Below are 55,073 nucleotides of genomic sequence, written 5' to 3'. Positions count from 1 at the left end.
GCTCGCCGGCGTCCCGCCAGGGCCCGCCCTCGGGCACGAGCACACTCCATTCGTCGCCCGCCCGGGTGAGCTGCATGCGCTCCCGCAGCAGGTGGGCGACGGGGGCGACCGCCCCGGGCACCGCCCGGCACAACAGCAGCGCCCCAGGGGCGGGACCCGCGCGGTCGGCTTCCGTCGACATGGTCACACGGTAGGACGAATCGCCCCTCTTCGGGCACTTTTGTACGCCTCGATGCGCGCCTCGGCATCCCCGAAACGAGTGCCTTGACTTTCCCGGACCACGATATATCGTGAATGACAGGAGACGCGATATGGCGCGTCCTGTCGGGAGGTCTGTCCATGTCCGAGTGGTCTGTCGCGGAGCCGAGGAAACTCACCTTCGACGAGCCCGTGAGCGAGCTCCACGTGCGCCTCGTCGACGGAACGGTGAACGTGGTGGGCACGGACGAAGGTTCCGCCCGCCTGGAGGTCTCCGAGATCCAGGGACCGCCCCTGGTGGTCACCCAGCAGGGCGGCACTCTCACGGTGGCCTACGAGGACCTGCCCTGGAAGGGCTTCCTCAAGTGGCTGGACCGCAAGGGCTGGCGCCGCAGCGCGGTCGTCTCCCTGGCCGTCCCGGCCTCCACCCGGGTGGAGCTGGGGGTGGTCGGCGCGGCAGCGGTGCTCTCCGGGATCGAGGGCCCGGCGGCGGTGAAGGGCGTCACGGGCGACACGACCCTCGTGGCCCTCTCCGGCCCGGTCCGCGCCGACACGGTCTCCGGGAATGTGGAGGCCCAGGACGTGACGGGCGACCTCCGGTTCAACTCCGTCTCGGGCGACCTCACGGTGGTCGAGGGCTCCGGTTCCTCCGTGCGGGCCGACTCGGTCAGCGGCTCCATGATCGTCGACCTCGACCCGGACGGCCCCACGGACGTGCGGCTGACCAGCGTCTCCGGCGAGATCGCGATCCGGCTGCCGGACCCGGCGGACGCGGAGGTCGAGGCCAACACGGCGAGCGGCGCGGTCTCCAACGCGTTCGACGGTCTGCGGGTACACGGCCAGTGGGGCGCCCACAAGATCACGGGCCGCCTGGGCGCGGGCACGGGCAGGCTGCGAGCGACGACGGTCTCCGGCTCGATCGCCCTGCTGCGCCGCCCCTCCAGGGAGGATGAGCCCGACGAACCGTGGGACACCCGGCCCGGCACCGGCAGCTCGCCGGCCGACCCGCAGGACGACCCGCAGGCCGGCTCGGGAGACAATTCCGTCTCCGGCCGGGGCGCCGCCGACGCCGGAGCCCCGGCCGACGGCACGACCGACAAGAAGGTGCTCTGACATGCCCCCCGTCTTCGCCCACGGCCGCCTCCGCCTCTACCTGCTGAAGCTGCTGGACGAGGCCCCCCGTCACGGCTACGAGGTGATCCGCCTCCTCGAGGAGCGCTTCCAGGGGCTGTACGCACCGTCGGCGGGCACGGTCTACCCGCGCCTGGCCAAGCTGGAGGCCGAGGGCCTGGTCACCCACACCACCGAGGGCGGCCGCAAGGTGTACTCGATCACGGACGCGGGCCGCGCCGAGCTGGCCGACCGCAGTGGCGAGCTGGCCGATCTGGAGCTGGAGATCCGGGAGTCGGTCGCGGAACTGGCGGCGGAGATCCGCGCCGACGTGCGCGGGGCCGCCGGCGACCTGCGCCGCGAGATGCGCGCCGCCGCGACCGAGGCCCGCCGGGAAACCGGCAGCAGGGGAGCCCGTGGCGTGGAGGACGCTCCCTTCGGGGACTTCGGGCAGTACGGCGACAAGGACGCCTGGCGTGCGGCCAAGGAGGAGATGCGGCGAGCCAGGCAGGAGTGGAAGGAACAGGCCCGCCGCGCCAAGGACGAGAGCCGCCGCGCCCGCGAGGACGCCCAGCGCGCCCGCCGCCAGGCGAAGGAGGCCCAGGAACAGGCCCGCGCCCAGGCCCAGGAGCAGGTGCAGCGCATCGCCCGCCGGGTCCAGGAGCAGGTCCAGGACCACTTCGCCCGCGGCGACTGGCCCACGGGACTGCGCGAGGGCCTGAGCGAACTGGCCAAGGAGGTCGGCGAGTTCGGCAAGGACTACGGCAAGGACTTCGGCTTCGACTGGACCGGCACCGGCAAGCCGGCCGCAGAGCCGACGCCCTCACAGCCCGCCGGGGACTTCCCGGCCGCCTACGAGCCTGCCTGGGCCCACGAGGACGCCATGGACTCCACCGGCGACCCGGCCCGCGACCTGGACCGCCTGCTCGACCGCTTCAGGGACGACATCCGCGACGCGGCCCGCGACCACGGCGTCACCCCCGGCCAACTGCGCGACGCCCGCCGCCACCTGTCGCAGGCCGCGGCCCACATAGGAGCCCTGCTGCGCACGCCGAAGAAGTAAGCGGCCGGCTCCGCCCCTCACCCGGCCTTGGCCTCGCCGCCCCCGTACAGCACCCGCACCAGGGACGCGTAGGTCACCCCGTGGTCGGCGAGGACCTCGGCCGGGACGCCGGGGCGCAGGGTCAGGGCGAGCAGGATGTGCTCGTCCCCGATGTGCCGGTCCCGCTGGGCGAGGGCGACGCGCAAGGAGCGCTCCAGGACGTCCTTGGAGCCGCGCCCGAAGGAGGGCCGCCCCGACCACCACCCCTTGTCCTTCCGGTCACCGGCCATGGCGCCGGCCCCGTGCACCTCCTCCACCCGGGCGACGATCTCCTCCACATCGATCCCGAGCCCGGCGAGCGCGTCGGTCTCGGCCTGCGACAGCCCGGCCCGCCGCCGCGCCGCCCCCAGCGCCTGCCGCGCGGACTCCCTCCGCTCACCGAGCCCGAGAGCGGCGAGCGCGAAGGAGCCACGACTGCCCTCCCGATCGAGCAGCGCGAGCAGCAGATGCTCCGGCTCCACGACCTGCCCGCCTCTGCCACCCTCCACATACGCGAACGCACCCTTGACCACGCTCCGGGCGTCCTTCGTGAACGGCTCGAACATCAATGCCTCCCGTACTTCTTGTGCACGGCCTGCCTGCTCACACCGAGTTCGGTGGCGATCTCCTGCCACGACCAGCCCTGATTGCGCGCGTTGCGCACCTGGACGGCTTCCAGCTGCTCCAGCAGCCTGCGCAGGGCGGCGACGGCCCGCAGACCGACCCGTGGATCACGGTCGCCCGCCCGCTCGGCCAGATCGGTTGCTTCGGTCATGGCGTCAACCTACGTTGACGCTCTCCTTCCGTCAACCCCAGTTGACAAACCAAACGGCCGGCCCGAACCCCGGACCGGCCGCCAGCACACCCCACTCACCAGGCACTACGGATTGACGAGCACGACCTTCCCGAACTGCTCACCGGACGCCAGCCGTTCGAAGCCCTCCCGCGCACGGTCCATGGGCAGCACCTCGTCGATCACGGGCCGCACTCCGGTCGCGGCACAGAACGCCAGCAGGTCCTCCAACTCGTCCTTGGTGCCCATCGTGGACCCGACGACCTTGAGCTCCAGGAAGAAGATCCGCGTCAGTTCGGCGTGCGAGGGCCGGTCACCACTGGTGGCACCGGAAATCACCAGCGTGCCGCCGGGCTTCAGCGACTTGACGGAGTGCGACCAGGTGGCGGCCCCGACGGTCTCGATCACGGCGTCGACCCGCTGCGGCAACCGCGCCCCCGCCTCCAGGGCCTCCACGGCCCCCAGCTCCACGGCCCGCTTCCGCTTGGCCTCGTCCCGGCTCGTGGCGAAGACCCGCAGCCCGGCCGCCTTGCCCAGCACGATGGCGGCCGTGGCGACACCACCGCCGGCGCCCTGCACGAGCACGGAGTCGCCGGGCCGGACGCCCGCGTTGGTGAACAGCATCCGGTACGCGGTCAGCCAGGCCGTGGGCAGACAGGCGGCTTCCTCGAAGGAGAGCTCCTTGGGCTTGGGCAGGATGTTCCAGGTCGGCACGGCGACCTGCTCGGCGAAGGTCCCCTGGTAGCGCTCGGTGAGGATGGAACGGGGTTCCTTCGGTCCGACCCCGTGCCCGCTCTGTCCGATCACGGAGTGCAGGACGACCTCGTTGCCGTCCTCGTCGACGCCGGCGGCGTCACAGCCGAGGATCATCGGCAGCTTGTCCTCTGCGAGGCCGACGCCGCGCAGGGACCACAGGTCGTGATGGTTGAGGGAGGCGGCCTTGACCGTGACGGTGCTCCAGCCGGGGCGGACCTCGGGAGCCGGACGCTCTCCCAACTCCAGGCCGGCCAGTGGCTGGTCGCGGTCGATTCGGGCGGCGTAGACAGCGAACATGACCTTGACGATAGGTTCCGGACCGACCGCACGGAACCACCGGCCTCTGTGAGACACACCCTCTTGCCAGGCGCTCGGCACCCGTGCCGCCCGGGGGGCACACCCCCACCGAGGGAGGCACGACGGCCCGCAGCGGCGCCCTGCGGGCACCAAACCACCACGCACCCGCACCCGCGCACGGCGCGAAGGGGACGTGTCGGGGGGTGTCCGCCCGCAGCGGTTGGCGCGTCAACGGGGAGTTGGTCGGTACGCAACCCCATCGCGCCGTTCCGAGGACGGACACCCCCCGGCGCGGCCCCGACCCACCACCACCGCGCAGGCGCTACGCGCACCCCCACCGAAGCAGCCACAGGCCGCCGCAGGCACCCCGCACCACCCAAACAGCCGAACCCAAGGAAACGACCCCGCCCACACCCGGACGGGGCCACTCACATCACCGCGCAACACGCAACACGCAAACGTGCAAACGCGCAACGCGCTACTACGTCACCGCCGAGCCACACCCTCGGCCCTGGCAGCCGCCGCCACCGCAGCCGTCACCGCCGGCGCAACCCGCTCGTCGAACGGCGACGGGATGACGTAGTCGGCCGCGAGGTCGTCCCCGACCACGCCCGCCAGCGCCTCCGCCGCAGCCAGCTTCATCCCCTCCGTGATCCGCGACGCCCGCACCTGCAAGGCACCCGCGAAGATCCCCGGAAACGCCAGCACGTTGTTGATCTGGTTCGGGAAGTCCGACCGCCCGGTGGCCACCACGGCCGCGTACTTGTGCGCGACCTCGGGGTGCACCTCGGGATTCGGATTCGCCATGGCGAAAACGAACGCCCCGTCGGCCATGGACGCCACCGCGTCCTCCGGCACCGTCCCACCGGACACCCCGATGAACACATCGGCCCCGGCCAGCGCCGCCTCCAGCGACCCGCTGATCCCCGCCTTGTTCGTGAACCCGGCCAGCTCCCGCTTCACCGGCGTCAGATCGTCCCGGTCCGCCGACACGACACCCTTGCGGTCGGCCACCGCGACATCCCCGATCCCGGCCTCGACCAGCATCTTCGCGATCGCGACACCCGCCGCACCGGCGCCGGAGATGACGGCCCGCAGATCTCCCAGCGCCCGCTTGCTCAGCCGCGCAGCGTTCCGCAGGGCCGCCAGCGTCACCACCGCCGTACCGTGCTGGTCATCGTGGAAGACGGGAATGTCCAGCGCCTCCTGGAGCTTCCGCTCGATCTCGAAGCACCGCGGCGCCGAGATGTCCTCCAGGTTGACTCCGCCGAACGACGGCGCGAGCCGCACCACCGTCTCGACGATCTCGTCGACGTCCGTGCAGTTCAGCGCGATCGGAACCGCGTCCACGCCGCCGAACTGCTTGAACAGAATCGCCTTGCCCTCCATCACCGGGAGGGAGGCCTCGGGCCCGATGTCACCGAGTCCCAGCACGGCCGTACCGTCCGTCACGACGGCCACGACCGAAGACTTCCACGTGTAATCGTGCACCAGCTCCGGCTGCTCCGCGATCGCGCTGCACACCTTCGCGACGCCGGGCGTGTACGCCAGGGACAGGTCGTCCTTGTCACGGACCGGCACCGTGGCCTGCACGGCCATCTTGCCGCCGCGGTGGAGCGCGAACGCCGGATCGAAGGAGTCGAGGGGCTCCGCACCGCCCTCGTGACCCGTATGGTCCGTCGTGCTCTCGCTGCGAGGATTGACGATCTCCGCTGCCACTTCGTTTTACCCCTTAAATCTTCATTGGCTTGAGGGTGGCCACTCCTGGTGAGGCGTGGGCGGGACCGCGTACGGCCGTGGTCGTGCTCTGTACGTGTTACGTACGGGCGCGTACGCGATGGGCGCGCCGCACACGCGCCCTGAGCCCCGGATGAGGGGTGTAAAGAACCTTCTTACCGGACGGACGGCGCCGACGACGAGTCCATAACGCGAAGGTCACACACGGGCACCCTGACTCTTCGTCCAATATCAGGACAAGGACTGGACAAACCCTCGACAACCGCTCACGGGTCGGCGAATCCTTCGGGCCCCGTATCGGATTCCCGGGACATACCGAAGATCTTCCTGCCGGAAGGAATGATTCCCGCAGAAGGTCCGGCCGTGATGTACCGGAGTGATGCGGTTCGGGGGTCGCCCGTTATCCGATTTTGACATGGCTGGCCCCCAGAATGGCGCAGTCCGAATGGCAAGATGCCGTAATCACACGAGGTCGCGACACTCGAAGACGTGTGTTCTCGTCGACCCAGGTACTGCCGGCACCGCCGGTAGTCCACGGCACTGCCGAACCCATCGGCAGCGCTCGCCCCATCGGCAACTCCACCCATCCGCCGGAGGAACCCACCATGACCGCAAGCTCCACCCGTCGTACGACCGCCGCGCACTCCCGGCTAGCAGCGGTCGGTGCGATCGCGGTCGCAGGCGCACTGATGCTCACCGGATGCGGTGACCAGACCAAGGACACCGGGTCGGGCAGCGAGACGAGCGCGGCCCCGCTCGCCGACAAGCTGCCGCAGGCGATCCGCGACAAGGGCGTCATCAAGGTCGGCTCGGACATCGCGTACGCCCCGGTCGAGTTCAAGGACAGCTCCGGCAAGGTCGTCGGCATCGACCCGGACCTCGCCGCCGCCATGGGCAAGCAGCTCGGGGTCGACTTCCAGTTCGAGAACGGCACCTTCGACACGCTGATCACGGGTCTGCGCTCCAAGCGGTACGACATCGCCATGTCCGCGATGACCGACACCAAGGACCGTCAGGAGGGCATCGACTCCGACACCGGCAAGAAGGTCGGTGAGGGCGTCGACTTCGTCGACTACTTCACCGCCGGTGTCTCGATCTACACCAAGAAGGTCGACGACCAGGGCATCAAGTCCTGGTCCGACCTGTGCGGCAAGAAGATCGTGCTGCAGCGCGGCACGGTCTCCGAGGACCTCGCCAAGGCCGAGTCGAAGAAGTGCCCGGCCGGCAAGAAGATCGCCATCGAGGCCTTCGACAACGACCAGCAGGCCCAGACCCGCCTGCGCGCGGGCGGCGCCGACGCCGGCTCGTCCGACTTCCCGGTCGCCGCGTACGCCGTGAAGACCTCCGGTGGCGGCAAGGACTTCCAGCTGGTCGGCGAGCAGGTCGAGGCCGCTCCGTACGGCATCGCGGTCGCCAAGAACCAGACGCAGCTGCGGGACGCCCTCAAGGCCGCGCTGGACGCGCTCATCAAGAACGGTGAGTACGAGAAGATCATGAAGAAGTGGGGCGTCACGGACGGCGCCATCAAGGAAGCCAGCATCAACGGCGGCAAGTGACCGCGACGCAGCGGCACTGAAAGGCAACACCCGTGACTGTTGACATCGACAAGACGTCGGGGCCGTCCGACACGCCCCCGGCCGGACCGGAGGCCATCAAGGCCATCCCGGTCCGGCACTACGGGCGGTACGTCTCCGCCGTCATCGCCATCGCCCTGCTGGTCGGGGTCGTCTACGCGTTCTCCCAGGGCAAGATCAACTGGGGTGCGATCCCGGACTACTTCTTCGACGACCGGATCCTGGACGGCGTGGGCAAGACGCTCCTGCTGACCGTGCTGTCCATGGTGATCGGCATCGTCGGCGGCGTCGTGCTCGCCGTGATGCGCCTGTCGAAGAACCCGGTGACCTCGTCGATCGCGTGGTTCTACATCTGGTTCTTCCGCGGCACCCCGGTCCTGGTACAGCTGATCGTCTGGTTCAACCTGGGCCTGGTCTTCGAGTACATCAACCTCGGGCCGTTCTACAAGGACGAGTGGTCGGACTTCATGACCCCGTTCCTGACGGCGCTGCTGGGCCTCGGTCTCAACGAGGCCGCGTACATGGCGGAGATCTGCCGAGCCGGTCTGCTCTCCGTCGACGAGGGCCAGACCGAGGCGTCGCACGCGCTGGGCATGAGCCACGCCAAGACGCTGCGCCGGATCGTCATCCCGCAGGCGATGCGCGTGATCGTGCCGCCGACGGGCAACGAGGTCATCAACATGCTGAAGACGACCTCGCTGGTCTCGGTCGTCCAGTATCCGGAGCTGCTCCGCGCCGCTCAGGACATCGGCCAGACCTCCGGCGCCCCCGCCGAGATGCTGTTCCTGGCGGCGGCCTGGTACCTGCTGATGACGTCGGTCTTCAGCATCGGCCAGTACTACCTGGAGCGGTACTACGCGCGTGGTTCGAGCCGGTCGCTCCCGGCCACGCCGTTCCAGAAGGTCAAGGCCAACCTCCTGTCCCTGTCCAACCGCTCGAAGCCGACGGGAGGCACCGCATGAACGCCATGGTCAAGGCAGAAGGCGTCCACAAGAGCTTCGGCCCCCTCGAGGTCCTCAAGGGCATCGACCTGGAGGTGAAGTCCGGCGAGGTGTTCTGCCTCATCGGCCCCTCCGGTTCCGGCAAGTCGACCTTCCTGCGGTGCATCAACCACCTGGAGAAGATCAACGCCGGCCGCCTGTACGTGGACGGGAACCTGGTGGGCTACCGCCAGAAGGGCGACAAGCTCTACGAGCTGAAGGACAGCGAGGTCGCCCGCAAGCGCCGGGACATCGGCATGGTCTTCCAGCGCTTCAACCTGTTCCCGCACATGACGGCCGTGGAGAACGTCATGGAGGCACCGGTCCAGGTCAAGGGCGTGAGCAGGAGCCAGGCCCGGCAGCGTGCCCTGGAGCTCCTGGACCGGGTGGGTCTGGCCGACAAGGCGGGCAGCTACCCCTCGCAGCTCTCCGGCGGCCAGCAGCAGCGCGTCGCCATCGCCCGGGCCCTCGCCATGGACCCGAAGCTGATGCTGTTCGACGAGCCGACCTCGGCGCTCGACCCGGAGCTGGTCGGTGACGTCCTGGACGTCATGCGCGACCTCGCCGAGTCCGGCATGACGATGATCGTCGTCACCCACGAGATGGGCTTCGCCCGCGAGGTGGGCGACAGCCTGGTCTTCATGGACGGCGGTGTGGTGGTCGAATCCGGTCACCCGCGCGAGGTGCTGACGAACCCGCAGCACGAGCGGACGAAGTCGTTCCTGTCCAAGGTGCTCTGACATCACCCACCCCGAGGGGGCGGTACGGAACTCCGTACCGCCCCCTTCGGCATGCTCCTCGGTGATGTCCGCGTCCCTCACCCGCCCCGTCCCTCGTAATACCCTGGGAGCACCATCAGCTGTTACGAGTGCGCGCTCAGGACAATAAAGCCCTCCGTAAGGACTACACGTGGAACTGGCCTATTACTCGGACTACGCCGTGCGCCTCGTCAACACGGAGGAACCGGCCCGGGGCAAGGACACCCTGACGTCGGTCGAGGCGGTCCGCGAGCTGTTCGTCGACAACCAGTCGGCGGCCCGCCGCACCACCGACGCGGACGTCACCCGCTTCCGCTCGGTCCGGGCCCGGCTGCGTGCGGTCTTCGAGGCGGCCGACAGCGGCGACGAGACGCTCGCCGTGGACCTGCTGAACTCACTGCTGCTGGAGTTCCCGGTGAGCCCGCAGATCTCCGGGCACGACTTCCGCGACGACGACGGCCGTCCCCTGTGGCACATGCACCTGGCGGACCATCCGTCCAATGCGACCGCGGGATACGCGGCGATCGCGGCGATGGGCCTGGCGTTCCACCTGACCGAGTACGGCGTGGACCGGCTCGGGCTGTGCGAGGCCGCGCCCTGCCGCAACGCCTACCTGGACACCTCCACCAACCGCTCCCGGCGCTACTGCTCCGACCGCTGCGCGACCCGCGCCAACGTGGCGGCCTACCGCGCCCGCAAGCGCCTAGAAGCGGCCAGGCCCGGCCTGCCCGAGAGCACGGGCCTGGCGGCGGACAACGCCCAGCCCAGCAGCGCCCAGGGCGAACGCAGCCCCGGCTTGCGCGGCCGGTAGCGGAACCGGACCCGTCCCAGCACCAGGTCGTCGGGGACGACGCCGTAGTCGGTGCTGTCCCCGCCGGCGTACGCGTTGTCCCCGAGCACCCACCAGCCGTTCTCGCGCCGCTGGGCGACCCGCTTGACGACCAGCAGGTCCTGCTGGAAGGGATGCCGCAGCACGACGACGTCACCGGGCTTGAGCCGGGCCCCGTAGTGCACCAGGAGCCGGTCCCCGTGGTACAGCGTGGGCACCATGGACGGACCGGTCACCTCGGCCACCCCGAAGGGCGCGGCCGACCTCCCCCGCTCGGACTCCTGCGACAGCTCCGGCATCACCCGGCACCTCCCCGGTTCTTCGTCCACCAGTCTCAGTCTCACCCTGGACTTTTGTCCTAAGCCCATGGGGGCACTCGCGAAAACCGCTCCCCCACGGAGTAATGTCCCCTGTGAGAAGACGATCACGAGGAAGGAATGCTCCATGCTTTCCCGCCTGTTTGCCCCCAAGGTCAAGGTCAGCGCACACTGCGACCTTCCCTGCGGTGTGTACGACCCTGCCCAGGCCCGCATTGAGGCGGAGTCGGTGAAGGCCATCCAGGAGAAGATGGCCGGCAACGACGACCCGCACTTCCAGACGCGTGCCACCACCATCAAGGAGCAGCGCGCGGAGCTCGCGAAGCACCACGTGTCCGTGCTGTGGAGCGACTACTTCAAGCCGCCGCACTTCGAGAAGTACCCCGAGCTGCACCAGCTGGTCAACGACACCCTCAAGGCCCTCTCCGCCGCCAAGGGTTCGACCGACCCGGCGACCGGCCAGAAGGCGCTGGACTACATCGCCCAGATCGACAAGATCTTCTGGGAGACCAAGAAGGCCTGAATCCACGGGCAGGCGAAGGGGCCCGGCCGGGAGAACCGGCAGGGCCCCTTCGTCATGGGCAGTCGTGGGCGGCGTTACGTGCGGGGCTGCCCTTGCCGGTCAGTGGAACCGCGGGACGATCAGGAAGATCCCGTACGCCACCACGGCCGCACAGGCGAGGAAGCACAGCGCCGCCTGGGTGATGGCCGAGGGCGAAGGTGCGGCCCTGCCGGTCGCGGGTGCCCTCCAGTTGGGCGAGGCCGAGGACGCCGAGGACCGGTAGGCGAGGTAGGTGGCCAGCAGTGCGGCGACACCGGCCACGACCGGCGAGGCCACCGCCGGCACCAGCACCTTCTCGACGACCTTGCCGAAGTCGACGCCGTGGCTGCCCGCCCCGACCCACACGGCCCCGATCAGCCCGCCGAACAGGGCGTGCGAGGAACTCGACGGCAGTCCTGCCAGCCAGGTCAGCAGGTTCCACAGGATCGCCCCGACCAGTCCCGCCAAGATCATTCCCGGGGTGACGAGGGTGTCGTCCACGATGCCGCCCGAGATGGTCTTGGCGACCTCCGTGGACAGGAAGGCACCGATCACGTTGAGGACACCGCTGATCAGGACCGCCGTACGGGAGCGAGTGCGCCGGTGGCGATGGACGTGGCCATCGCGTTCGCCGTGCCGTGGAATCCGTTGGTGAAGTCGAAGGCCAGTGCCGTCACGATGACGACCGCCACGAGGAACGTGATGTGGTCCATTCCTGAATGCAAACAAGTGCAGGCCATAGGCGGGGAACGGCGAGGCAGAGGCTGGTCAAGGTTCACGCGGCTGGCCGTGACGCACGCCCTCTACGATCGGGCCCATGAGGATCAGCTGGACGTACGCCTTCATCGACCGCCCGCGGGAGGCCTTCGACGCCGCCTGCGACTTCTGGACAGCGGTCACGGACACCCGGCTGTCCGAACTGCGCGGAGAACACGACGAGTTCGCCACGCTGCTTCCCGACGGCGCCGACGCCTGCCTGAAAGTACAGGCGGTCGAGCCGCCTTCCGGCGGTGCGCACATCGACTTCTGTGTGGACGACGTACCGGAGTTCGCCGCCGCGGCGGTGCGGTTCGGCGCGAGCGTGGTGACCGACCTCGGTTCGCTCGTCGTGCTGCGTTCGCCCGGTGGGCAGTTGTTCTGCGCGGATCCCTGGCGCGGCCAGTCGTCACGCCCGGACGTGGTGCGGGGCAGTCGGCTCGACCAGGTGTGCGTGGACGTCGCGCCCTCGGCCTTCGACACCGAAGTCGCCTTCTGGAGCGCGCTGCTCGCCGACTGGGAGTCGCTGCCGGGCTCCCTCCCCGAGTTCCACGTGGTCAAGCCGCCGCCCGGTCTGCCGGTCCGTCTGCTCCTGCAACGCCTCGACGAGGAACGTCCGGCCTGCGCCCACCTCGACCTCGCCTGCGCGGACGTCGCGGCGACCCGGGCGCGGCACGAGGAACTCGGAGCCGCCTTCGTGGCCGGCTTCTCCGGCTGGACCGTGATGCGCGACCCGGCGGGCGGCACGTACTGCCTGACGACCCGGGATCCGGTGACGGGCGGCGCGCGCCTCTAGCGCGCTTCGGCGTAGGCGCACGCGACGAGCGGTCCGGTCCTGTCCGGCGTCGGACAGGGCGGCAGGTCCGGCGTCATGTCGGGCTTCGTCTCCTCCCAGCCGTAGGGGCCCTGGGGCTCCGTCGAGTCCTGCAGCCACAGCGTCAGTCCGCCGGCGGCGGCCACGGCGAGCACCCACACGATCACAGCCCAGCGCCATACCCCGCGGCGCCACTCCCCCGTCATGCCCATGCCTTCACGTTAGTCGCTCAGCCGCGTGGCCCGCGCCATGAGGTAACGCTGTTCGGGCAGGCTGAGGGTCTGCGCGGCCGCCGACTCGTAGGCGGCGCGGGCCGCTTGGGGATCGCCCGCGCGTTCCAGGAGGTGACCGCGTACGGCGTCCACGCGGTGACCCTGCAATTCGCCTGCCAGGGCGTCCAGTTCGTCCAGTCCGGCGTGCGGGCCGTGGACCATGGCGACGGCCACCGCGCGGTTGAGGCGTTCGACGGGGCCGGGGACCAGACGGACGAGGACGTCGTACAGGCCCAGGATCTCGGCCCAGTCCGTCGCCTCGGGCGAGGGTGCCTCGTCGTGGACGGCGGCGATCGCGGCCCGCAACTGGTACGGCCCGGGCCGGCCCCGGGACAGCGCCCCGGTGACCAGCGTGACGCCCTCCTCGATCGCGGCCTTGTCCCAGCGGCCCCGGTCCTGTTCGTCGAGGAGGATCAACTCGCCGTGCGGTCCGCTGCGCGCGTCGCGGCGGGCGTCGGTGAGCAGCATCAGCGCGAGCAGGCCGGCCACCTCGCCGTCGTCGGGGAGCAGCCGGTGGACCGTGCGCGTCAGGCGTACGGCCTCGCCGGCGAGGTCACGGCGCTGGAGAGCGGCTCCGGAGGTGGCCGTATAGCCCTCGTTGAAGATCAGGTAGAGGGTCTGGAGGACGGACGGCAGCCGCTGTTCCCAACGGTCCGGGCGACCGAAGCGCACACCCCGCACCTTCTGCTTGGCCCGGCTGATGCGCTGCGCCATCGTCGTCTCCGGCACCAGATACGCGCGGGCGATCTCCGCCGTGGTCAGACCGCCGACGGCGCGCAGCGTGAGCGCGATCTGGGCGGGCGGCGTCAGGTCCGGATGGCAGCACAGGAAGAGCAGCGAGAGCGTGTCGTCCTCGCGGGGAGCCCGCTCCCCGGGCGGCGCTGCGGTGAAGGCGTCGCGGGGGGTGAGCGCCGCCGCCCGCTCCTCGCGCTGGCGCCGCGCCTCCTCGCTGCGCAGGGTGTCGGTCAGCCGCCGCGAGGCGACTTTGATCAGCCAGCCGCGAGGATTGCCGGGCACACCCGCCGAAGGCCACTGCCCGGCCGCAGCGAGCAACGCCTCCTGTACGGCGTCCTCGGCGGCGTCGAAGTGTCCGTACCGCCTGACGAGCGCGCCGAGGACCTGCGGCGCGTCACGGCGCAGCAGGTCCTCGATCTCGGGTGTGCTCCTCACCGGTCCCACCGGTCCCACCGGCGCGCCCGTCGGCGGTCCGGGCCCTCAGATGTCCCCGGAGCCGTCCATGATCGGACGGATCACGACCGGGTAGTCGGGGGCACCGGCCGGCTGGGGGCAGCGGGCGACGCGCTCGGCGATCTCGGTGACCCGCTCCAGGCTCTCGCACTCCAGGACCCAGTAGCCGGCCAGCAGCTCCTTGGTCTCGCTGTACGGGCCGTCGGTGATCACGGCCTTGCCGTCGTCACCGAGAGTGACGTGCCGGGTCTGGGCCGGCTCGGCCAGGCCCTGCCCGTCGACGAATTCGCCCGTCTCGGAGAGGTCGTCGTTGATGGCTCCCATGTAGGCGAACATGGCCTGGAGCTCCTCGTCGCTCCACGCGGGGGAGCCCGCCGACGCCTTGCCGCGCATGGCGTCGTAGTCCGCCTGCGTGCCCTGCACCATGACCAGGTACTTCATCAGTCCGCTCCTTCGGCTCTCACCGCCCTGGTGGGCGGCTCTCACAGGGGACGTCGGAGCCGGGCCGGGATTCTCGACACGACCTCAGGGATTTTTCGCGACGGATTCTCCGGGGGCGTCGTCGCGCGGGGTCGTCGCAACTGAGCCGGTGTCCTCGGCGGACCGGGGCGGGTCGGCGGTCCGGCTCTCCTCGCCGGTCCGGCCGCCCTCGGCCTCTTCCCCTTCATAGGCCCCGCACTCGGGGTTGCGGCAGGGGCCCGCCACCCACACGGGGACCCACGCGCCCAGCGTCTTGTGGCGCCGGACGACCGTCTCCACCGGCTGTCCGCAGGTCGGACAGATGTGTCCTTCGCTGCCCATGTCCTCAGGGTAGGCCGGTCGGCGGCTCAGCGCTTCCTGCTGTACGTGCGCACCAGCATCCCGTTGCCGAACGTGCGCACCGATTCGAGCGTGAAGTCCGAGATCGCGATTCCCGAGCCGAACATCGGCATGCCCGTGCCGTACACGAGCGGGTAGGTCTTGATGACGAGTTCGTCGATCTCGTCGAGCAGCTCGCCCGCGACCTTGGACCCGCCGCACAGATAGATGCCCAACTCGCCGTCCTCAGCCTTCAGTTCGCGGACCTTTCCGACGAGGTCGTCCGCGATGATCTCGACGTTCGGGTCGGGCGACTCCTTCAGCGTCGTGGAGGCGACGTACTCGCGCAGGTGGGCATACGGGCTGGTGATGCCCTCCTTCAGGGCGACGTCATAGCTGCCGCGGCCCTGGATGATGGTGTCGAACCGCTTGTTCGGCAGGTCGTCGAAGCCGAGGACCCGGCGGCCCTCGGTGGCCGCGGTCTCCGGGTACTCCGCCTTCAGGAAGGCGAGGAACTCCTCGTCGAGGAAGCGGAACATCGACGTCGCGTCGCCGTCCGGGTCTCCGATGAAGCCGTCGATCGAACAGGCGATGAAGTACGTGAGCTTTCGCAAGCCGGTCTCTTTTCGTAGGCTGCCACCGCAACGACTTAAGTTGTAGTACTTCTTCTGTAGTGGTTGCAAGGAGTTATCCGCGAACGGCGGAAAGTAGGAGAAGGGACTCCGCATGGTCAGCAATCCCGGGCGCCGGGCCGCGCTCGTCGACGCCGGTGTCGAGGTGCTCGCGCGTCAGGGAGCGCGCGGGCTGACGTTCCGCGCGGTGGACGCGGAGGCCGGTGTGCCCGTGGGCACGGCCTCCAACTACTTCACTGACCGCGCCGACCTGCTGCGTCAGATCGACACCCGGCTGCACGTACGCCTCGCGCCCGACCCCGACGTGGTCGCCGGGCTGATGACCCGCCCCAAGGACCGCTCACTGGTCACGGCCTTCATGTACGACCTCATGGCCCGCGCGACCCGCGACCGCACGGGCTATCTGGCCCTCATGGAACTGCGCCTGGAGGCCACCCGGCGTCCCGAACTGCTCGCCTCGTACACCAAGTCGGTCCGTGGCGACCTGGAGGAGGCCATGGAGTTCCACCGCACGGCCGGCCTGCCCGGCGGCGACGAGTCCGTCGCCGTGCTGTACCTGGCCATGCTCGGCCTGCTCCTGGAGCATCTGACCCTGCCGGGTGTCCTGGAGGACGTACTGCCCGGGGTGAGCGTGCCGGAGGGGCTGGTCGAGAAGATCGTGGCGACGGTGCTGCCGGAGGGGTAGGAGAGGCGGGGCGCCTGGAGGGGCTGGGGCGCCGCTGGACCGGCCGGGAGAGGCTGGGGCGGGTCAGGACGCGGTCTCGGCGGTGCGGGGTTCGCGCCACATCGGCCACATGGCCGGGCCGCCCTCCGGGAGGTCGAGCACCGGGCCGGCGAGTGCGAAGCCGAGGCGCTCGTACAGCTTGCGACTGCGGGCACTGCTCGCCTCCAGGTAGGCGGGCAGTCCCTCACGGTCGCACCGGTCGAGGACCGACTCGATGAGCGCCGTGCCGAGCCCCTCACCCTGGCGGCCGGGGGTCACGCCGATCATCCACAGGTACTCGTGGGCCCGCCCGGAGGGATGGATGGCAGCGGTCAGCCGGGCGATCGCCTCGACGCGTTCGTTGTCCGGGTCGACGGCCTCACGCACCTGGGCCGGTCCGTCGTCCTCGGCGTCGTGGTGGTCGTCGGCGGACATGGACAGCCACAGCGCACAGGCCGAACCGTCCTCGGTGAGGTCGATGCGCCCGGACTCGAGCACGATGTCGGTGAAGGCGCCCATGAGCCCGGGATGGTGGGCACGACGGTCCTCAGCCCCGGGGAAGACCCAGCCGCTCACGGGATCGTCCTGGAACGCCTCGTCCAGCAGCCGGACAACCAGCTCCCGGTCCCCCTCGCCCGCCGTCCGGATCGCCACACCCATGTCCCGCCCCTTCACTCGTCCCGACGGGCGTGATCGTAGGGCGGTTGGGAGCCGTCCCGGCGCATGAGGCCGGAGCTTGGCGGGATTTCATCGAACAGGCGCCCAAAGCACCGTCGTCGCCGACCTGGGAAGCGGGCCCCGCACACCGTGGGGAAGTGCGGGACCCGCCTGACCGGAGGCCCAGGGCCGTACGGAGTCAGGAGCCGCACGGCCCCGGCGCCTCCGGAGTCCTGCCCTCACCCGAAGGCCGGTGAGGTTTCGCCGACGGCCGGTCGCCGCACCGCCGGCCATCGCGACGATCGATTGCCGCACCGCCTGCCGTTGCCGACGGCTGATTGCCGCACCGCCGCCGTCAACTGCTGCGCCGCGTCACGAACTCGGCGAGGGCCAGCAGACCGCCCGCCGCCTCCGGGTCCGGCACCGCGCGGGCCAGTTGCTGCATCACCAGGGCCATCCGGTCGGCCGCCTGGTTCTGTGCCCAGTCACGGCCGCCCGCCCGCTCCACGGTCTGGGCGATGTGGTCGAGGTCCTCCTTCTCGCTGGGTCGTGCGTACAGTTCGGCCAGTTCCGCGGCCGCCGGCGTGCCGGAGGCGAAGGCCGCCACGACCGGCAGGGACTTCTTGCGGGCGGCCAGGTCCGCGCCGACGGGCTTGCCGGTGCGGCGCGGGTCGCCCCAAATACCGATGACGTCGTCGATGAGCTGGAAGGCGAGCCCGGCCTCCCGGCCGAACGCGTCCAGCGCCGCCACGTCCGCGTCCCCGGCGCCCGCGTACAGCCCGCCGAGCGCACAGGCGCTTCCCAGCAGCGCGCCCGTCTTGGCCTCCGCCATGGCGAGGACCTCGTCGAGCGTGACCTCGTCGGGAGCGCGACGCTCCATGGCCGTGTCCGCGTGCTGTCCCGCGCACAGTTCGATCACGCAGTGGGCGAGCCGGGCGGTGGCGGCCGGGGCCGCCGGATGCGGATCCTCGGCGAGCAGCCGCATGGCCAGCGCCTGGAGGGCGTCCCCGGCGAGGATCGCGTCGGCGTCTCCGAACACCGTCCACGCGGTGGGCCGGTGGCGCCGGGAGGTGTCCCGGTCCATCACGTCGTCGTGCAGCAACGTGAAGTTGTGGACCAGTTCCACCGCCGCGGCCGCCCGGACCGCCGCCGCCCGCGCCTCGGGCCCGCCGAGGGCGGCCGCCGCGGCGAGGACGAGCGCGGGCCGGATCGCCTTGCCGGAGCCGCCCCCGGCCGGCGTGCCGTCCGCCTGCTCCCAGCCGAAGTGGTAGAGCGCGATCCGGCGCATCGGCCCGGGCAGTGAGCCGAGAGCGTCCCGCAGTACCGGGTCGACCTCCGCCCGGGCCCGCTCCAGGAGCATGACCGCCTCGTGGCCCTCGTCCGGCCCCGGCCGGCCTTCCCGCTGTGTCCCGATGAGCCCCCGCCTCTCCGGCGTCCCGGCCGCACGCCCGGGCTCGGTACCGCGCTGCCCACCGGGGGCGGGCAGCGTCGTCTGCGTCCTGAACTCCGTAAGGGACTCACCCATGGGACCGCCTCGGAGACTGAGCGGACGGTGGCGCTTCCGCTGCCGCTGGGCGCGTACCCCGAGGGTGTACCCACGCTGCCGGGCGCGGACACGGCCGGCGTACCGGAAGCGTCACCGCCAGCGGCCGATCTCGACGTTCTCCAGGACGCCGAGCGCGTCCGGTACCAGGACCGCGGCCGAGTAGTAGGCCGTGACCAGGTACTTGATGATGGCCTGTTCGTTGATGCCCATGAAGCGCACCGACAGGCTCGGCTCGATCTCGTCCGGAATGCCGGAGGCCCGCAGGCCGATGACGCCCTGGTCGCTCTCGCCGGTACGCATGGCGATGATCGACGTCGTCCGCTCCGGGGTCACCGGGATCTTGTTGCAGGGGAAGATCGGCACCCCGCGCCAGGTGGGGATGCGATTCCCGGCCATGTCGATGGTCTCGGGGACGAGCCCTCGCTTGTTGAGCTCGCGGCCGAACGCGGCAATCGCGCGCGGGTGGGCGAGGAGCAGTTTGGTGCCGCGGCGCCTGCTGAGCAGTTCGTCCAGGTCGTCCGGGCCGGGCACGCCGTCGTGCGGCTGGATCCGCTGGTCGTACTCGCAGTTGTGCAGGAGCCCGAAGTCGCGGTTGTTGATGAGCTCGTGCTCCTGGCGCTCCTTGAGCGCCTCGACCGTCAGCCGGATCTGCTGCTCGGTCTGGTTCATGGGCTGGTTGTAGAGGTCGGCCACGCGCGTGTGGATGCGCAGGACGGTCTGGGCGACGCTCAGTTCGTACTCACGGGGCCTGGCCTCGTAGTCGACGAAGGTGTGCGGGATGTCCGGCTCGCCGGTGTGGCCGGCGGCGAGGTCGATCTCCTTCTCGCCGTACTTGTTGGAGCGCTGCGAGGGGATCGAGCGGCGCTGCTGGAGGTGCTCGCGCAGCGTGTCCGAGCGCTCGGCGATCTGCGCGAACTCCGCGCGGGGCAGGACGAGGACGGTGCACGGGGTGAGCGCGCGGGCCGTGTACTCCCAGATCGCGTCCTCGTTCAGCAGCGCGTCGTCGCCGAAGTAGGCGCCGTCGGCGAGGACTCCGAGGGACTCGTCGTCCCCGTACGGGCCGGTGCCGACTTTCTCCACCCGGCCGTGCGCCAGCAGGTACACCTCGTCGGACGGGCTGCCGAACGAGGCGATCACCTCGCCCGCGGGGATCTCCCGCTGCTCGCAGCGCCGGGCGATCTCGAAGAGCACCTCCTCGTCCTGGTACGACCGCAGCGCCGGCAGTTCACCGAGCTCCGCGGGGATGACCTCGACGCGGTCGCCGGTCTTCACGAACGTCAGCCGGCCGTCGCCCACGGCGAACGTCAGCCGCCGGTTCACCCGGTACGTACCGCCCTGGATGTCGACCCAGGGCAGCATCCGCAGCAGCCAGCGGGAGCTGATCTCCTGCATCTGCGGCACGGACTTGGTCGTGGTGGCCAGGTTCCGCGCGGCCGCCGTGCCGAGACTCTGCTGCGGCTTGGTCTGCTCCGTGCGGACCTCTTCGCCTACCGACATAGAGAACTGCCCTCCCGGTTGTGACCGACGCCCATATGCCTCGGGCATCGATGTGCACGCTCAAGCCTTCCTCACGCAGCGTTGTGGTGCTATTACACGAAAGAGCGGGAATGGATCTTCGTCGGACTGGGCAAGGGCTCGTTTTCCCACCCGGTCTCGGGCGGCGTGCCTGGGCCCCGGGCGGCTGGCGACAACCCGTGGGAACCTGTCGGTAATGCCGCTGGGGAGCGTGCGGAACCGGGTCTAGCGTGGTGATCCGTTCCTTCCGCCCACTCCGGAAACGGCCTCTCCATGCTGTACATCGCGCCGATCGGCATCGGCATCCTCTACGCCCTGTTGATGTCCTTCGTCCGCGAACCGCACCGGCGGCGTCTGAACGCGGTCATGGTCGGCGGCGCCGGCGCGGCGTACCTCAGCGGCGGCGGCATGGGCGGCTGGGAGTTCCCCTTCACCGCGCTGCTCGCCTACGTCGCCTTCCGCGGCCTGGAGTCGTGGACGTGGATCGGCATCGGCTGGCTGCTGCACACGGCGTGGGACATCGTCCACCACATCAAGGGCAACCCGATCATCCCCTTCGCGCACACCTCCTCCCTGGGCTGCGCGATCTGCGACCCGGTGATCGCTCTCTGGTGCCTGCGGGGCGGCCCGTCACTCATCGACCTCGTACGCGGCCGCCGGTCCGGGCGGCCGCGGCGCGGCCCGGGCTCGAGGGAAGACGTCAGCTCCGAGTCCCCCTCCCCCACCCCCCGGGTGACAATGGCCCGGTGACCAGCCCCGACATCCCCGGATCCGCCGTGCCGCGTCCCCGGCTGCCCTCGCCGGCGCAGGAGGTCGTGGACAGCCGGTTCGAGCGCCACGGCGTGCGGCTGGTGCTGAAGCGGGACGACCTGATCCACCCGGAGCTGATCGGCAACAAGTGGCGCAAGCTCGCGCCGAATCTCGCGGCTGCGGCCGGCCGCACCCTCGTCACCTTCGGCGGCGCCTACTCCAACCACCTGCGTGCCACGGCCGCGGCCGGCCGGCTGCTGGGCATCCGAACGGTCGGTGTCATACGCGGTGAGGAGCTGGCCGGCCGGCCCCTCAACCCCTCGCTCACCCGCTGCACGGCCGACGGCATGCGGCTGCACTTCGTGGACAGGGCGACGTACCGCCGCAAGTCCGAGCCGGGGGCCCTGGCCGCGATCCTGCGCGCGGCGGACGCGCAGGGGGCGTACGTCGTCCCGGAGGGCGGCAGCAACGCGCAGGCCGTACGCGGCTGCCGGGCGCTCGGCGCCGAACTGCACGGCCGGGCCGATGTCGTCGCCGTGGCCTGCGGCACCGGAGGCACCCTGGCGGGACTGGCTGCCGGACTCGCCGCCGGGCAACGCGCACTGGGTGTCCCGGTCCTCAAGGGCGGTTTCCTGACCGCCGAGGTCAGGGCCTTGCAGCAGCAGGCCTTCGGAGGCCCGCGCGGCACCTGGAGCCTCGACGACCGCTTCCACTTCGGCGGCTACGCGCGCGTGCCCGACGAGCTCGACGCCTTCGCCGCGGACTTCGAGCAGCGTCATGGCCTGCCCGTCGAGCGCCTGTACGTCGCGAAGCTGCTGTACGGACTCGTCTGCCTGGCCGGCGAAGGCGCCTTCCCGCGCGGGACGACGGTGGCGGCCGTGATCACCGGCCGCCCTTTCCCATGACGCCCGCCACGCCGCCCTACGCCGTCTCCCGGAAGGCTGCCGCCTCCTCCAGGTCCAGCCTGCGCAGCAGCGTCCGCAGCATCTCGTCGTCGATGTACCGGCCGTCCCGGAGCTTGACGAACACCTCGCGCTCGGCACTGATCATCTCCCGCGACAGCCGCCGGTAGGTGTCGTCGACGGACTCCCCGGTGACCGGATTGGCCTGCCCGAGCCGTTCCCAGACGGCGTTGCGGCGGCGCTCCAGGACGATGCGGAGCCGGTCGGCGAGCGGGGCGGGCAGCGCGTTGCGTTCATCGGTGAGGAGCTCGTCCAGGCGCCGCTCGGCGGCCCGGGACGCCTGCGCCTGGGCGTTGGCCTCGGCCAGTGTCTCGGCCTGTGCGTCCCGGCCGGGGAACTTCAGCAGACGGATCAGCGGGGGCAGGGTGAGCCCCTGCACGACCAGCGTCCCGATGACCGTCGTGAAGGTCAGGAAGAGGATGAGGTTGCGGTGTGGGAAGGGCTCCTCGCCGTCGTGCAGGGTGAGCGGGATCGAGAAGGCGATGGCCAGCGACACCACGCCCCGCATGCCGGCCCACGCGACCACGAACGGCCCCCTCCAGGTCGGGCTCGCCTCCCGCTCCCGGATCCGGGCCGACAGCAGCCGCGGCAGGAAGGTCGCCGGGTACACCCACACGAACCGGGCCGCGACGACCACCAGGAAGACGGCGACCGCGTACCAGGCGGCCAGGACCCCCTCGTACTCCCCGAGTCCCCTCAGCACCACCGGCAGCTGGAGTCCGATCAGCGCGAACACCGCCGACTCCAGGACGAAGGCGACCATCTTCCACACCGCCTCCTCCTGGAGCCGCGTGGCGAAGTCGACCTCCCACGCGCGGTGTCCGAGGTAGAGCGCCACGACGACGACCGCCAGGACGCCGGAGGCGTGCACCTGCTCGGCGACGGCGTAGGCGACGAACGGGGTCAGCAGGGAGAGCGTGTTCTGGAACAGCGCCTCCTTCACGTGCGTGCGAATCCAGTGGATCGGCGCCATCAGCACGAGCCCGGCCACGACTCCGCCGACCGCCGCGAGCAGGAACTCGCCGATGCCACCGGCCCAGGTCGCGCCCTCGCCGACGGCGGCGGCCAGGGCCACCCGGTAGGCGGTGATCGCGGTGGCGTCGTTGAGCAGGGACTCGCCCTGGAGGATCGTAGTGATCCGCGACGGGAGCCCGACCCGGCGGGCCACGGCCGTCGCCGCGACCGCGTCCGGCGGCGCCACCACCGCGCCGAAGACCAGGGCCGCGGTCAGCGGCAGGTCCGGCACGAGCAGATACAGGGCCCAGCCGACGGCGAAGGTCGCGAACAGCACGTACCCGACGGACAGCAGCGCGACCGGCCGCAGCTGCGCCCGCAGGTCGAGGTACGAGCTGTCGGTGGCGGCCGTGTGCAGCAGCGGGGGCAGCAGGAGCGGCAGGACGACGTGCGGGTCGAGGGTGTAGTCCGGCACGCCGGGGACGGAACTGACGGCAAGCCCCACCGCCACCAGCAGCAGGGGCGCGGGAACCGGTGTGCGCCTTGCCACCGCGGCGATCCCGGCGCTGCCCGCCACCAGCAGCAGCAGTGGCATCACGTCCATCGTTCTCGCCCGCCCTCTTTTTTCCACGCGGTCTTCGGCGCGACCGTCGTAACCTGGCAATCATGAAACAGTGCACGCATGCCGACGCGCTGCCGCATCCCGAACCCGTCCCGCTCAGCGAGACGTGTCCGGCGTGCCTGGCGGACGGCATGGATCCGGTGCAACTGCGGCTATGCCTGAGCTGCGGTCACGTCGGCTGCTGCGACTCCTCGCCGGGGCGGCACGCGGCGGAGCACCACAAGGAGTCAGGGCATCCCGTGATGCGGACCCATGAGCCCGGGGAGACCTGGCGCTGGTGCTTCGTCGATCATGTCCTGGTGTGACTCGACAGGACCCCGGCGCCGGACGGTTCGACCGTCTGACGTCTGGGTACGTCAACCCGGCGCGCGCTCTTCCCATTTGGGCCCGCCAACCCCCTAGACACGGAGCGTATCCACAGGTTTACTGTGAGTGACGGCAAGGGGTTGGGGTCCCGGGGACAGGACCGTTGAGAGCGCGATAGCGTCACCGCTGAACCATGTATCGCGTTACCCCGGGGGGCGACCCTCGGCCCTGAAACACTTGTACCACCATGGAGGTGAGGGTGTCCCAGATCGCAGGCGAGCCCGCGACTCAGGACTTCGTGGAAGTCCGGCTGCCGGCCGCGGGTGCCTACCTGTCGGTGCTGCGTACGGCCACGGCCGGTCTCGCGGCCCGTTTGGACTTCACCCTCGACGAGATCGAGGACCTGCGCATCGCGGTGGACGAGGCGTGCGCGATCCTGCTTCAGCAGGCCGTGCCCGGCTCGGTCCTCAGCTGCGTCTTCCGCCTCGTCGACGACTCGCTCGAGGTCACCGTCTCGGCGCCGACCACGGATGGTCATGCCCCGTCGCGGGACACCTTCGCCTGGACGGTCCTGTCCGCTCTCGCGGGCAAGGTCTCCTCCGCCGTGGACAAGGACAAAACCGTTTCCATCAGCCTCTACAAACAGCGCGGCGCGGGACCCGGGCCGGCGTGAGGAACGAGGACGGGCCGGTGCGGGACGAAGAGCGCGGCACACGAGAGCTGCCGGCCGAGGGCACGGCCACGGACCCGTGCGGTCCGGCCGGGGCCCGGCGCATGGCGGACGGCATCGACGGCATCCCCGAGCAGGCCCGCCCGCATCCCGAGGACGACTCCGCGGGGGCCGTCCTCCCGGGAGGCGAGCGGCGGGACCGGGAGAGTGCCGTGCGGAGCGCGCCTCCGGGCGGAGGGATCGCGGCATCTCCTGCCCAGGGGGGTTCCCCCACTCGCGCGAAGCAGGGAGTGGAGGAGGAGGCGAGGGCTCGGGGAAGGGCGACGGGCGGGACGATGAGCGAGCACGAGCGACACTCCGAGGACGCAGCGCCGCGCGCGCACCACACACAGGGTGCGCAGCACGGTTCCCCGGACCGCAGCGGGGCGCGCGAGATGTTCCTCAAACTGCGCACCCTGAGCCCCGGCAGCCCCGAGTACGCGGAGCTGCGCAACCAGCTGGTCCGCATGCACCTGCCGCTCGTGGAGCATCTCGCGCGGCGCTTCCGCAACCGCGGCGAGCCGCTGGACGACCTCACCCAGGTCGCCACGATCGGGCTGATCAAGTCGGTCGACCGCTTCGACCCGGACCGCGGCGTGGAGTTCTCCACGTACGCGACCCCGACGGTCGTCGGCGAGATCAAGCGGCACTTCCGGGACAAGGGCTGGGCGGTGCGCGTCCCGCGCCGCCTCCAGGAGCTGCGCCTGTCGCTGACCACGGCGACGGCCGAGCTCTCGCAACTGCACGGCCGCTCCCCCACGGTCCACGAGCTCGCCGAGAAGCTCGCGATCTCGGAGGAGGAGGTCCTGGAGGGCCTGGAGTCCGCCAACGCGTACTCCACGCTGTCCCTGGACGTCCCCGACACCGACGACGAATCCCCGGCGGTCGCGGACACCCTCGGCGCGGAGGACGAGGCGCTGGAGGGCGTGGAGTACCGGGAGTCCCTCAAGCCGCTTCTGGAGGACCTCCCGCCGCGTGAGAAGCGGATCCTGCTGCTGCGGTTCTTCGGCAACATGACCCAGTCGCAGATCGCGCAGGAGGTCGGCATCTCGCAGATGCATGTCTCGCGGCTGCTGGCGCGCACCCTGGCGCAGCTCCGGGAGAAGCTCCTCGTCGAGGAGTGACGGCTCCCCGGACGGCTACTTCTCCACGTTGCCGGGCCCGCGGATCCCGAGGGCCCGGGTCGTCTCGGGGTTCACGAGCAGGACGAGCGCCGCGACGGCCACGACCGCGAGGGCGATCCCGGCCGGAATGGCCATGCTGTCGGCCTGGAGCAGGTTGTAGGCCACCGGCAGCGCCATGAGCTGGGTGATGACGGCCGGGCCGCGGCTCCAGCTGCGGCGGCCGAGCAGCCCGCGCGCGGCGAGCAGCGGCAGCAGCGCGAGCACGACGAGCGTGATCCCCCCGGTCACGGCCTGCTGCCGGTCGTCGGGCTCACCGGTGAGGCCGAGGACGAGTATCCAGACGCCGCCGACGACCAGCGCGAGCCCCTCCAGTGCGGCCAGCAGCGCGGCGTACGTCAGCCGCCGCGGTCGGGGGCCGGTGTTGTCCTGGGTGGTGGGGGTCTGCTCACTGCTCACCCCTGAAGAGTAGCCCCGGCCGTACGCGCCCTTCGTGGCCGGTTCACCCCCGCTCTCTTACCTGATCCCTACCTCGGTATGGGCCAGGTACCACCCAGTAGGTACGCTGCCAGTCATGCGTGCACTTCTCGTGGTCAATCCGGCAGCAACCACCACAAGTGCGCGCACACGCGACGTACTGATCCACGCGCTCGCCAGCGAGATGAAGCTGGAAGCGGTCACCACCGAGTACCGCGGCCACGCGCGCGACCTGGGCCGGCATGCGGCGGAGAGCGACGACATAGACCTGGTGGTGGCCCTCGGCGGCGACGGCACGGTCAACGAGGTGGTCAACGGCCTGCTGCACGCCGGTCCCGACCCGGGGCACCTCCCCGGCCTCGCCGTGGTCCCGGGCGGCTCCACCAACGTCTTCGCCCGTGCTCTGGGCCTGCCCAACGACGCGGTGGAAGCCACCGGGGCTCTGCTGGACGCCCTGCGCGACGGCAGCGAACGCACCGTCGGCCTGGGCCTGACCTCCGGCACTCCAGGCACGGAGGACGCGGCGGTGCCCTCCCGCTGGTTCACCTTCAACGCGGGACTCGGCTTCGACGCCGGCGTGGTCGGCCGGGTGGAGCAGCACCGCGAGCGCGGCCGGAAATCCACACACGCTCTTTACGTCCGCCAGGTCGTGCGCCAGCTCCTCGGAGAGCCGAACCGCCGGCACGGGACGATCACGCTGGAGCGGGCCGGCGAGGATCCGGTCACCGATTTGGTGCTGTCCATAGTCTCGAACACCTCCCCTTGGACGTTTCTGGGGAATCGCCCGATCTACGCGGCACCTAAGGCCTCGTTCGATACCGGACTGGATCTCTTCGGTCTCAGCCGACTGTCCACGACGGCGGTTGCCCGGTATGGCACCCAGTTGCTCACTTCGTCCCCCGAGCGCGGACCCCATGGCAAGCACGCGACCTCTCTGCACGATTTGACCGAGTTCACCTTGCATTCGAAGGTGCCGCTCCCCCTCCAGATGGACGGTGACCACCTGGGGCTGCGAACAAGCGTGACGTTCACAGGCGTACGTCGTGCACTGCGTGTGATTGTGTGAGCAGAACTGGCTAAAGTCCTTTCACTCGAACGTTTAGGCCAGGATCCACCCCATGGAAGTACGGCTGTGACCTAGTCGACACCGAAGAATCAAAAAAAACTTTCCAGAAGGGGTTGTATCCGCCGCTGAGGTTTGCGAGTCTCTACGTGGCGATCGGGACGGCCCGCAACATCGGCCTCCACTGATCACCAGAACCCCTCTTCAACTCACAGGACCCACGCCAGGGAACCTGGCGATCGGCCCTTCACTTGTTGAGGGATTCGTGAAAGCGTTCACATTCACAAGCACCCTGCACGTAATACCAAGGAGAGGTAGCAGCCATGGACTGGCGTCACAACGCCGTTTGCCGCGAGGAAGACCCCGAGCTCTTCTTCCCCATCGGCAACACCGGTCCTGCGCTGCTGCAGATCGAGGAAGCCAAGGCCGTCTGCCGTCGCTGCCCGGTGATCGAGCAGTGTCTGCAGTGGGCGCTCGAGTCCGGCCAGGACTCCGGCGTCTGGGGTGGTCTCAGCGAGGACGAGCGCCGCGCCATGAAGCGCCGCGCCGCCCGCAACCGGGCCCGTCAGGCCTCCGCCTGACAACCCACCCCTGCTGACAGCCTGAGCTTGGCGGCGCGTACAGCGAGTACGCATCTCCCGCCCCCGAGCCGCAGCGCGCAGTTCCCCCGATGCGCTTAGTTAAGCAGCAACGAGCTTTAGCCCCGGGCCATTTGATGGCTCGGGGCTCAATGCTGTGGTGGGCCTCTTCCGAGGGGCGCGGGCCGGCCTGGGCAGCCGCTGCTTCTACTTCCGCGTCGGCACCGGGATGTCCAGGATCACACGGGTGCCGCGCTCGGGGGCCGGGACCATGTCGAAGGTTCCCCCCAACTCGCCCTCGACCAGGGTGCGTACGATCTGGAGACCGAGATTGCCCGCGGTCTTCGGATCAAAACCGTCCGGCAGGCCGACGCCGTCGTCCTGGACGGTGACCAGTAGGCGGGCCTCCTTGGACGTACCGCCGCGGACCGCCGACACCTCGACCGTGCCGGTGTCGCCCTCGCGGAAGCCGTGCTCCAGCGCGTTCTGCAGAACCTCGGTCAGCACCATCGACAGCGGCGTGGCGACCTCGGCGTCGAGGATGCCGAAGCGGCCGGTGCGCCGGCCGGTGACCTTGCCCGGGGAGATCTCCGCGACCATGGCCAGGACGCGGTCGGCGATCTCGTCGAACTCCACGCGTTCGTCCAGATTCTGGGAGAGCGTCTCGTGCACGATCGCAATCGATCCGACGCGTCGCACCGCCTCCTCCAGGGCTTCGCGGCCGCGGTCGGATTCGATGCGCCGGGCCTGGAGGCGGAGCAGGGCCGCCACCGTCTGGAGGTTGTTCTTGACGCGGTGGTGGATCTCCCGGATCGTCGCGTCCTTGGTGATCAACTCGCGTTCGCGGCGGCGGAGCTCGGTGACGTCGCGGAGCAGGACCAGCGAGCCGATGCGAGTGCCCTTGGGCTTGAGGGGGATCGCGCGGAACTGGATGACCCCGTCGCTGGCCTCGATCTCGAACTCGCGCGGCGCCCAGCCGCTGGCGACCTTGGCGAGCGCCTCGTCCACCGGGCCCCTGGTGGGGGCGAGTTCGGCGGTGGTCCTGCCCAGGTGCTGGCCGACGAGGTCGGAGGCGAGGCCGAGGCGGTGGTAGGCGGACAGCGCGTTCGGGGAGGCGTACTGGACGAGGCCGTCGGCGTCGAGCCGGATCAGGCCGTCGCCCACCCGGGGCGAGGCGTCCATGTCGAGCAGCTGGTTCGCGAACGGGAAGGAGCCGGCCGCGATCATCTGGGCCAGGTCGGAGGCGCTTTGGAGATAGGTGAGTTCCAGGCGGCTCGGGGTGCGCACGGTCAGGAGGTTGGTGTTGCGCGCGATGACACCGAGGACGCGTCCCTCACGCCGCACGGGGATCGACTCGACCCGGACGGGGACCTCTTCGCGCCACTCGGGGTCCCCCTCGCGCACGATGCGGCCCTCGTCGAGGGCGGCGTCCAGCATCGGGCGGCGGCCACGCGGGACGAGGTGGCCCACCATGTCGTCCTGGTAGGACGTCGGACCGGTGTTGGGCCGCATCTGCGCGACGGATACGTACCGTGTGCCGTCGCTGGTGGGGACCCACAGCACCAGGTCGGCGAAGGAGAGGTCGGAGAGCAGCTGCCACTCCGAGACCAGCAGGTGGAGCCACTCGAGATCGGTGTCGTCGAGGGCGGTGTGCTGGCGTACGAGTTCGTTCATGGAGGGCACGTGAGCGAGCGTACCCGGGGGTTTGTACGGCTCTGAAATGTACGAGCCCGGACAGGTACGGGTCCTGGAACACCCGCGGGCCGCGGCGCCTGAGAGGGACCCTCAACCCTCCCGGCACCGCAGCCCGGAGCAGTATCGGCCGTGGGGTGTGCGGTCCCGGTCGGCCGAAGGACGAGGAGCCGGGGCAGTCAGGGCAGAGAGCCTCGGTTCCTCTGTCCGCCTTCCTGTGCGGGGAAGGCGGAGGCTGGTGCGCGCTGCACACGCGCTCTCATCACGCATTGTGGACTAGACCACTTGCGGGTGTCCATGCGTTGGAGGCTGTTCGTTGTTGTTAATTCTCAGACGGCTCGGGCACGCCAGCGTCCTCCCGCAGCCTAACCCGTGTGGGTTCCTGTGCGGGGCCAGACGGACATGGCAATTTCCGCGACCGCCTCCAGTTCCTCCCGGCTCGCCCCGTCCCGCGCCTGTTGTGACATGCCCTGGATCATCGCTCCGGTGTGCCGGGCCAGGGCGGCGGCGTCGGTGCTCGGGGGCAGCACCCCGGCGGCGGCATCGGCGCGGACGCGGCTCTCGATCGCGGCGATGTTGGCGTTGCGGCGGTCCCGCAGCGACCGTTCGACCTCGGGGGTCGAGCAGTTCGCGGCGGCGTGGACGACGAGACAGCCGTGCGGGTGGCCTGCTTCCGTGTACGCGGTGGCGGCCTCGCGCAGCATGCGCTCGACGGCGTCCCGGGCGGTGGGTTCCTCGGCGAGGGCCCGGTCCGTGAACGAGCCGTACCTCGTGCCGTAGACCTGTACGACCTCCTCGAAGAGGGACTGCTTGTCGCCGAAGGCCGCGTAGAGGCTGGGGGCGCCTATGTCCATGACGCGGGTGAGGTCGGAGACGGACGTGGCCTCGTAGCCGTGTTCCCAGAAGGCCAGGAGCGCCTTTTCCAGGGCGGTCTCGCGGTCGAAGGAGCGGGGGCGGCCGCGGGGCCTTCCCCTGGCCTTGCCGGTTGCCGTTCCACCCGTCGCCGTTCCGCCCGTCGCGGTTCCGTGCCTCTCGGCCCTCGCGGTCCCGTCGTCGTCCACCATGGAGTGCATTTTATAGCGGCCACTAGAAAATTGCTGGCGGGCTGCTGTACGGTCATTTCTGTAGCGACCGCTAGAGAAATAAGAAGGGGGCGCCGCCATGGGCGTGCTCACAGGCAGGACGGCACTCGTCACGGGCGCGAGCAGGGGCATCGGGCGAGGGATCGCCGAGCGGCTGGGCCGCGACGGCGCACGGGTCGGCGTGCACTACGGCAGGAACGAGACGGCGGCGAAGGAGACGGTCGCGGCGATCGAGGCGGCGGGCGGCTCGGCGTTCGCGGTGGGCGCGGAGCTGGGCCTGCCGGGGGACGCCGAGGCACTGTGGGCGGAGTTCGACCGGCACGCGGACGGGCTGGACATCCTGGTCAACAACGCGGGGATCGGTAACACGCGCCCGATCCAGGAGCTGGACGAGCGGGAGTACGACAAGGTCTTCGCGGTGAACGTGAAGGCGCCGTTCTTCATACTCCAGCAGGGCATGAGCCGGCTGCGGGACGGCGGCCGGGTCGTCAACATCTCCTCGGGGCTGGCCCGGACCGCGGTGATGCCGGACAACATGGCGTACGCGATGACGAAGGGCGCGCTGGACGTCCTCTCGCGGGACCTGTCCAAGGTGCTGGGCCCTCGGGGCATCACGGTGAACTCGGTGGCGCCGGGGATCATCGACACGGACAACACGGCTGCGCTGCTGTACGGCAGTGCCGACGGCTGGGCGAAGGCCGCGGCGTATTCGGCGCTGGGCGGGGTGGGCGAGCCGGCCGATGTCGCCGACGTGGTGGCGTTCCTGGTCTCGGACCAGGGGCGGTGGGTCACGGGAAGCTGGGTGGATGTGACGGGGGGTTCGCTCACGTAGTCAGCGAGTCTCCGTCACCTTCGCCAGCGCCCGGGGCGCGTCCGGGTCCTGGCCGCGGGCGATGGTGACCTCGTAGGCCAGGAGCTGGAGGGGAATGATCTCCAGGATGGGCTGGACCTCCTCGGCGACGCCCTCCGTCGGCAGGACGAAGCCGGCGGACGCCTGCTCGACCTGGTGCCTGGGGCCGATGACGACCAGGTCGGCACCGCGGCCGCGCAGCCGGTCGAGGACTGGCTGGAGCGCTTCGCCGCCCTTGCCGTCGGTGACGACGGCGATGACCGGGGAGACGTTGTCGACCATGGCGAGCGGCCCGTGCAGCAGGTCGGCGCCGGAGTAGGAGAGGGCGGGGATGTAGCTGGTCTCCATCAGCTTGAGGGCGGCCTCCTTGGCCGTGGGATAGCCGTAGCCGCGTGAGGTGATCACCATGCGCTCGGCGAAGCGGTAGCGGGCGGCGAGAGCGCGCACCTCGTCCTGCCGGGCGAGCAGGTGCCCGGCGAGGTCCGGCAGCACCTGGGCGGGTGCGCCGTCGCCGCCGCGCAGGCCCTCGACGAACAGGTAGAGCGCGAGGAGGGAGGCGGTGTACGTCTTGGTCGCGGGGAGGGCCTTCTCCGGTCCGGCCATGATGTCGATGTGGTACTCGGAGACGCCGGCGAGCGGTGAGTCAGGGTTGTTGGTGACGGCGAGCGTGATCGCGCCGGCCTCGCGGGCGGCCCGCGTAGAGGCGACCAGGTCCGGGGAGCCGCCGGACTGGCTGACCGTGACGACGAGGACGTCCGTGAGGTCGGGCCGGGCGCCGTAGGCCGTGGTGGTGGACATCGAGGTGAGTCCGCAGGGCAGGCCGAGCCGGATCTCCAGGAGGTACTTGGCGTAGAGGGCGGCGTTGTCGGAGGTGCCGCGGGCGGCCAGCAGGACGAAGCGGGGTGCGCGGGCGACGATCCGCCCTGCCACGTCCCGGATGGCGGGGGCGCCGTCGGCCAGGATCCGGCGCAGGACGGCGGGCTGTTCCGCCATCTCCCTGGCCATGACCCGGCCCGGGCGCTCGCTGAGGGGGTCCGGTGTGGCGGCGGTCATGGCGGGGTCCTTCCGGCGCGCGGGCAGATGCAGCTCCCATTCCACTCCCCCGCACCGCGGAACGGCCACGCGGGACCGGCGGTGTTCACCTGGGGAAGACCTGGCCGGCACCGGGTGGCTGCCCCTGCGGGGCCGGCGGCATCCACCCTGGGAGCGACGTCCCCGCTCTGTTAGATTGGTCTAAACCACACGACCCCTTCCGGGTCCGGTCCCAGTTGAGCATTCTCAGATCGGCAGGCCCAGCGTGGAAGTTGTCATCGTTCCGGACGCCAAGGCGGGCGGCGAGCTCATCGCCGAGGCCATGGCTCAGCTGCTCCGGCGCAAGCCCGGCGCCCTGCTCGGCGTGGCGACCGGCTCGACGCCACTGCCCGTGTACGAGGCGCTGGCGGCCAAGGTGCGCTCCGGTGCCGTGGACGTCACGCGGGCGCGGATAGCCCAGCTCGACGAGTACGTGGGGCTGCCCGCCGACCATCCGGAGTCGTACCGCTCGGTGCTGCGGCGTGAGGTACTTGGGCCGCTCGGCATCGGGATGGACCAGTTCACGGGGCCGGACGGCACGGCCGAGGATGTGCAGGGGGCGTGCGAGGCCTACGACAAGGCACTCACGGACGCCGGGGGTGTGGACCTTCAGCTGCTCGGGATCGGGACCGACGGGCACATAGGGTTCAACGAGCCGTGTTCGTCGCTGGCGTCGCGGACGCGGATCAAGACGCTGACGGAGCAGACCCGGATCGACAACGCGCGCTTCTTCGACGGCGACATCGACCAGGTGCCGCACCACGTGATCACACAGGGCATCGGCACCATCCTGGAGGCCCGGCACCTGGTGCTGCTCGCCACCGGCGAGGGCAAGGCGGACGCGGTCGCCGCGACAGTGGAGGGGCCGGTCGCCGCGGTGTGCCCCGCGTCCGCGCTCCAGCTCCACCCGCATGCGACCGTCGTGGTCGACGAGGCCGCCGCGTCGAAGCTGAAGCTGGCGGACTACTTCCGGTACACCTACGCCAACAAGCCGGAGTGGCAGGGCATCTAACGGCCGAGCGTCCCTGCCTCAAGCGTCTCGTCGTCGGCCGGCTCGTCCTCGGCCCGCAGGCCGGCCACCCACAACGGCATGACCCGGTGGACGACGAGGACGGCGATGAGGAGGGGTGCCGCGTAGGCCTTCGGGGCGTTGCCGTCGACACCGCCGGTGATCAGCAGAGCGGCCGCCGTCGCGGCCAGGAGCAGGGTCGTCATGCGGTGGGACCGCGCCAGGACGCGGCTGCGTTCGGCCGACTGCCGCTCGTCCAGTACGTGTGCGCGCAGCTCCAGCAGGCCCCGGGTGGCGCCGTTGATGACGCCGGTCGCGACCATCCACGGAAGCAGCAGCACCGCCATCGCGGCGACGGGCCACAGCGGCTCGCCCTCGGCGAGGAAGAAGTGGGTCATCAGTGCGCCGATGGCCACGGTGAGGGTGATGTGCGCGGCGACGGCCAGACGCCGACGGGCCGCCGTGGCGTACCAGGCCTGGGCGCGGCGGTCGTTCATCAGCCGCAGCATGCTCCGGTCGTAGCGGGTCAGGCGTGTCGTCGTCATGGCTGGTTCCTCCCGTAGACCTCGTCCGTGAGCGGCCGGAACGGTTCGAGGGAGAACAGGGCCTCGACCGGCAGAGCGAAGAACTTCGCGATCTTCAGCGCCAGGTCGAGGCTCGGGTTGTACTGGCCTCGCTCGATGTAGCCGATGGTCTGGTAGTGGGCCCCCACTGCCTCGGCCAGGCTCTGGCGCGACACCTTCCGTTCGGCGCGCACCATGGCCAACCTGTTGTGCACCTGCTCGCTCATGTATAAGAAGTACTACATTCGGAAGCAGCTTTACAACCCAGTAGCTTGCAGCCCGACAGGCTTACACCCCAGCGATCACCTCGGCCGCAGCCCGGCCGCAGACGCGGGCCGCGCCGTGGGTGGCGATGTGCAGGGCGCCGCGGGGTGCGGCCTGGGGGACGCCCATTTCGACGACGATGGTGTCGGGGCGGGCCGCCAGCAGGGTGTCGAGGGCCGAGGCCATCCAGGGGTGGCGGTGTTCGTCGCGGACGACGGCGACGATGCGCCGCGGACCGGCCGCCTGGAGTGCCGCCCGTCCGGCGCGCTCACCGGCACCGGCATCACTCGCCTCGCCGTCCTGCGCCGAGAAGCTGCCCGTCACCGTGCCCGGCAGGAGGTGGACGAGTTCGGCGGCGATACCCCAGGGGGTCTCGTCGCCCACCGCGATGTTGGCGACGGGGGTGAGGGCGGCGACGTAGGGCGGTTCGGTGAGGGGCTTGAAGGTCTCCGGGGTCCCGAGGCCCGGGGCGACGGTGACCGTGAGGGCGCGGCGGGCGGCGTGCAGGCCGATCTCGCTGCTGTGTGTGTCCTCGGGTGCGCGGCCGGCCGTGCTCGCCCAGCGGGCCAGCGCCCGGACCCGGTGCGCGGCCTCGGCCAGGCGTTCCTCGGGCAGTTCCCCCGTGCGGACCGCCGTGACCAGGGCGTCGCGCAGGCGCCGTACGGTCGCGTCGTCGGACAGGCCGCCGCCCACGCAGATCGCGTCGGCACCGGCGGCGACGGCGAGGACGCTGCCGCGTTCGATGCCGTAGGTGCCGGCGATGGCCCGCATCTCCATGCCGTCGGTGACGATGAGGCCGTCGTAGCCGAGTTCACCGCGCAGCAGCCCGGTCAGGATGCGGCGGGAGAGGGTGGCCGGGCGGTCGGGGTCCAGGACCGGGACGAGGATGTGGGCGCTCATCATGGCCCGGCTGCCGGCCGCGATGGCCGCGCGGAACGGGGCCAGTTCGCGGTCGCTCAGCACGTCTTCGGGGACGTCGATGCGCGGGAGGGCGTGGTGGGAGTCGACTGCCGTGTCGCCGTGGCCCGGGAAGTGCTTGGTGCAGGCGGCGACTCCGGCCGACTGCAGGCCCGTCACATACGCGGCGGTGTGCCGGGCGGCGAGGTCGGTGTCGGCGCCGAAGGAGCGGACGCCGATCACCGGGTTGCGCGGGTCGGAGTTGACGTCGGCGGACGGGGCCCAGTTGAGGTTCACCCCGCAGGCGGCGAGACGGCGGCCCAGTTCGTGGGCGACCTCTCGTGTCAGCTCCACGTCGTCCACCGCGCCGAGGGCGTGGTTGCCCGGGAAGGAGGAGCCGGTCCGCACCTCCAGGCGCGTCACGTCACCGCCTTCCTCGTCGATCGCGACCAGGACGTCGTCGCGCTCGGCCCGCAGCTGTGCGGTCAGCTCGGCCAGTTGGCCGGGCGAGGCGATGTTGCGGCCGAACAGGCCGACGGAGGCGAGGCCCTCGCCGAGCCGGCGCAGCAGCCAGTCGGGGGCGGTGGTTCCGGTGAAACCGGGCTGAAGGACCGTCAGGGCGTCACGGGTGAGCGTGTCGGTGGCGCCGGCGAGTGTCGTCATGGGGCGGGGTCATCCCTTCACGGCGCCCGCGGTCAGGCCCGCGGCCATCTTGCGCTGGACGAGGAGGAAGAGGGCGACGATCGGCACGGCCATCATCGTGGCGCCGGCCATCATCGGGGCGTATTCGGTGCCGTGCTTCGTGGTGAAGTTGCCGAGCCAGACCGTCGCCGTCTGGTTCTTCTGGCTGAGCAGCATCAGGGCGTACAGGTACTCGTTCCAGGCCTGGATGAAACCGTAGACGGAGGTGGCGACCATGCCGGGGGCCAGGAGCGGGAAGACGACCCTCAGGAAGGCGCCCGTGCGGGAGCAGCCGTCGACCATGGCCGCCTCCTCCAGTTCCTTCGGGATGTTGACGATGAAGCCCCGCAGCGTCCACACGGTGAACGGGAGGATGAAGGTCAGGTACGTGATGATGAGGCCCGTCAGCCGGTCGTACTGGCCCAGGTCGTTGAGCAGCAGGAACACCGGGATGATCATGGCGACCAGCGGGACCATCTGGACGGCGAGGATGCCCACGATCACGATCTTGCGGCCGCGGAAGGCGAAGCGCGAGATGGCGAGCGCGGCCAGCAGCCCGACGACCATGCCGATGACGACCACGGCCAGGGACACCACCATGCTGCGGCCGACCGGGCCCCAGAAATCGGCGATGTCCAGCGCCCGGCCGAAGTTGGCGAAGGTGATGCCGGTCGGCAGCAGGCTCGGGTCCGGGTCGATGGCGTCCTCGGCGGGCTTGAACGCCGTGTTGAGCATCCAGTACAGCGGGAAGCCCGCGGTGACGAAGACCAGGAGGCCGAGGAGGTTCCACCAGAGCTTCGGCGCCCGGCGGCCGGTCAGCGTACTGCTCATTCGACCTCTCCGATCTTCAGCATCTGCCGCATGTAGACGGCGACCACGCCGAGCAGCAGCAGGACGGTGATCAGCGCGATCGCCGAGCCCTGGGCGTAGTCGTTGACCACGAACGCCCGGTCGTAGGAGTAGGTGTTGAGGACCTGGAACTCCGGCTCGGGGTGGCCGCCCCGCATCACGAACACCTGGGGGAAGACGCCCATGTCCCAGATGACCGACAGGGTCGTGAGCATCACGATGATCGGCTTGAGGACGGGCAGGGTGACATAGCGGAAGACGCCCCAGGCCCCGGCGCCGTCCAGGCGGGCCGCCTCCTCCAGTTCCTTCGGCACCTGGGTGAGACCCGCACTGAGGGTGATGACCACGAACGGCACGGCTCCCCACACCACCAGCAGCATGATCACGGCCAGGCCCTCGGGACCGCTCGCGAACCAGTTGTGGCCGATCATCTCGACGCCGGGCAGCTTGCTGAGCAGCGCGTTGAAGACGCCGTAGTCCGAGTCGAAGAGCCACTTGAAGACCGTGGTGGCCACGATGACGGGCATGCCCCAGCCGGCCACCAGCACGATGTTGATGAGCACCTTCAGCCAGCCGGAGACCCGCTGGAGCAGCAGGGCGATCGCCATGCCGGCCACCATCGTGAAGACGACGGCCCCGGCGGCGAAGACGATCGTGCGGACCACGACGGTCCAGAACTCACCGTCGCCCAGCACCTTCGCGAAGTTGCCGAACCCGACCGACTCGGCCGGCTGGAAGCCCCACAGCTGGGACTGCCCGAACTTCTGGAAGGACAGGGTGACCAGACGGGCCAGCGGATAGCCCATGATCAGAGCGAGGATCAGCAGGCAGGGCGCGAGCAGCAGCCAGGGGACCGCGGTCCCGCCCGACGGCCGGTTCGCCCGTGGCCGCTGGGCGGCGGGAGGTGGCGGTGCCTGCCGCGGTGGCGGCACCTTGACGGGGGTGGTGGTGTCTGCGGCACTCATCGCGCGCTCCTCGGCGGTCCCTCAGGTCTTGACGACGGCGGGGCTCCGCGAACCAGGAGCCCCGCCCACAGGTCACTTGGTGTTGATGACCTTGTCGATCGCGGCGTCCGCCTCCTTGGCGGCGGCCTCGACCGACTTCTTGCCGGTGCCGATGCTCTGGAGCATGGTCTGGAGGATCTGCGCCTTCTCGACCTGGCCCCAGCCGGGGGCCATCGGGACGAACCAGTTGGACTCGGCCGCGGTGGCGGGGACCGCCGTCTTCGGGTCGTTCTTCAGCGTCGCGAGGTCGGTCTTGTTGTTGGGCAGGTTGCCCTTGGCCATCAGGCCCTTCTGGCCGGAGGAGCCGGTGAACGCGTTGATCCACTCGGCGGCCAGGGCCTGCGCGTCGGACTTCACCGGCACGGCGAGGTCGGAGCCGCCCAGGAAGACGGGCATCTGCTTGCCGGACGGGCCGGGCATCACGAAGTTCTCGAGGTTGCCCTTGAGCTTGCCGGACTTGTCGTTCTTCGGGTCCTCGGCGGTCGCGCCCTCCCAGGCGGCGGCGAAGATCATGGCGGACTTGCCCTGGCCGTAGACGATGTAGCGGTCGGACTCGTCCTTGGTCTTGTCGCCGTGCATGTAGGAGTCGACGACGTTCTTGAACTCCTTGAGGCCCTTGAGGGACTCGGGCGAGGAGAGGGAGGCCTTCCACTGGCCGCCCGACTCGGTGGCGATGGCGCCGCCGGCGTCGTAGACGAAGGACATGGCCGCGTACCAGTCGCGGGTCGGCTGGTACCAGGCGCTGAACTTGCCGCCCTGCTTCTTCTGGATCTTGTCCAGGGCGGCGGTGAGCTCCTTGTACGTCTTCGGGGGCGTCTTCACACCGACCGAGGCCGCCACGTCCTTGCGCCAGTTGGCGACGCGGCCGCCGGCGTAGTACGGGACGCCGTAGGTCTTGCCCTCGTAGGTCACCGAGGCCTTGAGGCCGTCCAGCCAGGCGTCGGAGTGGTCGAACGTGCCCGCGTCGAGAGGGGCGAAGGCGCCCTTGACCATGTAGCCGAGCATCTCGGTGTTGCCCATCTCGACCACGTCGGGGGCCTTGTCGGTGGCGAGGACGGCGTCGAGCTTGGCGTTCTTGTCGGGCCAGCCGTAGTACTCGTGGTTGATCTTGAGACCGGGGTGCTTCTTCTGCACCGCCGCGTCGGCGGCCTTCACCAGCTCCGGCCAGTTGTTCTGCGCGTCGACGGTGAGCCAGACGGTCAGCTCCTTGGCGTCCGCGCCCTTGTCCGACCCGCTGCCGCCCTCGCCCCCGCACGCCGCGATGGAGACCACCATGCCCGCGATACCGATCGCGGATATCAGCTTGCGCTTCACGCCACCCTCCTCAGGGATGCCACCGACCCCCCTGCTCCCCGCGTTCGTGGGGCCAGGACCCTGGACCAATGGTGTAGACCAGTAGGGGGAGCTTGGACCAGACCAGCAGGCCTGTCAAGGGTCCGGAATGAGCTCTGACCAGCCGTTATGCGACGTACATATGCAGGAACCTTTAAGTAAGAACCCGGCGAAAACCCGGCCAGGCACGGCATACTCCAGGTGGACCACTTGGAGTTATGGACTAGACCAAAAGCGGCGCCGACGGTATACAAGTGAGATCGTGTCGGCACAGGAGCCGGGAAGGCGGAGCATGAGCACCGACATCAGCAGTGCGGAGAACGAGAGCGGGGCGCCCGTCCGCACCGCACGCGTGCCCAAGTACTACCGCCTGAAGAAGCACCTGCTCGACATGACCGAGACCCAGGCGCCCGGCACGCCGGTCCCGCCCGAGCGCACACTGGCGGCGGAGTTCGACACCTCGCGCACGACCGTGCGCCAGGCGCTGCAGGAGCTGGTCGTCGAGGGGCGGCTGGAGCGGATCCAGGGCAAGGGCACGTTCGTCGCCAAGCCGAAGGTCTCGCAGGCCCTGCAACTGACCTCGTACACCGAGGACATGCGCGCCCAGGGTCTCGAACCCACCTCGCAGCTCCTGGACATCGGCTACATCACCGCCGACGACCGCCTCGCCGGGCTGCTCGACATCGCGGCCGGCGGACGGGTGCTGCGCATCGAGCGGCTGCGCATGGCCAACGGCGAGCCGATGGCCATCGAGACGACCCACCTCAGCGCGAAGCGCTTCCCGGCCCTGCGCCGGTCCCTGGTGAAGTACACCTCCCTCTACACCGCGCTCGCCGAGGTCTACGACGTCCATCTCGCGGAGGCCGAGGAGACCATCGAGACCTCGCTGGCCACCCCGCGCGAGGCCGGCCTGCTCGGCACGGACGTCGGTCTGCCGATGCTGATGCTCTCCCGTCACTCACTGGACCGGGAGGGCCAACCGGTGGAGTGGGTGCGGTCGGTGTACCGGGGGGACCGGTACAAGTTCGTGGCGCGTCTGAAGCGTCCCCAGGAGTAGTGCGCGCGGGGCGCTGCGACTGGTGCTGAGCCCGGTTTCTTTTGGGTACCGCATTACGGACGAGGGGTTCCGTTCCCGCCGCACCCTGACCTAGATTGCCTGCGCATTACACAGGTGATCACTGAGGGGACGGAGCCGCCTGATGTCGCAAGCCCCAGAAGCCGGCAGAGGGGCGACGGTGACGCCGATGCGCGTCGTCATCGCTCTCTGCCTCATAGCACCCTTCGTGGCCATGTTGTGGGTCGGCTCGTACGCCAAGACCGACCCGGCCTTCATCGGGATCCCGTTCTTCTACTGGTACCAGATGGCGTGGGTGCTGATCTCCACGGTGCTGACGATGATCGCCTACAAGCTGTGGCAGCGTGACCAGCGCGCCCGCTCCGCCGCGAAGGGCGGTGCGTCGCAGTGAACGACGGCGTGAACGGCGTCGCACTCGCCGTCTTCATCTTCTTCTTCCTGGCCGTCACGGTCATGGGCTTCCTGGCCGCGCGCTGGCGCAAGGCCGAGAATGAGCACAGCCTGGACGAATGGGGCCTGGGCGGCCGCTCGTTCGGCACCTGGATCACCTGGTTCCTGCTCGGCGGCGACCTGTACACGGCGTACACCTTCGTGGCCGTGCCGGCGGCGATCTACGCGGCGGGCGCGGCCGGCTTCTTCGCGGTGCCCTACACGATCCTCGTCTACCCGCTGATCTTCACGTTCCTCCCCCGCCTGTGGTCGGTCTCGCACAAGCACGGGTACGTGACGACGTCCGACTTCGTGCGCGGCCGGTTCGGCTCCAAGGGCCTGTCGCTGGCGGTGGCCGTGACCGGCATCCTGGCCACGATGCCGTACATCGCGCTCCAACTGGTCGGCATCCAGGCCGTGCTGGACGTCATGGGCGTCGGCGGCGGCGAGAACACCAATTGGTTCATCAAGGACCTGCCCCTGCTGATCGCCTTCGGTGTGCTGGCGGCGTACACGTACTCGTCGGGTCTGCGGGCGCCGGCGCTGATCGCGTTCGTGAAGGACACCCTGATCTACATCGTCATCGCGGTGGCGATCATCTACATCCCGATCAAGCTGGGCGGCTTCGACGACATCTTCGCCAAGGCGGGCGACGCGTTCAGCCAGACCAACCCGGCGACGGGCGCGCCGCGCGGTGCGCTCGCGCCGCCGGAGGCGGGGCAGTGGACGTACGCCACGCTGGCGTTGGGCTCCGCGCTCGCGCTGTTCATGTACCCGCACTCGATCACGGCGACGCTGTCCTCGAAGAGCCGTGACGTGATCCGCCGCAACACCACGATCCTGCCGCTGTACTCGCTGATGCTGGGCCTGCTCGCACTGCTCGGCTTCATGGCGATCGCGGCCGGGATCAAGGTGCAGAACGGACAGCTGGCGATTCCGCAGCTGTTCGAGACCATGTTCCCCGACTGGTTCGCGGGCGTGGCCTTCGCGGCGATCGGCATCGGAGCCCTGGTCCCGGCGGCCATCATGTCCATCGCGGCCGCGAACCTCTTCACCCGCAACATCTACAAGGACTTCATCAAGCCCGACGCCACGCCCGCGCAGGAGACCAAGGTCTCCAAGCTGGTGTCGCTGCTGGTGAAGGTGGGCGCGCTGGCCTTCGTCCTCACCATGGACAAGACGGTCGCCATCAACTTCCAGCTACTGGGCGGCATCTGGATCCTGCAGACCTTCCCGGCCCTGGTGGGCGGCCTGTTCACCCGCTGGTTCCACCGCTGGGCGCTGCTCGCGGGCTGGGCGGTCGGCATGGTCTACGGAACGGTCGCCGCGTACGGCGTCGCCTCGCCGACCCAGAAGCACTTCGGCGGCTCCTCGAAGGAGATCCCGGGCATCGGCGAGATCGGCTACATCGGCCTCACGGCGTTCGTCCTGAACGTCGTCGTCACCGTCGTCCTGACCTTCGCCCTGAGGGCTCTGAAGGCCCCCGACGGCATCGACGAGACCAAGCCGGAGGACTACACGGCGGACGCGGGCGACCCCGGCGTCCAGGTGGAGCTTCCGCCGGCGACGGCGGGCACCTCGCACTGACTCGCAGGTGACAGCGGGCCGTCGGTGGAAAACCGGTGGCCCGTTGCCATACCCGTCCCGCACACTCGGACCATGGACATCCTCATCCGGCGGGTGAAGCCCGCCGAATACGACGCCCTCGGCGAGATCACCGCCCAGGCCTACCTGCGGGACGGCCTCCTCGACTTCGGGGAGAGCGACGGATACCTCGGCGAACTCAGGGACGTGGCCAAGCGGGCCGCCGCCGCGGACGTCCTGGTGGCCACCCAAGGCGAACACCTCCTCGGCGGCGTCACCTTCGTCCCCGCCGGCGGTCCCATGGCCGACATCGCCCGGCCCTCAGAAGCCGAGATACGGATGCTCGCCGTCGCCCACGAGGCCCGCGGCCGCGGCGCCGGAGAGGCCCTCGTCCGCGCCTGCGTCGACCGCGCCCGGGCGACGGACGGCTGCGTCCGCGTCGTCCTGTCGACACAGCGCACCATGCGCTCCGCCCACCGCATCTACGAACGCCTCGGCTTCGCCCGTACCCCGGAGCGCGACTGGAACCCCCTTCCGGAGCTCGCCGACATCACTCTCCTCACCTACGAGTTGACGCTGTGAAACCGTCGCGACACTACATCTAGGGGTGCTTTCGCCGCCCGGCACAAGATGTATGCTCATGCTCGCTGTCGCCGCAGGGGAATCCGGTGCGAATCCGGAACTGTCCCGCAACGGTGTACTTGTGCGTGTTCGCGCACAGGCTTCAGTCCGAGGACCTGCCGACAGCGCGCCCGGCCGCCCGGTCGGTGCGCCCTGACGTCCGGGCCTCGCGGAGTGGGCCGGTGGACGCGACGCCGCGTGCGTTCGCGCTGCCCCCTGCCCTCGCTGAGGCCCCGTGCCGAGCGAGGGAGAGCCCCACGTGACCATCGCGCCAGCCGATCCGGTCTCAGCCGCGGAAAAAGAGCACGACGGTCCCGGTGCCGCGCTGCTGCGGACCCTGACCGAGCTGACCGCCGACCTGCCCGACGCCGACCCGGGCCGGGTCGCCGCCGCCGCGCTGCGCGGCCGGTCCGCGCGGGCCGACCAGTCGGAGTTGCGCGAGCTGGCGACCGAGGCGGCCGCGGGCCTCATCTCCGAGGATCCCGCCTACTCCCGGCTGGCCGCGCGCCTGCTGACGATCGGGATCCGCGCCGAGGCCGCCTCGCAGGGCGTCACGTGCTTCACCGAGGCCGTGGCGGCCGGGCATCGGGAGGGCCTCATCGCCGACCGGACCGCCGAGTTCGTGCGCGTCCACGCCGCCCGTCTCGACGCCCTGATCGACACGGCCGCCGACGACCGCTTCGGCTACTTCGGCCTGCGTACCCTGCACAGCCGCTATCTGCTCCGGCACCCGATCACCCGCAAGGTGATCGAGACGCCCCAGCACTTCATGCTGCGCGTCGCCGCCGGTCTCGCCGAGGACGACACCCGCCGCTCAGTCGACGAAGTCGCCGCGCTCTACGGGCTGATGAGCCGGCTCGAGTACCTCCCCTCCTCCCCCACCCTCTTCAACTCCGGCACGCGGCACCCCCAGATGTCGTCCTGCTACCTCCTCGACTCCCCCAAGGACGAGCTGGACTCGATCTACGACCGCTACCACCAGGTGGCGCGGCTGTCGAAGCACGCCGGCGGCATCGGCATCGCGTACTCCCGCATCCGGGCCCGCGGTTCGCTGATCCGCGGCACGAACGGCCACTCCAACGGCATCGTCCCGTTCCTGAAGACCCTCGACGCCTCGGTCGCCGCCGTGAACCAGGGCGGCCGCCGCAAGGGCGCCGCCGCGGTCTACCTGGAGACCTGGCACTTGGACATCGAGGAGTTCCTGGAGTTGCGCGACAACACCGGTGAGGACGCCCGCCGCACGCACAACCTGAACCTCGCGCACTGGGTGCCCGACGAGTTCATGCGGCGTGTGAACGCCGACGCGCAGTGGTCGCTGTTCTCCCCGTCGGACGTGCCCGAGCTGGCCGACCTGTGGGGCGAGGAGTTCGACGCCGCGTACCGGGCCGCCGAAGCGAAGGGCCTGGCGAAGAAGACCCTGCCCGCCCGTGAGCTGTACGGCCGCATGATGCGCACCCTCGCGCAGACCGGCAACGGCTGGATGACCTTCAAGGACGCCGCCAACCGCACCGCCAACCAGACGGCCGAACCGGGCCACGTCGTCCACTCCTCCAACCTCTGCACGGAGATCCTGGAGGTCACCAGCGACGGGGAGACGGCGGTCTGCAACCTGGGGTCGGTCAACCTCGGCGCGCTCGTCGACCGGTCCGGCGGGGACATCGACTGGGAGCGGCTGGACGAGACCGTCCGCACGGCCGTGACGTTCCTCGACCGGGTCGTGGACATCAACTTCTACCCGACCGAGCAGGCAGGCCGTTCCAACGCCAGGTGGCGTCCGGTCGGCCTCGGGGTCATGGGTCTGCAGGACGTCTTCTTCAAGCTGCGCCTGCCCTTCGACTCACCGGAGGCCAAGGCGCTCTCCACCCGCATCGCCGAGCGGATCATGCTCGCCGCCTACGAGGCCTCCGCCGATCTCGCCGAGCGCAACGGCCCGTTGCCGGCCTGGGAGAAGACCCGTACGGCCAAGGGTGTGCTCCACCCCGACCACTACGACGTGGAGCTGACCTGGCCAAAGCGCTGGGCGGCCCTGCGCGAGCGCGTCGCCGCGACGGGCATGCGCAACTCCCTGCTCCTCGCCATCGCGCCGACGGCCACGATCGCCTCCATCGCGGGCGTGTACGAGTGCATCGAGCCGCAGGTGTCCAACCTGTTCAAGCGCGAGACGCTGTCCGGTGAGTTCCTCCAGGTCAACTCCTACCTGGTTCAGGAGCTGAAGCGGCTCGGCGTGTGGGACGCCCGCAGCCGGGAGGCCCTGCGCGAGGCCAACGGCTCGGTGCAGGACTTCACCTGGATCCCCGAGGACGTACGCGCCCTCTACCGCACGGCGTGGGAGATCCCGCAGCGCGGCCTGATCGACATGGCGGCGGCCAGGACCCCGTTCCTGGACCAGTCCCAGTCCCTGAACCTCTTCATGGAGACGCCGACCATCGGCAAGCTCTCCTCGATGTACGCCTACGCCTGGAAGTCCGGGCTGAAGACCACGTACTACCTGCGTTCGCGCCCGGCGACCCGCATCGCCCGCGCGGCCCAGGCCACCGTCCCCGTGCAGGCCACCCCGGACCCCGAAGCGGTCGCCTGCTCCCTGGAAAACCCCGAGTCCTGCGAAGCCTGCCAGTAATTCCCACCCGCCACCCGACCGCCACCCCTGGAGGACGGCGCTTCGCGCCGACTGTGATGACTCAGAACCTGCTCGACCCCGGCTTCGAGCTCACCCTGCGCCCGATGCGCTACCCGGACTTCTACGAGCGCTACCGGGACGCCATCAAGAACACCTGGACCGTGGAGGAGGTCGACCTCCACTCGGACGTCACCGACCTCGCCAAGCTCTCTCCCGCCGAGCAGCACCTGATCGGCAGGCTGGTCGCCTTCTTCGCCACGGGCGACTCGATCGTCGCGAACAACCTGGTGCTGACGCTGTACAAGCACATCAACTCCCCCGAGGCTCGGCTGTATCTGAGCCGGCAGCTCTTCGAGGAGGCCGTGCACGTCCAGTTCTATCTGACGCTCCTGGACACCTACCTCCCCGACCACGACGACCGGGCGGCGGCCTTCGCGGCCGTGGAGAACATCCCCTCCATCCGCGAGAAGGCAGGTTTCTGCTTCAAGTGGATGGACTCGGTGGACCAGCTCGACCGGCTGGAGACGCAGGCCGACCGCCGCCGTTTCCTGCTGAACCTGATCTGCTTCGCCGCGTGCATCGAGGGCCTGTTCTTCTACGGCGCCTTCGCGTACGTCTACTGGTTCCGCAGCCGGGGTCTGCTGCACGGTCTGGCCACCGGCACCAACTGGGTGTTCCGCGACGAGACGATGCACATGTCGTTCGCCTTCGACGTGGTCGACACCGTCCGCAAGGAGGAGCCGGAGCTGTTCGACGACCGGCTCCGGCAGGAGGTGACGGACATGCTCCGCGAGGCCGTCGAGGCCGAGCTGCAGTTCGCGCGCGACCTGTGCGGTGACGGCCTCCCGGGCATGAACACCGAGTCGATGCGGCAGTACCTGGAGTGCGTCGCCGACCAGCGGCTCACCCGCCTGGGCTTCGCTCCGGTCTACGGCTCCGAGAACCCCTTCTCCTTCATGGAGCTCCAGGGGGTTCAGGAGCTGACCAACTTCTTCGAGCGGCGGCCCTCCGCGTACCAGGTGGCGGTGGAGGGCACCGTCGACCTGGACGAGGACTTCTGAGGCCGCTCGCCTTCGCGGGCCTCCTGGGCCTCCCTGATCTGACGGTCGACGCGCCGGTCGCGGACGACACCGATCACTGACGGGAGGACCAGGAGGACCAGCATCCCGAGTACGAAGATCATTGCGATGAGTGTCTGTACCTGGTTCGTGTCCATGGACACCACTGTCGCGCCGATGACTCCTTACCGTCAGTGGCAGTACTGCCGGAGACCCTCGAATTACTGCCACTGACGAGGCACACTGGAGACATGCTCCAGAACGTGGCCGTCGTCCTTCTCGACGGCGTGAATCCCTTCGAACTCGGTGTGGTGTGCGAGGTCTTCGGCACCGACCGAAGCGACGAAGGCCTGCCGGTCTACGACTTCGCCGTCGCCTCGGCCGAGGGCCCGCTGCTGCGCATGAACTCGGGCTTCTCGCTCCAGGTCGAGCACGGCCTGGAGCGGCTGGAGACGGCAGACCTGATCGCCGTGCCGGCCGGGAAAAGCTACGCGTCCCGGGACTTCCCGCCGGAACTGCTGGACGCCCTGCGTCGCGCGGTCGGCCGCGGGGCCCGGGTGCTGAGCGTCTGTTCCGGCGTCTTCGTGCTGGCCGCGGCCGGACTGCTGGACGGCCGCCGCTGCGCCACCCACTGGAAGCACGCGAAGGACCTCGCCCGGCAGTATCCGCGGGTGGCCGTCGAGCCGGACGTGCTCTACGTCGACGAGGACCCGGTGATCACCTCAGCCGGCACGGCCGCCGGGATCGACGCCTGCCTGCACCTGGTGCGCAAGGAACAGGGCTCCGAGGTCGCCAACAAGATCGCCCGGCGGATGGTGGTGCCGCCGCACCGCGACGGCGGCCAGGCCCAGTACATCGAGCGCCCGCTGCCGCACCCCGAGGCCGACACGGTCGGCGAAGTGCTGACGTGGATGGAGCGGCACCTCGACGAGGAGGTCACCGTCGAGCAGTTGGCCGCCCGCGCCCACATGTCCCCGCGCACCTTCGCCCGTCGCTTCCAGCAGGAGACCGGGACGACTCCCTACCGCTGGATCCTGCGCCAGCGCGTGCTGCTGGCCCAGCGGCTGCTGGAGGCGACGGACGAGACGATGGACGCGATCGCCGGTCGAACGGGGTTCGGCAACGCGGCCGCGCTGCGCCACCACTTCGTCCGGGCGGTCGGGACGACGCCGAACGCCTACCGGCGCACATTCAGGGGCCCGGAGGCGGCCTGAGGCCAGGGGCTCTCACCGCGCCAGCGGCCGCACCCGCAGGTCATGCGGCCGCAGCGTGATGCCGACGCGCGTGCCGTCGTTCGAGCCGGCCACCTGCTCGAAGCGGTACTTGGTGGCCAGCGCCGCCGTGATCAGCGTCAGCTGGGCCATCGAGAAGTGGTCGCTCGGGCACTTGCGGTTGCCCACGCTGAACGGGCTCATGGCGTGCTTCGGGATGTCCTTGACCCGGTCCGGAAGCCAGCGGTCGGGGTCGAACTCCAGGTGCCGCGCGTACGACTTCGGATCGCGCTGGATCGCGTACGGGCTGTAGACGATGTCCGCACCGGCCGGAATCCGGTATCCGCCGAGTTCCGTGTCCCGCACCGCCCGCCGCGTCAGAATCCACACGGCCGGGCTCAAACGCATGGACTCGACGACGACATTGTTGGTGTGCCTGAGTTCTCGGACGTCTGCGAATGCCACCGGCCTCCCACCGGTGACGGCTTCTACTTCGTCGCACACCCGGTCCGCGTGTTCAGGGTGTTCCGCGAGCATATGCAGCAGCCACATGATCGTGGAAGCGACGGTTTCGCTGCCGGGGGTGAGGATCGCGACGACCTGGTCGTGGATCTCCTGTTCCCCGATGGGGTCGCCATTCTCGTCCGTCGCCTCCAGCAATGCCATCAGCAAATCGTCCGGCTTTTGACCGGATGCGCGGCGCTCGGCGACGATCTCGTCCACCAGGAGATGCAAATCGGCCAGGGCCCGGTTGAATTCGCGGTTGGCCGGGAGCGGCAGCCTGTAGAGCGGCCCGAGCGGCACCACCATCCGCCGGTACATCCCGCGGAAGACGGTGGCGAGCGCGACGCACAGCCTCTCCGCCCGCTCGTCCATGGAGGCGCCGCGCAGCAGGCAGCGGGCCGCGATGCGCACGGCCACCCGGAAGGACTCGGAGGTGCAGTCGATGGTCTCGCCGGGCTTCCAGCGCTCGGTGAGCGCGTGTGCCTCCTCCTCCATGATCGGCCCGTAGGCGGGGATGGCGTCGAGCCGGAAGGCGGGCTGGATGGTGCGCCGCTGGCGGCGGTGGCGCGGGCCGTTCGCCGTGGCCACGCCCTCCTTGCCGAGCAGGCCCTCCAGGGACTCCCACAACGGCCCGGCGATGATGAAGTCGTTGCTCAGCGCGAGCGCGCCCGTGAGCGCCGGGGTGGTGACGGCGTACACCGTCTTCGGCCCGAGCTTCAGCCGGACCACGTCACCGTGGTCGCGCAGCCGGGACATGAACGCCAGCGGGTCGCGCACCAGCTTCCAGCCGTGCCCCAGGACGGGGACACCACCGCCCGCCCGGAGCGGTTCACGCGGCTCAGGAACCAGAGGGGCTTCAGGCTTCACGGAATCGACGGTCATTTCTCACCTGCCGCTTCGTTGTTGACGTACGGGGGCGTGGACCGGTCGTCCCAGCTGTCGACCATGTACCGGCCGGACTCGTGATGGAACCAGTAGACGGAACTGAACCAGTTCCGCATATTGCTCAGACAGGCCCGCACGGCGACGCTGAGTTCCTTTCCCCGCACGGTGCCGTCGGCGAGGGAGTCGGCGAATCGTAATGCTTCCTGTTCGACGTCGAGGAATTCCGTGATGCACTTCTCGACGCGGCGCCTTACTTCCACGACCGCCTGTTCCAGGGTCAGCCCCTCATGGATGATGAGACTGATTCCGAGATTGTGCACCTCGTCGCCCGCTATTTCCTTCGGAAGCGAGCAGAGGTCGTTGTACCAGGCGGCGAACTCCTGACTCAGCAGTGCGGCCCGACGGTATGCCGGGTGTTTCCGTACGGCGTCGGGGAGTTCGCATCCCGCGGCCGGCTCCAGCAGGTCCGTCCAGATCCAGTGGGCGAAGGTGAGCCGGCGCAGCCGGAGATACTCCTCGACCGTGGGCACGATGCCGTGGGTGCGATTGCGGAACTCCCGGTCGTACGCGTCGATCACCGCGTGGAAGTGCCGGGCGAACCGGAGGTTCCACGTCGTCGGCAGGAAGGCGTACAGCCGCAGCACGCTGTCCGCGAACCCGGCGACCAGTGGGTCCTCGTGGTGCAGGTGCTCCCCGGGGGAGTCGAGGGCCGAGTGCAGCCGGTCCCGCAGCCGCCGCCAGGCGACCGGGCGGCCGTGCACGATGTCGCGGTCGTGGCGGTCGTCCCAGACGAAGAACCAGGCGCTGTAGTCCGCGATCGCCTGCATGACCTCGTCGGAGGCGTCGATGTAGTACCCGGCCATGAGGTCCGTGTAGCACAGGCCGTCGGCATATTCCTCCACCTTGTCCGCGGGCATGAGCCGCTTTTCGAGCAGCCAGGCCCGGGTCTTCTCCTGGCACTTCGGCCAATAGGGGTGGAGTTGCCGGGGAAACGCCGCCTCGATCACCGGAAGGGAGAGCGACGGTGGAACTGCGATGGTGGTCGGTGTCGATGTGGTGCCGTGTGACAAAGCATGCACGAACTAACCCCTCTCAGCCGCCAGTTGGCGCGGGCGCCCCTCCTTCCGTGCCGGGCGTGCGCCGTTGCGTATCCCGCTCCTCCCATTCAGCACTACAACTGACCGATCTGGGAACGCATTTGCTTCATTCACTACCCCACACTGCGGGGAACCTCCCGTTGTGTGACTGGTGCCGTATCACCAGGAGAGCGGAAGCGATCGAACGTGCGACGGGCAGGCGAACGACGCAGACGAACGGCGCCCGTTCTGGGTGAGGGACCCGAACAGACGCCGTTCGCCTGGTGATCGTGGGGTCTCAGTCGTTCGCGACGACCGGGTACCGGGGCTCGTTCTCGGCCATCTGGCGCAGCGCGTCCTTGCGCTCCCGCTTCGAGAGGCGGTCGATGTACAGGTAGCCGTACAGGTGGTCGGTCTCGTGCTGCAAACACCGAGCGAAGTATCCGGTGCCGCGCACCCGGATGGGGTTGCCCTGCTCGTCCTGCCCGGTCACCTCGGCGTAGTCGGGCCGGGCGAGCGGCGCGTACGCGGTCGGCACCGACAGGCAGCCCTCGTTGCTGTCGTCCAGCCGGCGCTTCTCGGCGGGCAGTTCGACCAGCTTGGGGTTGCAGACGACGCCGGTGTGGCGGACGCCCTCGTCGTCCGGGCAGTCGTAGACGAAGACCTTCAGGTCGACGCCGATCTGGTTGGCGGCCAGACCCACGCCCTCGGCGGTGCGCTGCGAGGCGAACATGTCCGCCACCAGCTGCTGGAGCTCGTCGCCGAAGTCGGTGACGTCCTTGCACTCCTTGTGCAGCACCGGGTTCCCGACCACCGTGATCGGTCGTGAGGTCCCCCGCTCCCGCCAGGCCGCCTCGCGCTCCTCGCAGTCCTCCGTGTCGACCACGTACCCCTCGTCGTCGACGGGGAGCACACCCGCGCGCTGCTGATCGGTGTCCTGCTGAGCCATGACGTTACGTACGCCTTCCTGAACCTAACCGGGCTGAGATGCTGATACAGGGTACGCGGGTGGCGGATGCCGCCTTCAGGGGCGCGGGGGTGTATCGACTTCCGGCTCCGCCGCGTGGGCGCGAGAAACCACGACGGCGCAGCACCCGGCACATGACCTAGCACACCTCTTCCAAGTCCCGCCAATCCCGAGAATCGGGACTGTCAGCGACCCATCCGTCCAGCAGCCCCCGAACCAGCGAAGCCGGCGCCGCCAGCCCGCACTCCCGCTCGGGAACCCACAGCTGTCCGTCCGTCCGGTGCCCCAGCGGCCCGGGATGCCCCGGCTCACTGTGATCATGCGGATCGAGATGCTCCCCGTCACCCTCGTCCGACGGCATCCGTGACTCGGAACACATCCGGCACAGCAACCGCACCGAGGAAGACCAGTCCTCCGCGGCGAACCCGGCGTCACCGGCGAGCTGCTCCAGCGCGTCCCGGTCCGCCTCGGTCGCCGCCTCCAGCAGGACCACCCACGTCGGCACCGGCGACGGCGCCCACAGTTCGATCTCGTCGAACACCGGGTACGTGTGCCCGGCGGCCGTGGTCCGCTCCCCGTGCGGCACGCCGTCGTGCAGGACGACCTCACCCCAGCGCCGCCCGGACGACGGCAGCGGAATGGACTGCACCTCGATCCGCGCGGGATCCAGCCGCCGCCCCCACACGACCTCGGCCTCCCCCTCCGGGGACAGCCGTACGGCCGCGCTGCCGAGGTCCATGCCGACGGGCTCGCCGGAGTCGTTGGGCGGCCCCGGCACCCGCAGCCCGTAGGCCTGCCAGGCGCGCCGGGCCAGCGGCCAGTCCTGCAGGGCGGTCGCGGCGATGCCGACGTTCCACCAGTCGGGCGCGCCGGTGTCCCGGTCGAGCAGCGCCACGGCCCTCAGGCCCGCCGCCCGCGCCTGCTCCCAGTCGTGCCGGAACTTGTGCAGCAGGGCGAGGTTGAACCAGGACTCGGACAGCCAGGGCTCCAGATCGGCGGCACGTGTCAACAACGCGCCGGCGTCCTCGTACCGGCCGTCGCCGATGAGAGTGAACGCCCGGTCTGTGGCCTGCCGCCAGGAGGCGGAGGGCCGGTGCCGTCCCTTGCCGAAGATCCTCACGATTCCCGCCTGCCAGTTCCGTGCGGTGGGCTGGCCGTAGCTGTGTTTCGAGCCCCCGGACACCTTCTCCTTCGCATCCAACCACGTACGGCCTCCGGGGCGCTCATTACCCATGGGTTACCCAGTCACCGGCAAGGTCAGACTGCTTCTTGCCAGTACCCGGGCCAGCGATTCCACCACCTCCGGGGCGTACTCCCCGGCGGTGGCGAGCCGGAGTTCCTCCAGCGCCGTCAGCGGTCCGCCCAGGCCGCCTTCCCGGGACTTCTCCTCGTACGCGTTCACGGCCCGGATGATCCGCGCGGCCGGCGGCTGCTCCGCTGCGGGGTCGGCCTGCCGCTCCACGACCACGGCGACCGCCTCGTCGACACCCGTCTGCCGTACGACGGCCCCGCCGAGCAGCGCGATCCGCCGCTGTTCCGCGGCGGGCAGGCCGGCGGTGGCGCCCGCCGGCACCGGGTCGACGAGGCTGAGCTGGCCGATGTCGTGCATGAGCGCGGCGTACTCCAGCACGGCCAGCTCGGGCTCGGTGAGACCCAGGTCACGCCCCACCGCCTGGCTGAGCGCGGCGACGCGGCGGGCGTGCCCGGCGGGGGTGTACCCGGCGACCTCGGTGGCCCGGGCGAGGGAGGCGATGGTCTGCCGGTAGGTCGCCCGGACGGCGGCGTACCGACGGAATGACATCTGGGCGAGCAGCAGCGGCACGGAGAAGACGGGCAGCGCCCACAGCCCCACGACGGCGACCGCCAGGGCCATCACCGCCCCGGTGGCGATGACGGCGGAGCCGATGCCGCACACGGCCCGCAGTTCGTCCCGCAGCACCGGCCCGAAGGGCCAGCCGGTGCGGGAGTGGGCCAGCGCGGCGGCGAGCAAAGCGTCGCACAGCGAGGTCAGGGACAGCAGCGCGAGCAACAGCAGCGCGTAGGCGGGGCCGCCCCAGTCGTCGAACATGCCCCGGTTGTAGGCAGGCTGGAAGCAGACGGCGACGAACCCGACGGTGAGCACCCGGCGCGCCAGGTGGTCGAGCGTGGGCCCCTGCCCGCGCGCCACGTGCGGCACGCTGCCGAGCAGCGAGCCGGCCAGCACGACGGCGACGACCTGGGCGAGGCCGTGGTGCGTGGCCCGCCCGCAGGCCTCGCCGAGCAGCGCGTACGACAGGGCCGCGGCGGCTCCGAGCGGCGCCGGCTCCCTGACCTGCGCCCCGTTGCGCCGGGCGAGCTCCCCGACCGTGACGAGGACGCCGAAGGCGAGGGCGACCCGGCGTTCCTCCAGCCCGTCGTGGAGGGTGACGGCGAGGGAACCGGCGGCGAGGAGGGCGGCACAGGCGTGGACGAGGGTGAACAGCGGCGGCGGGCGGAACGCGCTCACCGGTGTGCTCCCGGCCGGCTGGACAGGGGTGCGCCGGGCGGCGGAACCCGGGGCGGGCGGACATCGTCGGCGGTCACGGCGGGGCGCCATCCCGACCGGCCGACGGCCTCCACGAGGGCCGCGACCATCACCGGGTCGAACTGGCTTCCGGAGCATCGCTTCAGCTCCGCCAGGGCGACCGTGACGGGCCGGGCCCTGCTGTAGCTCCGGGTGGAGGTCATGGCGTCGAAGGCGTCCGCGACGGCCACGACCCGGGCGGATTCGGGGATCTGACTGCCCACCAGGCCGTAGGGGTAGCCGGTGCCGTCCAGCCGTTCGTGGTGGTGCAGCACGGCGGCGCGGGCCTCTCCGAGGAAGCCGATGCCGCGCACCATCTCGTGCCCGTACTCGGGGTGCAGCTCGATCACCCGCCGCTCCTCGGGCGTCAGCGGCCCGTCCTTCCTGAGCAGCCGGGTGGGGACGCCCAGCTTGCCGACGTCGTGCAGGATCCCGGCGAACCGGAGCACCTCGACGCGCTCGTCGTCCATGCCCAGCTCGCGCGCGATCATCATGGAGGCCTGTCCGACGCGCTCGCTGTGCCCGCGCGTGTACCCGTCCTTGATGTCGACGGCCTGGACCAGCGCCCGGATGGTCGCCTGGTGGGCGGCCCGTTCCCGGTGGTACTGCGCGAAGGACCACCAGGAGACGCACATCGGCAGCAGCACGAGCAGCGCGGCCACCGGACCGTAGGGGCTGCGCCACAGCACGGCCATCATCAGCCCGGCCAGCCCGTGCACGGCGATGGGCGCGAGGGAGCGCGGCACCAGTCCCCGCCAGGCCCGCCGCAGCGGCACCCGCTCGGCCGCGGCCAGGATTCCGCCGTCCAGCAGCGCGAGCACCAGGCAGAACGCCAGCACGGCCGCCCCGGCCGGCCCGAGCGCGTAGGGCACGTCTCCCGCGACGACCGCGTCCCGCCCGCCGAGCGCCCAGTGCACCCGGGCCGCGGCCCACACGCCGAGGACGAGCTGGGCGGCCCGCCAGACGCGCCGCAGCGCCACGGGCCGCTGTTCGACATGCGAGAGCAGCGCACCGGGCACGGCCACCAGGGCGGCGGCGGGCGCGGGCAGCAGGAAGGCACCGGCGAGCAGCACGGGATAGAAGGTCCCGGCCGGATGGGAGATCCCGACGAACCGGGACCGGGCGACGCGCTCGCAGCCCGCGTACAGCGCGGCGAGCAGCAGCACGGCCCACCAGGGCGTACGGACGCCCGGCAGCGGCAGCAGACAGACGAGGGCGGCCAGGACGACACAGGCGACGTACGCACGTGCCCGCACCGGTACCGCTTCCATGAGCCCTCCCCCGGCCATGTCCATCAGGCCCGGAGCCTAGGACGGCGGTGGGGGCTCCACGGGCCGATGACCCGCGGATTAGCACGTTCGAGTGATGCGTTCGAGGGTGACTACCCCCTTGGGGACGGGGGTAGTTGAAACACGCGGGAGTCTCAGGACTCCTGAGGCGTGGCCGGCGAGGCCGTGACGTCCTGCTCGGGGACGGCCTGGCCGGAGCGGATCAGCTCGATCCGCCCCATGACCTTGTCGCGCAGATCGCCCGGCACGTCGTCATGCCCGCAGCAGCGCTTGACCAGCTTCTTCACGGCCTGTTCGAGCCCGTACTTCTCAAGACAGGGCGAGCACTCCTCGAAGTGGTGCTCGAACTTCACGCAGTCCGAGTCCGGCATCTCCCGGTCGAGGAACTCGTAGAGATGATCGAGGATTTCGCTGCAATCCGTCTCGTGCGGCTCTCCGCAGCTCATGACCCCGAGCCTTTCGCTTCGTTCGACTCTCCGGCGCCGGCCGGGACCATCCCGCGGTCACGGGCGTAGTCCTCCAGCATG

Annotated in this window: 57 protein-coding genes, 2 pseudogenes and 1 riboswitch (2 of these 60 cut by a window edge); of the genes and pseudogenes, 25 read left to right on the top strand and 34 right to left on the bottom strand. The window is 70.2% G+C overall.

Annotated features, from left to right (window positions below; translation table 11 throughout):
- Positions 1-181, bottom strand: the beginning of a protein-coding gene (locus tag AC07F0_RS24995) for a hypothetical protein (protein WP_478981995.1). The gene continues 650 nt to the left of window position 1, outside the view; the window shows 181 of its 831 coding nt (coding positions 1-181); the start codon lies at positions 179-181; the stop codon falls past the left edge of the window.
- Positions 182-339: 158 nt separating this feature from the next.
- Between AC07F0_RS24995 and AC07F0_RS24990 the strand changes: the two genes are divergently transcribed.
- A complete protein-coding gene (locus AC07F0_RS24990) occupies positions 340-1,311 on the top strand; it encodes a DUF4097 family beta strand repeat-containing protein (RefSeq protein WP_478981993.1) in 972 nt (323 codons plus the stop codon).
- A gap of 1 nt (position 1,312) precedes the next feature.
- A complete protein-coding gene (locus tag AC07F0_RS24985) occupies positions 1,313-2,371 on the top strand; it encodes a PadR family transcriptional regulator (protein WP_478981991.1) in 1,059 nt (352 codons plus the stop codon).
- A 17-nt stretch (positions 2,372-2,388) separates the two neighbouring features.
- Here AC07F0_RS24985 and AC07F0_RS24980 read toward each other — a convergent pair whose 3' ends face one another.
- The 4 genes from AC07F0_RS24980 to AC07F0_RS24965 form a co-directional block, all read right to left on the bottom strand.
- Entirely contained in the window at positions 2,389-2,955 is a 567-nt protein-coding gene (locus tag AC07F0_RS24980; RefSeq protein ID WP_478981989.1) for a Clp protease N-terminal domain-containing protein, read from the bottom strand.
- Complete coding sequence (locus tag AC07F0_RS24975) at positions 2,955-3,164, bottom strand: HTH domain-containing protein (RefSeq protein ID WP_003992902.1); 210 nt, start codon at positions 3,162-3,164, stop codon at positions 2,955-2,957. Before AC07F0_RS24975 ends, AC07F0_RS24980 begins: the two co-directional genes overlap by 1 nt.
- Before the next feature lie 105 nt (positions 3,165-3,269).
- The gene (locus AC07F0_RS24970; protein WP_467368408.1) at positions 3,270-4,235 is read right to left on the bottom strand and encodes a zinc-binding dehydrogenase; all 966 of its coding nucleotides are present in this window, start codon (positions 4,233-4,235) and stop codon (positions 3,270-3,272) included.
- A gap of 486 nt (positions 4,236-4,721) precedes the next feature.
- Complete coding sequence (locus tag AC07F0_RS24965) at positions 4,722-5,954, bottom strand: NAD(P)-dependent malic enzyme (protein WP_478981987.1); 1,233 nt, start codon at positions 5,952-5,954, stop codon at positions 4,722-4,724.
- Positions 5,955-6,577: 623 nt separating this feature from the next.
- On the opposite strand from AC07F0_RS24965, the gene AC07F0_RS24960 reads away from it, so the two are divergent.
- The 4 genes from AC07F0_RS24960 (at position 6,578) to AC07F0_RS24945 (ending at position 10,095) form a co-directional block, all read left to right on the top strand.
- On the top strand, positions 6,578-7,528 hold the full coding sequence (locus AC07F0_RS24960) for an ABC transporter substrate-binding protein (protein ID WP_478981986.1): 951 nt from the start codon (positions 6,578-6,580) through the stop codon (positions 7,526-7,528).
- Positions 7,529-7,560: 32 nt separating this feature from the next.
- Entirely contained in the window at positions 7,561-8,508 is a 948-nt protein-coding gene (locus AC07F0_RS24955; protein WP_478981984.1) for an amino acid ABC transporter permease, read from the top strand.
- The gene (locus AC07F0_RS24950; protein ID WP_478981982.1) at positions 8,505-9,266 is read left to right on the top strand and encodes an amino acid ABC transporter ATP-binding protein; all 762 of its coding nucleotides are present in this window, start codon (positions 8,505-8,507) and stop codon (positions 9,264-9,266) included. Before AC07F0_RS24955 ends, AC07F0_RS24950 begins: the two co-directional genes overlap by 4 nt.
- Positions 9,267-9,435: 169 nt before the next feature.
- Positions 9,436-10,095 carry a CGNR zinc finger domain-containing protein gene (locus AC07F0_RS24945; protein WP_478981980.1) on the top strand — a complete coding sequence of 220 codons (660 nt, stop codon included), beginning with the start codon at positions 9,436-9,438 and terminating at the stop codon, positions 10,093-10,095.
- 65 nt (positions 10,096-10,160) lie between these two features.
- Here AC07F0_RS24945 and sodX read toward each other — a convergent pair.
- Positions 10,161-10,334 (bottom strand): annotated as a pseudogene (gene sodX / locus AC07F0_RS24940) (nickel-type superoxide dismutase maturation protease); the annotation flags it as partial.
- 223 nt (positions 10,335-10,557) lie between these two features.
- On the opposite strand from sodX, the gene sodN reads away from it, so the two are divergent.
- On the top strand, positions 10,558-10,953 hold the full coding sequence (sodN, locus tag AC07F0_RS24935; RefSeq protein ID WP_190049384.1) for a superoxide dismutase, Ni: 396 nt from the start codon (positions 10,558-10,560) through the stop codon (positions 10,951-10,953).
- 255 nt (positions 10,954-11,208) lie between these two features.
- Here sodN and AC07F0_RS24930 read toward each other — a convergent pair.
- Positions 11,209-11,684, bottom strand: a pseudogene (locus AC07F0_RS24930) (inorganic phosphate transporter); the annotation flags it as partial.
- A 104-nt stretch (positions 11,685-11,788) separates the two neighbouring features.
- Here AC07F0_RS24930 and AC07F0_RS24925 point away from each other — a divergent pair.
- Positions 11,789-12,523, top strand: a complete 735-nt coding sequence (locus AC07F0_RS24925; RefSeq protein WP_478981978.1) for a VOC family protein — start codon at positions 11,789-11,791, stop codon at positions 12,521-12,523.
- Here AC07F0_RS24925 and AC07F0_RS24920 read toward each other — a convergent pair.
- The 5 genes from AC07F0_RS24920 to AC07F0_RS24900 form a co-directional block, all read right to left on the bottom strand.
- Entirely contained in the window at positions 12,520-12,753 is a 234-nt protein-coding gene (locus AC07F0_RS24920) for a hypothetical protein (protein WP_478981976.1), read from the bottom strand. The two genes, AC07F0_RS24925 and AC07F0_RS24920, sit on opposite strands and share 4 nt — an antisense overlap.
- A 9-nt stretch (positions 12,754-12,762) precedes the next feature.
- Complete coding sequence (locus tag AC07F0_RS24915; protein ID WP_478981974.1) at positions 12,763-13,983, bottom strand: RNA polymerase sigma factor; 1,221 nt, start codon at positions 13,981-13,983, stop codon at positions 12,763-12,765.
- Positions 13,984-14,028: 45 nt separating this feature from the next.
- Positions 14,029-14,442 (bottom strand): YciI family protein, encoded by a 414-nt coding sequence (locus AC07F0_RS24910; protein WP_478981972.1) that lies wholly within the window; start codon positions 14,440-14,442, stop codon positions 14,029-14,031.
- An 84-nt stretch (positions 14,443-14,526) separates the two neighbouring features.
- Positions 14,527-14,802, bottom strand: coding sequence for a hypothetical protein (locus AC07F0_RS24905; RefSeq protein ID WP_478981970.1), 276 nt, complete (start codon positions 14,800-14,802; stop codon positions 14,527-14,529).
- Between the two features lie 26 nt (positions 14,803-14,828).
- The gene (locus AC07F0_RS24900; protein ID WP_478981968.1) at positions 14,829-15,413 is read right to left on the bottom strand and encodes a dihydrofolate reductase family protein; all 585 of its coding nucleotides are present in this window, start codon (positions 15,411-15,413) and stop codon (positions 14,829-14,831) included.
- Positions 15,414-15,525: 112 nt separating this feature from the next.
- Between AC07F0_RS24900 and AC07F0_RS24895 the strand changes: the two genes are divergently transcribed.
- Positions 15,526-16,116, top strand: coding sequence for a TetR/AcrR family transcriptional regulator (locus AC07F0_RS24895; protein WP_478981966.1), 591 nt, complete (start codon positions 15,526-15,528; stop codon positions 16,114-16,116).
- Between the two features lie 63 nt (positions 16,117-16,179).
- Here the strand turns inward: AC07F0_RS24895 and AC07F0_RS24890 are convergent, their stop codons facing one another.
- The 3 genes from AC07F0_RS24890 to AC07F0_RS24880 form a co-directional block, all read right to left on the bottom strand.
- Positions 16,180-16,794, bottom strand: coding sequence for a GNAT family N-acetyltransferase (locus AC07F0_RS24890; protein ID WP_436727483.1), 615 nt, complete (start codon positions 16,792-16,794; stop codon positions 16,180-16,182).
- A 352-nt stretch (positions 16,795-17,146) separates the two neighbouring features.
- Positions 17,147-18,316 (bottom strand): family 2 encapsulin nanocompartment cargo protein polyprenyl transferase, encoded by a 1,170-nt coding sequence (locus AC07F0_RS24885; RefSeq protein ID WP_478981964.1) that lies wholly within the window; start codon positions 18,314-18,316, stop codon positions 17,147-17,149.
- A gap of 111 nt (positions 18,317-18,427) precedes the next feature.
- Positions 18,428-19,834 (bottom strand): family 2B encapsulin nanocompartment shell protein, encoded by a 1,407-nt coding sequence (locus AC07F0_RS24880; RefSeq protein WP_478981962.1) that lies wholly within the window; start codon positions 19,832-19,834, stop codon positions 18,428-18,430.
- 291 nt (positions 19,835-20,125) lie between these two features.
- On the opposite strand from AC07F0_RS24880, the gene AC07F0_RS24875 reads away from it, so the two are divergent.
- The gene (locus tag AC07F0_RS24875) at positions 20,126-20,602 is read left to right on the top strand and encodes a DUF6010 family protein (RefSeq protein WP_478981961.1); all 477 of its coding nucleotides are present in this window, start codon (positions 20,126-20,128) and stop codon (positions 20,600-20,602) included.
- A complete protein-coding gene (locus AC07F0_RS24870; RefSeq protein WP_478981959.1) occupies positions 20,599-21,507 on the top strand; it encodes a 1-aminocyclopropane-1-carboxylate deaminase/D-cysteine desulfhydrase in 909 nt (302 codons plus the stop codon). Before AC07F0_RS24875 ends, AC07F0_RS24870 begins: the two co-directional genes overlap by 4 nt.
- Before the next feature lie 16 nt (positions 21,508-21,523).
- Here AC07F0_RS24870 and AC07F0_RS24865 read toward each other — a convergent pair whose 3' ends face one another.
- Positions 21,524-23,122, bottom strand: coding sequence for a Na+/H+ antiporter (locus AC07F0_RS24865; protein WP_478981957.1), 1,599 nt, complete (start codon positions 23,120-23,122; stop codon positions 21,524-21,526).
- A 62-nt stretch (positions 23,123-23,184) separates the two neighbouring features.
- On the opposite strand from AC07F0_RS24865, the gene AC07F0_RS24860 reads away from it, so the two are divergent.
- The 3 genes from AC07F0_RS24860 (at position 23,185) to AC07F0_RS24850 (ending at position 25,279) form a co-directional block, all read left to right on the top strand.
- A complete protein-coding gene (locus AC07F0_RS24860) occupies positions 23,185-23,445 on the top strand; it encodes a UBP-type zinc finger domain-containing protein (protein WP_356924631.1) in 261 nt (86 codons plus the stop codon).
- Between the two features lie 260 nt (positions 23,446-23,705).
- On the top strand, positions 23,706-24,119 hold the full coding sequence (locus AC07F0_RS24855; protein ID WP_003992877.1) for an ATP-binding protein: 414 nt from the start codon (positions 23,706-23,708) through the stop codon (positions 24,117-24,119).
- A 17-nt stretch (positions 24,120-24,136) separates the two neighbouring features.
- A complete protein-coding gene (locus tag AC07F0_RS24850) occupies positions 24,137-25,279 on the top strand; it encodes an RNA polymerase sigma factor SigF (protein WP_478982244.1) in 1,143 nt (380 codons plus the stop codon).
- 15 nt (positions 25,280-25,294) lie between these two features.
- Here the strand turns inward: AC07F0_RS24850 and AC07F0_RS24845 are convergent, their stop codons facing one another.
- Entirely contained in the window at positions 25,295-25,735 is a 441-nt protein-coding gene (locus AC07F0_RS24845) for a hypothetical protein (RefSeq protein ID WP_436727489.1), read from the bottom strand.
- Positions 25,736-25,850: 115 nt separating this feature from the next.
- Between AC07F0_RS24845 and AC07F0_RS24840 the strand changes: the two genes are divergently transcribed.
- Both AC07F0_RS24840 and AC07F0_RS24835 read left to right on the top strand, forming a co-directional pair.
- A complete protein-coding gene (locus AC07F0_RS24840) occupies positions 25,851-26,819 on the top strand; it encodes a diacylglycerol/lipid kinase family protein (protein WP_467368367.1) in 969 nt (322 codons plus the stop codon).
- Between the two features lie 320 nt (positions 26,820-27,139).
- Positions 27,140-27,397: a WhiB family transcriptional regulator gene (locus tag AC07F0_RS24835; RefSeq protein ID WP_003992873.1), complete on the top strand. Its 258-nt coding sequence runs from the start codon at positions 27,140-27,142 to the stop codon at positions 27,395-27,397.
- 204 nt (positions 27,398-27,601) lie between these two features.
- Here the strand turns inward: AC07F0_RS24835 and AC07F0_RS24830 are convergent, their stop codons facing one another.
- Both AC07F0_RS24830 and AC07F0_RS24825 read right to left on the bottom strand, forming a co-directional pair.
- Positions 27,602-29,068, bottom strand: coding sequence for a sensor histidine kinase (locus AC07F0_RS24830; RefSeq protein ID WP_436727520.1), 1,467 nt, complete (start codon positions 29,066-29,068; stop codon positions 27,602-27,604).
- A gap of 383 nt (positions 29,069-29,451) precedes the next feature.
- On the bottom strand, positions 29,452-30,150 hold the full coding sequence (locus AC07F0_RS24825; RefSeq protein WP_478981955.1) for a TetR/AcrR family transcriptional regulator: 699 nt from the start codon (positions 30,148-30,150) through the stop codon (positions 29,452-29,454).
- A gap of 97 nt (positions 30,151-30,247) precedes the next feature.
- On the opposite strand from AC07F0_RS24825, the gene AC07F0_RS24820 reads away from it, so the two are divergent.
- Entirely contained in the window at positions 30,248-31,000 is a 753-nt protein-coding gene (locus AC07F0_RS24820) for an SDR family oxidoreductase (protein WP_478981953.1), read from the top strand.
- On the opposite strand, the gene AC07F0_RS24815 is transcribed toward AC07F0_RS24820, so the two are convergent.
- Positions 31,001-32,071, bottom strand: coding sequence for an SIS domain-containing protein (locus tag AC07F0_RS24815; RefSeq protein WP_478981951.1), 1,071 nt, complete (start codon positions 32,069-32,071; stop codon positions 31,001-31,003). It lies immediately after the preceding gene.
- A 244-nt stretch (positions 32,072-32,315) separates the two neighbouring features.
- On the opposite strand from AC07F0_RS24815, the gene nagB reads away from it, so the two are divergent.
- Positions 32,316-33,101: a glucosamine-6-phosphate deaminase gene (nagB, locus tag AC07F0_RS24810; protein WP_478981949.1), complete on the top strand. Its 786-nt coding sequence runs from the start codon at positions 32,316-32,318 to the stop codon at positions 33,099-33,101.
- Here nagB and AC07F0_RS24805 read toward each other — a convergent pair.
- The 6 genes from AC07F0_RS24805 to AC07F0_RS24780 form a co-directional block, all read right to left on the bottom strand.
- Complete coding sequence (locus tag AC07F0_RS24805) at positions 33,098-33,643, bottom strand: hypothetical protein (protein WP_478981947.1); 546 nt, start codon at positions 33,641-33,643, stop codon at positions 33,098-33,100. The two genes, nagB and AC07F0_RS24805, sit on opposite strands and share 4 nt — an antisense overlap.
- Positions 33,640-33,888 (bottom strand): helix-turn-helix domain-containing protein, encoded by a 249-nt coding sequence (locus tag AC07F0_RS24800; RefSeq protein ID WP_019755734.1) that lies wholly within the window; start codon positions 33,886-33,888, stop codon positions 33,640-33,642. Before AC07F0_RS24800 ends, AC07F0_RS24805 begins: the two co-directional genes overlap by 4 nt.
- Before the next feature lie 61 nt (positions 33,889-33,949).
- Positions 33,950-35,485 (bottom strand): glycoside hydrolase family 3 protein, encoded by a 1,536-nt coding sequence (locus AC07F0_RS24795; RefSeq protein ID WP_478981945.1) that lies wholly within the window; start codon positions 35,483-35,485, stop codon positions 33,950-33,952.
- 9 nt (positions 35,486-35,494) lie between these two features.
- Positions 35,495-36,334 (bottom strand): carbohydrate ABC transporter permease, encoded by an 840-nt coding sequence (locus tag AC07F0_RS24790; RefSeq protein WP_436727498.1) that lies wholly within the window; start codon positions 36,332-36,334, stop codon positions 35,495-35,497.
- A complete protein-coding gene (locus tag AC07F0_RS24785; RefSeq protein ID WP_478981943.1) occupies positions 36,331-37,317 on the bottom strand; it encodes a carbohydrate ABC transporter permease in 987 nt (328 codons plus the stop codon). Before AC07F0_RS24785 ends, AC07F0_RS24790 begins: the two co-directional genes overlap by 4 nt.
- A gap of 72 nt (positions 37,318-37,389) precedes the next feature.
- Positions 37,390-38,670 carry an extracellular solute-binding protein gene (locus AC07F0_RS24780; RefSeq protein WP_436727500.1) on the bottom strand — a complete coding sequence of 427 codons (1,281 nt, stop codon included), beginning with the start codon at positions 38,668-38,670 and terminating at the stop codon, positions 37,390-37,392.
- A gap of 310 nt (positions 38,671-38,980) precedes the next feature.
- Here AC07F0_RS24780 and AC07F0_RS24775 point away from each other — a divergent pair, with 310 nt between their 5' ends.
- The 7 genes from AC07F0_RS24775 to AC07F0_RS24745 all read left to right on the top strand — a co-directional run bounded on the left by AC07F0_RS24775 (position 38,981) and on the right by AC07F0_RS24745 (position 47,286).
- On the top strand, positions 38,981-39,745 hold the full coding sequence (locus AC07F0_RS24775) for a GntR family transcriptional regulator (RefSeq protein ID WP_436727501.1): 765 nt from the start codon (positions 38,981-38,983) through the stop codon (positions 39,743-39,745).
- A gap of 142 nt (positions 39,746-39,887) precedes the next feature.
- Positions 39,888-40,154 carry a DUF3311 domain-containing protein gene (locus tag AC07F0_RS24770; protein ID WP_436727502.1) on the top strand — a complete coding sequence of 89 codons (267 nt, stop codon included), beginning with the start codon at positions 39,888-39,890 and terminating at the stop codon, positions 40,152-40,154.
- Positions 40,151-41,779: a monocarboxylate uptake permease MctP gene (mctP, locus tag AC07F0_RS24765; RefSeq protein WP_436727503.1), complete on the top strand. Its 1,629-nt coding sequence runs from the start codon at positions 40,151-40,153 to the stop codon at positions 41,777-41,779. Before AC07F0_RS24770 ends, mctP begins: the two co-directional genes overlap by 4 nt.
- A gap of 72 nt (positions 41,780-41,851) precedes the next feature.
- A complete protein-coding gene (locus tag AC07F0_RS24760; protein ID WP_478981941.1) occupies positions 41,852-42,358 on the top strand; it encodes a GNAT family N-acetyltransferase in 507 nt (168 codons plus the stop codon).
- Positions 42,359-42,410: 52 nt separating this feature from the next.
- A riboswitch (cobalamin riboswitch) is annotated at positions 42,411-42,535 on the top strand.
- Positions 42,536-42,656: 121 nt separating this feature from the next.
- Positions 42,657-45,014, top strand: a complete 2,358-nt coding sequence (locus AC07F0_RS24755) for a ribonucleoside-diphosphate reductase subunit alpha (protein ID WP_478981939.1) — start codon at positions 42,657-42,659, stop codon at positions 45,012-45,014.
- 56 nt (positions 45,015-45,070) lie between these two features.
- Positions 45,071-46,075, top strand: a complete 1,005-nt coding sequence (locus AC07F0_RS24750) for a ribonucleotide-diphosphate reductase subunit beta (RefSeq protein ID WP_451106687.1) — start codon at positions 45,071-45,073, stop codon at positions 46,073-46,075.
- A 248-nt stretch (positions 46,076-46,323) separates the two neighbouring features.
- A complete protein-coding gene (locus AC07F0_RS24745) occupies positions 46,324-47,286 on the top strand; it encodes a GlxA family transcriptional regulator (RefSeq protein ID WP_436727507.1) in 963 nt (320 codons plus the stop codon).
- Positions 47,287-47,298: 12 nt separating this feature from the next.
- On the opposite strand, the gene AC07F0_RS24740 is transcribed toward AC07F0_RS24745, so the two are convergent.
- The 8 genes from AC07F0_RS24740 to sigR form a co-directional block, all read right to left on the bottom strand.
- Positions 47,299-48,669, bottom strand: coding sequence for a bifunctional albaflavenone monooxygenase/terpene synthase (locus AC07F0_RS24740; protein WP_478981937.1), 1,371 nt, complete (start codon positions 48,667-48,669; stop codon positions 47,299-47,301).
- Positions 48,666-49,751 (bottom strand): epi-isozizaene synthase, encoded by a 1,086-nt coding sequence (cyc1, locus tag AC07F0_RS24735; protein WP_478981935.1) that lies wholly within the window; start codon positions 49,749-49,751, stop codon positions 48,666-48,668. Before cyc1 ends, AC07F0_RS24740 begins: the two co-directional genes overlap by 4 nt.
- Positions 49,752-50,046: 295 nt before the next feature.
- Positions 50,047-50,697 carry a peptide deformylase gene (gene def, locus AC07F0_RS24730; protein WP_436727510.1) on the bottom strand — a complete coding sequence of 217 codons (651 nt, stop codon included), beginning with the start codon at positions 50,695-50,697 and terminating at the stop codon, positions 50,047-50,049.
- 157 nt (positions 50,698-50,854) lie between these two features.
- Positions 50,855-51,835 (bottom strand): tetratricopeptide repeat protein, encoded by a 981-nt coding sequence (locus AC07F0_RS24725; RefSeq protein ID WP_478982242.1) that lies wholly within the window; start codon positions 51,833-51,835, stop codon positions 50,855-50,857.
- Positions 51,836-51,952: 117 nt separating this feature from the next.
- Positions 51,953-53,200: an HD-GYP domain-containing protein gene (locus AC07F0_RS24720; RefSeq protein WP_478981933.1), complete on the bottom strand. Its 1,248-nt coding sequence runs from the start codon at positions 53,198-53,200 to the stop codon at positions 51,953-51,955.
- Positions 53,197-54,528: an HD-GYP domain-containing protein gene (locus AC07F0_RS24715; protein WP_478981932.1), complete on the bottom strand. Its 1,332-nt coding sequence runs from the start codon at positions 54,526-54,528 to the stop codon at positions 53,197-53,199. Before AC07F0_RS24715 ends, AC07F0_RS24720 begins: the two co-directional genes overlap by 4 nt.
- A 152-nt stretch (positions 54,529-54,680) precedes the next feature.
- Positions 54,681-54,992 (bottom strand): mycothiol system anti-sigma-R factor, encoded by a 312-nt coding sequence (gene rsrA, locus AC07F0_RS24710; protein WP_033314427.1) that lies wholly within the window; start codon positions 54,990-54,992, stop codon positions 54,681-54,683.
- A protein-coding gene (sigR, locus tag AC07F0_RS24705; RefSeq protein WP_010047600.1) for an RNA polymerase sigma factor SigR crosses the window boundary here: on the bottom strand, positions 54,989-55,073 show its 3' end. It continues 602 nt past the right edge of the window; only the last 85 of its 687 coding nucleotides appear in the window; its start codon lies beyond the right edge, outside the window; the stop codon is at positions 54,989-54,991. Before sigR ends, rsrA begins: the two co-directional genes overlap by 4 nt.

This window comes from Streptomyces sp. NPDC045955, from assembly GCF_056430805.1.
Note: the sequence above shows the minus strand (reverse complement) of the source record. Positions and strands in the feature narration are given on the sequence as shown.

What these genes read in the sequence shown, in the direction of transcription:
- AC07F0_RS24990 (WP_478981993.1), top strand. Translation starts at nt 340, where the DNA reads ATGTCCGAGTGGTCTGTCGCGGAGCCGAGGAAACTCACCTTCGACGAG.
- AC07F0_RS24985 (WP_478981991.1), top strand. Translation starts at nt 1,313, where the DNA reads ATGCCCCCCGTCTTCGCCCACGGCCGCCTCCGCCTCTACCTGCTGAAG.
- AC07F0_RS24980 (WP_478981989.1), bottom strand. Translation starts at nt 2,955, where the DNA reads ATGTTCGAGCCGTTCACGAAGGACGCCCGGAGCGTGGTCAAGGGTGCG.
- AC07F0_RS24975 (WP_003992902.1), bottom strand. Translation starts at nt 3,164, where the DNA reads ATGACCGAAGCAACCGATCTGGCCGAGCGGGCGGGCGACCGTGATCCA.
- AC07F0_RS24970 (WP_467368408.1), bottom strand. Translation starts at nt 4,235, where the DNA reads ATGTTCGCTGTCTACGCCGCCCGAATCGACCGCGACCAGCCACTGGCC.
- AC07F0_RS24960 (WP_478981986.1), top strand. Translation starts at nt 6,578, where the DNA reads ATGACCGCAAGCTCCACCCGTCGTACGACCGCCGCGCACTCCCGGCTA.
- AC07F0_RS24950 (WP_478981982.1), top strand. Translation starts at nt 8,505, where the DNA reads ATGAACGCCATGGTCAAGGCAGAAGGCGTCCACAAGAGCTTCGGCCCC.
- sodN (WP_190049384.1), top strand. Translation starts at nt 10,558, where the DNA reads ATGCTTTCCCGCCTGTTTGCCCCCAAGGTCAAGGTCAGCGCACACTGC.
- AC07F0_RS24925 (WP_478981978.1), top strand. Translation starts at nt 11,789, where the DNA reads ATGAGGATCAGCTGGACGTACGCCTTCATCGACCGCCCGCGGGAGGCC.
- AC07F0_RS24920 (WP_478981976.1), bottom strand. Translation starts at nt 12,753, where the DNA reads ATGGGCATGACGGGGGAGTGGCGCCGCGGGGTATGGCGCTGGGCTGTG.
- AC07F0_RS24910 (WP_478981972.1), bottom strand. Translation starts at nt 14,442, where the DNA reads ATGAAGTACCTGGTCATGGTGCAGGGCACGCAGGCGGACTACGACGCC.
- AC07F0_RS24905 (WP_478981970.1), bottom strand. Translation starts at nt 14,802, where the DNA reads ATGGGCAGCGAAGGACACATCTGTCCGACCTGCGGACAGCCGGTGGAG.
- AC07F0_RS24895 (WP_478981966.1), top strand. Translation starts at nt 15,526, where the DNA reads ATGGTCAGCAATCCCGGGCGCCGGGCCGCGCTCGTCGACGCCGGTGTC.
- AC07F0_RS24890 (WP_436727483.1), bottom strand. Translation starts at nt 16,794, where the DNA reads ATGGGTGTGGCGATCCGGACGGCGGGCGAGGGGGACCGGGAGCTGGTT.
- AC07F0_RS24885 (WP_478981964.1), bottom strand. Translation starts at nt 18,316, where the DNA reads ATGGGTGAGTCCCTTACGGAGTTCAGGACGCAGACGACGCTGCCCGCC.
- AC07F0_RS24880 (WP_478981962.1), bottom strand. Translation starts at nt 19,834, where the DNA reads ATGTCGGTAGGCGAAGAGGTCCGCACGGAGCAGACCAAGCCGCAGCAG.
- AC07F0_RS24875 (WP_478981961.1), top strand. Translation starts at nt 20,126, where the DNA reads ATGCTGTACATCGCGCCGATCGGCATCGGCATCCTCTACGCCCTGTTG.
- AC07F0_RS24865 (WP_478981957.1), bottom strand. Translation starts at nt 23,122, where the DNA reads ATGGACGTGATGCCACTGCTGCTGCTGGTGGCGGGCAGCGCCGGGATC.
- AC07F0_RS24860 (WP_356924631.1), top strand. Translation starts at nt 23,185, where the DNA reads ATGAAACAGTGCACGCATGCCGACGCGCTGCCGCATCCCGAACCCGTC.
- AC07F0_RS24840 (WP_467368367.1), top strand. Translation starts at nt 25,851, where the DNA reads ATGCGTGCACTTCTCGTGGTCAATCCGGCAGCAACCACCACAAGTGCG.
- AC07F0_RS24835 (WP_003992873.1), top strand. Translation starts at nt 27,140, where the DNA reads ATGGACTGGCGTCACAACGCCGTTTGCCGCGAGGAAGACCCCGAGCTC.
- AC07F0_RS24830 (WP_436727520.1), bottom strand. Translation starts at nt 29,068, where the DNA reads ATGAACGAACTCGTACGCCAGCACACCGCCCTCGACGACACCGATCTC.
- AC07F0_RS24825 (WP_478981955.1), bottom strand. Translation starts at nt 30,150, where the DNA reads ATGGTGGACGACGACGGGACCGCGAGGGCCGAGAGGCACGGAACCGCG.
- AC07F0_RS24820 (WP_478981953.1), top strand. Translation starts at nt 30,248, where the DNA reads ATGGGCGTGCTCACAGGCAGGACGGCACTCGTCACGGGCGCGAGCAGG.
- AC07F0_RS24815 (WP_478981951.1), bottom strand. Translation starts at nt 32,071, where the DNA reads ATGACCGCCGCCACACCGGACCCCCTCAGCGAGCGCCCGGGCCGGGTC.
- AC07F0_RS24805 (WP_478981947.1), bottom strand. Translation starts at nt 33,643, where the DNA reads ATGACGACGACACGCCTGACCCGCTACGACCGGAGCATGCTGCGGCTG.
- AC07F0_RS24800 (WP_019755734.1), bottom strand. Translation starts at nt 33,888, where the DNA reads ATGAGCGAGCAGGTGCACAACAGGTTGGCCATGGTGCGCGCCGAACGG.
- AC07F0_RS24795 (WP_478981945.1), bottom strand. Translation starts at nt 35,485, where the DNA reads ATGACGACACTCGCCGGCGCCACCGACACGCTCACCCGTGACGCCCTG.
- AC07F0_RS24790 (WP_436727498.1), bottom strand. Translation starts at nt 36,334, where the DNA reads ATGAGCAGTACGCTGACCGGCCGCCGGGCGCCGAAGCTCTGGTGGAAC.
- AC07F0_RS24785 (WP_478981943.1), bottom strand. Translation starts at nt 37,317, where the DNA reads ATGAGTGCCGCAGACACCACCACCCCCGTCAAGGTGCCGCCACCGCGG.
- AC07F0_RS24775 (WP_436727501.1), top strand. Translation starts at nt 38,981, where the DNA reads ATGAGCACCGACATCAGCAGTGCGGAGAACGAGAGCGGGGCGCCCGTC.
- AC07F0_RS24770 (WP_436727502.1), top strand. Translation starts at nt 39,888, where the DNA reads ATGTCGCAAGCCCCAGAAGCCGGCAGAGGGGCGACGGTGACGCCGATG.
- AC07F0_RS24760 (WP_478981941.1), top strand. Translation starts at nt 41,852, where the DNA reads ATGGACATCCTCATCCGGCGGGTGAAGCCCGCCGAATACGACGCCCTC.
- AC07F0_RS24750 (WP_451106687.1), top strand. Translation starts at nt 45,071, where the DNA reads ATGACTCAGAACCTGCTCGACCCCGGCTTCGAGCTCACCCTGCGCCCG.
- AC07F0_RS24745 (WP_436727507.1), top strand. Translation starts at nt 46,324, where the DNA reads ATGCTCCAGAACGTGGCCGTCGTCCTTCTCGACGGCGTGAATCCCTTC.
- AC07F0_RS24740 (WP_478981937.1), bottom strand. Translation starts at nt 48,669, where the DNA reads ATGACCGTCGATTCCGTGAAGCCTGAAGCCCCTCTGGTTCCTGAGCCG.
- def (WP_436727510.1), bottom strand. Translation starts at nt 50,697, where the DNA reads ATGGCTCAGCAGGACACCGATCAGCAGCGCGCGGGTGTGCTCCCCGTC.
- AC07F0_RS24715 (WP_478981932.1), bottom strand. Translation starts at nt 54,528, where the DNA reads ATGGAAGCGGTACCGGTGCGGGCACGTGCGTACGTCGCCTGTGTCGTC.
- rsrA (WP_033314427.1), bottom strand. Translation starts at nt 54,992, where the DNA reads ATGAGCTGCGGAGAGCCGCACGAGACGGATTGCAGCGAAATCCTCGAT.